The organism is Ruegeria sp. HKCCE3926 (assembly GCF_017872515.1).
Taxonomy (GTDB): Bacteria; Pseudomonadota; Alphaproteobacteria; order Rhodobacterales; family Rhodobacteraceae; genus Ruegeria.
Map to the genome: position 1 here is coordinate 280365 of NZ_JAEDOU010000001.1, position 55953 is coordinate 336317.

57 protein-coding genes (2 of these 57 running past the window's edge) are annotated in these 55953 nt (G+C 59.2%); 34 read left to right on the plus strand and 23 right to left on the minus strand.

Going from position 1 to position 55953, the window contains the following annotated elements:
• Together I9184_RS01445 and I9184_RS01450 are read right to left on the minus strand one after the other, a co-directional pair.
• Window positions 1–111, minus strand: partial view of a Bax inhibitor-1/YccA family protein gene (locus I9184_RS01445; protein ID WP_171630830.1) — the start only. 666 nt of this gene lie to the left of the window's left edge; the window shows 111 of its 777 coding nt (coding positions 1–111); its start codon is at window positions 109–111; its stop codon lies off the left edge, out of view.
• A gap of 184 nt (window positions 112–295) precedes the next feature.
• Window positions 296–505 carry a DUF1127 domain-containing protein gene (locus tag I9184_RS01450; RefSeq protein ID WP_171630833.1) on the minus strand — a complete coding sequence of 70 codons (210 nt, stop codon included), beginning with the start codon at window positions 503–505 and terminating at the stop codon, window positions 296–298.
• A gap of 124 nt (window positions 506–629) precedes the next feature.
• Here I9184_RS01450 and I9184_RS01455 point away from each other — a divergent pair, with 124 nt between their 5' ends.
• Window positions 630–1511 (plus strand): LysR family transcriptional regulator, encoded by an 882-nt coding sequence (locus I9184_RS01455; RefSeq protein WP_171630835.1) that lies wholly within the window; start codon window positions 630–632, stop codon window positions 1509–1511.
• Window positions 1512–1517: 6 nt separating this feature from the next.
• Here I9184_RS01455 and I9184_RS01460 read toward each other — a convergent pair whose 3' ends face one another.
• Entirely contained in the window at window positions 1518–2474 is a 957-nt protein-coding gene (locus I9184_RS01460; protein WP_209832445.1) for an NADPH:quinone oxidoreductase family protein, read from the minus strand.
• A 339-nt stretch (window positions 2475–2813) separates the two neighbouring features.
• Here I9184_RS01460 and I9184_RS01465 point away from each other — a divergent pair, with 339 nt between their 5' ends.
• The 3 genes from I9184_RS01465 to I9184_RS01475 all read left to right on the plus strand — a co-directional run bounded on the left by I9184_RS01465 (window position 2814) and on the right by I9184_RS01475 (window position 5466).
• Window positions 2814–3185, plus strand: coding sequence for a helix-turn-helix transcriptional regulator (locus I9184_RS01465; RefSeq protein ID WP_152458749.1), 372 nt, complete (start codon window positions 2814–2816; stop codon window positions 3183–3185).
• A 40-nt stretch (window positions 3186–3225) separates the two neighbouring features.
• The gene (gene hisN, locus I9184_RS01470; RefSeq protein WP_171205361.1) at window positions 3226–4017 is read left to right on the plus strand and encodes a histidinol-phosphatase; all 792 of its coding nucleotides are present in this window, start codon (window positions 3226–3228) and stop codon (window positions 4015–4017) included.
• Window positions 4018–4131: 114 nt separating this feature from the next.
• Window positions 4132–5466 (plus strand): 8-oxoguanine deaminase, encoded by a 1335-nt coding sequence (locus I9184_RS01475; RefSeq protein WP_209832447.1) that lies wholly within the window; start codon window positions 4132–4134, stop codon window positions 5464–5466.
• On the opposite strand, the gene guaD is transcribed toward I9184_RS01475, so the two are convergent.
• Entirely contained in the window at window positions 5463–6749 is a 1287-nt protein-coding gene (gene guaD, locus I9184_RS01480; protein ID WP_171630843.1) for a guanine deaminase, read from the minus strand. The two genes, I9184_RS01475 and guaD, sit on opposite strands and share 4 nt — an antisense overlap.
• 136 nt (window positions 6750–6885) lie before the next feature.
• Between guaD and mgtE the strand changes: the two genes are divergently transcribed.
• Both mgtE and I9184_RS01490 read left to right on the plus strand, forming a co-directional pair.
• Window positions 6886–8280, plus strand: a complete 1395-nt coding sequence (gene mgtE, locus I9184_RS01485; protein WP_171630845.1) for a magnesium transporter — start codon at window positions 6886–6888, stop codon at window positions 8278–8280.
• Entirely contained in the window at window positions 8277–8834 is a 558-nt protein-coding gene (locus tag I9184_RS01490; protein ID WP_171722867.1) for a 5-formyltetrahydrofolate cyclo-ligase, read from the plus strand. Before mgtE ends, I9184_RS01490 begins: the two co-directional genes overlap by 4 nt.
• Before the next feature lie 3 nt (window positions 8835–8837).
• Here the strand turns inward: I9184_RS01490 and I9184_RS01495 are convergent, their stop codons facing one another.
• Window positions 8838–9065 (minus strand): DUF333 domain-containing protein, encoded by a 228-nt coding sequence (locus I9184_RS01495; protein ID WP_224853568.1) that lies wholly within the window; start codon window positions 9063–9065, stop codon window positions 8838–8840.
• A 133-nt stretch (window positions 9066–9198) separates the two neighbouring features.
• Here I9184_RS01495 and I9184_RS01500 point away from each other — a divergent pair, with 133 nt between their 5' ends.
• From I9184_RS01500 to I9184_RS01510, 3 genes are all read left to right on the plus strand, one after another.
• Window positions 9199–10014, plus strand: a complete 816-nt coding sequence (locus tag I9184_RS01500; RefSeq protein ID WP_209832448.1) for a TIGR00282 family metallophosphoesterase — start codon at window positions 9199–9201, stop codon at window positions 10012–10014.
• An 87-nt stretch (window positions 10015–10101) separates the two neighbouring features.
• Window positions 10102–11880, plus strand: a complete 1779-nt coding sequence (locus I9184_RS01505; protein ID WP_209832450.1) for an SLC13 family permease — start codon at window positions 10102–10104, stop codon at window positions 11878–11880.
• Window positions 11881–11975: 95 nt separating this feature from the next.
• On the plus strand, window positions 11976–12713 hold the full coding sequence (locus tag I9184_RS01510) for a YbaY family lipoprotein (RefSeq protein ID WP_245217956.1): 738 nt from the start codon (window positions 11976–11978) through the stop codon (window positions 12711–12713).
• Between the two features lie 13 nt (window positions 12714–12726).
• Here I9184_RS01510 and I9184_RS01515 read toward each other — a convergent pair whose 3' ends face one another.
• The 4 genes from I9184_RS01515 to I9184_RS01530 all read right to left on the minus strand — a co-directional run bounded on the left by I9184_RS01515 (window position 12727) and on the right by I9184_RS01530 (window position 17853).
• Window positions 12727–14388, minus strand: coding sequence for an FAD-binding dehydrogenase (locus tag I9184_RS01515; protein ID WP_209832452.1), 1662 nt, complete (start codon window positions 14386–14388; stop codon window positions 12727–12729).
• A gap of 10 nt (window positions 14389–14398) precedes the next feature.
• Window positions 14399–15256 carry a bile acid:sodium symporter family protein gene (locus I9184_RS01520; protein ID WP_209832454.1) on the minus strand — a complete coding sequence of 286 codons (858 nt, stop codon included), beginning with the start codon at window positions 15254–15256 and terminating at the stop codon, window positions 14399–14401.
• Between the two features lie 73 nt (window positions 15257–15329).
• Window positions 15330–16064 (minus strand): glutamine amidotransferase, encoded by a 735-nt coding sequence (locus I9184_RS01525; protein ID WP_171722871.1) that lies wholly within the window; start codon window positions 16062–16064, stop codon window positions 15330–15332.
• 16 nt (window positions 16065–16080) lie between these two features.
• Window positions 16081–17853, minus strand: coding sequence for an SLC13 family permease (locus I9184_RS01530; protein WP_209832456.1), 1773 nt, complete (start codon window positions 17851–17853; stop codon window positions 16081–16083).
• A 110-nt stretch (window positions 17854–17963) separates the two neighbouring features.
• Between I9184_RS01530 and I9184_RS01535 the strand changes: the two genes are divergently transcribed.
• Together I9184_RS01535 and I9184_RS01540 are read left to right on the plus strand one after the other, a co-directional pair.
• A complete protein-coding gene (locus I9184_RS01535; protein WP_152458737.1) occupies window positions 17964–18704 on the plus strand; it encodes a YebC/PmpR family DNA-binding transcriptional regulator in 741 nt (246 codons plus the stop codon).
• Between the two features lie 149 nt (window positions 18705–18853).
• Complete coding sequence (locus I9184_RS01540) at window positions 18854–20131, plus strand: permease (protein WP_171630859.1); 1278 nt, start codon at window positions 18854–18856, stop codon at window positions 20129–20131.
• Between the two features lie 11 nt (window positions 20132–20142).
• Here I9184_RS01540 and I9184_RS01545 read toward each other — a convergent pair whose 3' ends face one another.
• Window positions 20143–20832, minus strand: coding sequence for a nitroreductase family protein (locus tag I9184_RS01545; RefSeq protein WP_171722874.1), 690 nt, complete (start codon window positions 20830–20832; stop codon window positions 20143–20145).
• A gap of 26 nt (window positions 20833–20858) precedes the next feature.
• Window positions 20859–21752 (minus strand): LysR family transcriptional regulator ArgP, encoded by an 894-nt coding sequence (locus I9184_RS01550; protein ID WP_209832458.1) that lies wholly within the window; start codon window positions 21750–21752, stop codon window positions 20859–20861.
• A gap of 87 nt (window positions 21753–21839) precedes the next feature.
• Here I9184_RS01550 and I9184_RS01555 point away from each other — a divergent pair, with 87 nt between their 5' ends.
• From I9184_RS01555 to I9184_RS01585, 7 genes are all read left to right on the plus strand, one after another.
• Complete coding sequence (locus I9184_RS01555) at window positions 21840–22439, plus strand: LysE/ArgO family amino acid transporter (protein ID WP_171114801.1); 600 nt, start codon at window positions 21840–21842, stop codon at window positions 22437–22439.
• Between the two features lie 40 nt (window positions 22440–22479).
• Window positions 22480–23388 carry a DMT family transporter gene (locus I9184_RS01560; protein WP_171633757.1) on the plus strand — a complete coding sequence of 303 codons (909 nt, stop codon included), beginning with the start codon at window positions 22480–22482 and terminating at the stop codon, window positions 23386–23388.
• An 87-nt stretch (window positions 23389–23475) separates the two neighbouring features.
• Entirely contained in the window at window positions 23476–24048 is a 573-nt protein-coding gene (gene betI / locus I9184_RS01565; RefSeq protein ID WP_171630867.1) for a transcriptional regulator BetI, read from the plus strand.
• Window positions 24045–25553, plus strand: coding sequence for a choline-sulfatase (betC, locus tag I9184_RS01570; RefSeq protein ID WP_209832461.1), 1509 nt, complete (start codon window positions 24045–24047; stop codon window positions 25551–25553). The genes betI and betC overlap by 4 nt, the downstream gene beginning before the upstream one ends.
• A gap of 70 nt (window positions 25554–25623) precedes the next feature.
• Window positions 25624–27282, plus strand: a complete 1659-nt coding sequence (gene betA, locus I9184_RS01575) for a choline dehydrogenase (RefSeq protein WP_171722877.1) — start codon at window positions 25624–25626, stop codon at window positions 27280–27282.
• A gap of 55 nt (window positions 27283–27337) precedes the next feature.
• Entirely contained in the window at window positions 27338–27985 is a 648-nt protein-coding gene (locus I9184_RS01580; RefSeq protein ID WP_209832463.1) for a thermonuclease family protein, read from the plus strand.
• A gap of 100 nt (window positions 27986–28085) precedes the next feature.
• Window positions 28086–28325 (plus strand): YdcH family protein, encoded by a 240-nt coding sequence (locus I9184_RS01585; RefSeq protein WP_152458727.1) that lies wholly within the window; start codon window positions 28086–28088, stop codon window positions 28323–28325.
• Between the two features lie 81 nt (window positions 28326–28406).
• Here I9184_RS01585 and I9184_RS01590 read toward each other — a convergent pair whose 3' ends face one another.
• Together I9184_RS01590 and I9184_RS01595 are read right to left on the minus strand one after the other, a co-directional pair.
• Window positions 28407–29807: a helix-turn-helix transcriptional regulator gene (locus I9184_RS01590; RefSeq protein WP_152458726.1), complete on the minus strand. Its 1401-nt coding sequence runs from the start codon at window positions 29805–29807 to the stop codon at window positions 28407–28409.
• Between the two features lie 63 nt (window positions 29808–29870).
• Window positions 29871–31076, minus strand: coding sequence for a multidrug effflux MFS transporter (locus I9184_RS01595; protein WP_171722879.1), 1206 nt, complete (start codon window positions 31074–31076; stop codon window positions 29871–29873).
• A 183-nt stretch (window positions 31077–31259) separates the two neighbouring features.
• Between I9184_RS01595 and I9184_RS01600 the strand changes: the two genes are divergently transcribed.
• From I9184_RS01600 to I9184_RS01610, 3 genes are all read left to right on the plus strand, one after another.
• Window positions 31260–32792 carry an acyl-CoA carboxylase subunit beta gene (locus I9184_RS01600; RefSeq protein ID WP_171630880.1) on the plus strand — a complete coding sequence of 511 codons (1533 nt, stop codon included), beginning with the start codon at window positions 31260–31262 and terminating at the stop codon, window positions 32790–32792.
• Window positions 32793–32901: 109 nt separating this feature from the next.
• The gene (locus I9184_RS01605) at window positions 32902–33387 is read left to right on the plus strand and encodes a DUF6497 family protein (protein WP_209832465.1); all 486 of its coding nucleotides are present in this window, start codon (window positions 32902–32904) and stop codon (window positions 33385–33387) included.
• 133 nt (window positions 33388–33520) lie between these two features.
• Window positions 33521–33874 (plus strand): hypothetical protein, encoded by a 354-nt coding sequence (locus tag I9184_RS01610; RefSeq protein WP_152458722.1) that lies wholly within the window; start codon window positions 33521–33523, stop codon window positions 33872–33874.
• An 86-nt stretch (window positions 33875–33960) separates the two neighbouring features.
• Here the strand turns inward: I9184_RS01610 and I9184_RS01615 are convergent, their stop codons facing one another.
• Window positions 33961–35112 carry a DcaP family trimeric outer membrane transporter gene (locus tag I9184_RS01615; RefSeq protein WP_171630886.1) on the minus strand — a complete coding sequence of 384 codons (1152 nt, stop codon included), beginning with the start codon at window positions 35110–35112 and terminating at the stop codon, window positions 33961–33963.
• Window positions 35113–35762: 650 nt separating this feature from the next.
• Between I9184_RS01615 and I9184_RS01620 the strand changes: the two genes are divergently transcribed.
• A complete protein-coding gene (locus I9184_RS01620; protein WP_152458720.1) occupies window positions 35763–35966 on the plus strand; it encodes a hypothetical protein in 204 nt (67 codons plus the stop codon).
• A gap of 116 nt (window positions 35967–36082) precedes the next feature.
• The gene (locus I9184_RS01625; RefSeq protein ID WP_171630888.1) at window positions 36083–38131 is read left to right on the plus strand and encodes an acetyl/propionyl/methylcrotonyl-CoA carboxylase subunit alpha; all 2049 of its coding nucleotides are present in this window, start codon (window positions 36083–36085) and stop codon (window positions 38129–38131) included.
• Between the two features lie 76 nt (window positions 38132–38207).
• On the opposite strand, the gene I9184_RS01630 is transcribed toward I9184_RS01625, so the two are convergent.
• Entirely contained in the window at window positions 38208–38654 is a 447-nt protein-coding gene (locus I9184_RS01630; RefSeq protein ID WP_171362466.1) for a DUF4174 domain-containing protein, read from the minus strand.
• Between the two features lie 168 nt (window positions 38655–38822).
• On the opposite strand from I9184_RS01630, the gene scpA reads away from it, so the two are divergent.
• The 6 genes from scpA (at window position 38823) to I9184_RS01660 (ending at window position 44286) form a co-directional block, all read left to right on the plus strand.
• Window positions 38823–40949 (plus strand): methylmalonyl-CoA mutase, encoded by a 2127-nt coding sequence (gene scpA, locus I9184_RS01635; protein WP_171630890.1) that lies wholly within the window; start codon window positions 38823–38825, stop codon window positions 40947–40949.
• Between the two features lie 105 nt (window positions 40950–41054).
• A complete protein-coding gene (locus I9184_RS01640) occupies window positions 41055–41657 on the plus strand; it encodes a VOC family protein (RefSeq protein ID WP_209832467.1) in 603 nt (200 codons plus the stop codon).
• Entirely contained in the window at window positions 41654–42142 is a 489-nt protein-coding gene (locus I9184_RS01645) for a GNAT family N-acetyltransferase (RefSeq protein ID WP_209832469.1), read from the plus strand. The genes I9184_RS01640 and I9184_RS01645 overlap by 4 nt, the downstream gene beginning before the upstream one ends.
• A gap of 45 nt (window positions 42143–42187) precedes the next feature.
• Window positions 42188–42868: a molecular chaperone DjiA gene (locus tag I9184_RS01650; protein ID WP_171114829.1), complete on the plus strand. Its 681-nt coding sequence runs from the start codon at window positions 42188–42190 to the stop codon at window positions 42866–42868.
• Window positions 42869–42872: 4 nt separating this feature from the next.
• Window positions 42873–43874 carry an endonuclease/exonuclease/phosphatase family protein gene (locus I9184_RS01655; RefSeq protein ID WP_209832471.1) on the plus strand — a complete coding sequence of 334 codons (1002 nt, stop codon included), beginning with the start codon at window positions 42873–42875 and terminating at the stop codon, window positions 43872–43874.
• 37 nt (window positions 43875–43911) lie between these two features.
• Complete coding sequence (locus I9184_RS01660) at window positions 43912–44286, plus strand: hypothetical protein (RefSeq protein ID WP_171630898.1); 375 nt, start codon at window positions 43912–43914, stop codon at window positions 44284–44286.
• Window positions 44287–44298: 12 nt separating this feature from the next.
• On the opposite strand, the gene I9184_RS01665 is transcribed toward I9184_RS01660, so the two are convergent.
• From I9184_RS01665 to I9184_RS01685, 5 genes are all read right to left on the minus strand, one after another.
• Entirely contained in the window at window positions 44299–45843 is a 1545-nt protein-coding gene (locus I9184_RS01665) for a Ppx/GppA family phosphatase (RefSeq protein ID WP_171630901.1), read from the minus strand.
• A 49-nt stretch (window positions 45844–45892) separates the two neighbouring features.
• Complete coding sequence (locus I9184_RS01670; protein ID WP_171722886.1) at window positions 45893–46582, minus strand: DnaA/Hda family protein; 690 nt, start codon at window positions 46580–46582, stop codon at window positions 45893–45895.
• The gene (locus I9184_RS01675) at window positions 46583–47656 is read right to left on the minus strand and encodes an AI-2E family transporter (RefSeq protein WP_171722887.1); all 1074 of its coding nucleotides are present in this window, start codon (window positions 47654–47656) and stop codon (window positions 46583–46585) included.
• 89 nt (window positions 47657–47745) lie between these two features.
• A complete protein-coding gene (locus I9184_RS01680; RefSeq protein WP_209832473.1) occupies window positions 47746–48720 on the minus strand; it encodes an isopenicillin N synthase family oxygenase in 975 nt (324 codons plus the stop codon).
• Window positions 48720–50087, minus strand: coding sequence for an FAD-dependent oxidoreductase (locus tag I9184_RS01685; protein WP_209833678.1), 1368 nt, complete (start codon window positions 50085–50087; stop codon window positions 48720–48722). The genes I9184_RS01680 and I9184_RS01685 overlap by 1 nt, the downstream gene beginning before the upstream one ends.
• A 187-nt stretch (window positions 50088–50274) precedes the next feature.
• Between I9184_RS01685 and I9184_RS01690 the strand changes: the two genes are divergently transcribed.
• Together I9184_RS01690 and proS are read left to right on the plus strand one after the other, a co-directional pair.
• Complete coding sequence (locus tag I9184_RS01690; protein WP_209832475.1) at window positions 50275–51093, plus strand: methyltransferase domain-containing protein; 819 nt, start codon at window positions 50275–50277, stop codon at window positions 51091–51093.
• 71 nt (window positions 51094–51164) lie between these two features.
• A complete protein-coding gene (gene proS, locus I9184_RS01695; RefSeq protein WP_209832478.1) occupies window positions 51165–52505 on the plus strand; it encodes a proline--tRNA ligase in 1341 nt (446 codons plus the stop codon).
• Between the two features lie 116 nt (window positions 52506–52621).
• Here the strand turns inward: proS and I9184_RS01700 are convergent, their stop codons facing one another.
• Both I9184_RS01700 and I9184_RS01705 read right to left on the minus strand, forming a co-directional pair.
• Window positions 52622–52981, minus strand: a complete 360-nt coding sequence (locus I9184_RS01700; RefSeq protein ID WP_152458705.1) for a hypothetical protein — start codon at window positions 52979–52981, stop codon at window positions 52622–52624.
• A 17-nt stretch (window positions 52982–52998) separates the two neighbouring features.
• Window positions 52999–53319, minus strand: a complete 321-nt coding sequence (locus I9184_RS01705; protein WP_209832480.1) for a hypothetical protein — start codon at window positions 53317–53319, stop codon at window positions 52999–53001.
• 18 nt (window positions 53320–53337) lie between these two features.
• Here I9184_RS01705 and I9184_RS01710 point away from each other — a divergent pair, with 18 nt between their 5' ends.
• Window positions 53338–54633: a lipoprotein-releasing ABC transporter permease subunit gene (locus I9184_RS01710; RefSeq protein ID WP_209832482.1), complete on the plus strand. Its 1296-nt coding sequence runs from the start codon at window positions 53338–53340 to the stop codon at window positions 54631–54633.
• Entirely contained in the window at window positions 54626–55312 is a 687-nt protein-coding gene (locus I9184_RS01715; RefSeq protein ID WP_171630915.1) for an ABC transporter ATP-binding protein, read from the plus strand. The genes I9184_RS01710 and I9184_RS01715 overlap by 8 nt, the downstream gene beginning before the upstream one ends.
• On the opposite strand, the gene I9184_RS01720 is transcribed toward I9184_RS01715, so the two are convergent.
• Window positions 55296–55733 carry a DMT family transporter gene (locus tag I9184_RS01720; protein ID WP_209832484.1) on the minus strand — a complete coding sequence of 146 codons (438 nt, stop codon included), beginning with the start codon at window positions 55731–55733 and terminating at the stop codon, window positions 55296–55298. The genes I9184_RS01715 and I9184_RS01720 overlap by 17 nt on opposite strands.
• Window positions 55734–55830: 97 nt before the next feature.
• Here I9184_RS01720 and I9184_RS01725 point away from each other — a divergent pair, with 97 nt between their 5' ends.
• Window positions 55831–55953, plus strand: the start of a protein-coding gene (locus I9184_RS01725) for a cytochrome c (protein WP_209832486.1). 285 nt of this gene lie beyond the right edge of the window; only the first 123 of its 408 coding nucleotides appear in the window; the start codon lies at window positions 55831–55833; its stop codon lies beyond the right edge, outside the window.

A 55953-nucleotide genomic window follows, 5' to 3' on the forward strand; every position in this document is an offset into this window, starting at 1 on the left:
CATGCCGACGGACATCGTGCCGTAGACTTTATTCATGTGGGCGCGCAGGCCCTGATCAATCTCGGCGGCGCGCGCGCCGGATGCCGTCCGGATCGTGTCGAATTGTGCCATCAAAGGGTCTCCCTAGTCGTCAAGTTACAGCGCCCCGGCAGAGCGGGGCGGTTTTCCCTCTAAATATCGGCAACAAGGGGCTGTGTTTCAAGAGATTCCGGGCGAAAACCGACTAAAACACGCAACAAAAATGCCAACAGGCGACTCACGGTCGCCCATCGCCATAAAAATATGAGAGTCACAGTTACCTTTTCCAGAATTGAGGTGCATCCCAGAAAAAGCGTTTTGCTTCTGCGGATGCTTCCTCGCGGGTGACACCGATGTCGTCCAGCACGGCGGCATCCAGCTGTGCCAGCTTTCGCCGCTGTCTGGACAGTTCGAACGCTTGTGAGATCAGGGACACCAAAGAACGTTTGGCTGGTTTGCAGGGATTATGGATTGCGAGTTGAGTCATAACGTGTCCTTTCCGAATTTTTGATGGTTTCGATGGGTGTCATCAATTTCCTTGATTGATATGGGTGAGTATGACATATTTTTAAAACGAATATTATTGATGGAACGCATAAGGAATCGTGAAGATGCGAAATCTGGACATTACAACCCTGCGATCTTTTGTGGCGGTGGCGGATCAGGGCGGTGTAACCCGCGCCGCCGGATTTCTGCACCTGACGCAGTCTGCGGTGTCCATGCAGCTGAAGCGGCTGGAGGAGCTGCTGGGCCTGGAGTTGCTGGACCGAAGCGGCAGGACAATTGCATTGACCGCATCCGGTGAGCAGCTGCTGGCCTACGCGCGCCGCATGATTGCCCTGAATGACGAGGTAATCTCAAAACTCACCGATCAGGCCTTTGAGGGCGAAGTGGTTCTGGGCGTTCCCCATGACATCGTCTACCCCGCGATTCCCCGGGTCCTGCAACGGTTCAATGCCGATTTTCCCCGCGTCAGGGTGCAGTTGGTGTCGTCCTATTCACTGCAATTGAAAGACATGTTCAAGCGGGGCGAATGTGATGTGATCCTGACGACCGAACCGTCTTCGGCCGATGGCGCAGAGACCATCGCAGAGCTGCCGTTGCGCTGGATCGGCGCGCCGGGCGGGTCCGCATGGCGCAAGCGCCCGTTGCCTCTGGCGCTGGGGCGGCGCTGCTTGTTCAGACCGCAGGTCATATCGGCACTGGATGCGGCCGGAATACCGTGGGAGCTGTCCGTGGAAACCGAAAACGACCGTACCATAGAAGCCACGGTCAGTGCCGATCTTGCGGTTCACGCAATGCTGGACGGAACCGAGGCCGCACATCTTGAACAGATCGACTCGGGTGGGGCCCTGCCGGATCTACCTGCACACATGATCAACCTCTACGGTGGCGAGCAGGGCCGGGATGCGGTTGTCGAAGCTCTGGCACAGTTGGTGCGACAGAACTTCAGATTGCTGGGCGGTACCCAGTTGCGGGCCGTGGTTGGATGATCGCGATCAGGGCGTGATCACAATCTTGCCCGTCGACTTGCGCTTTTTCAGCAACTGCATTGCATGTGCGACATCTTCAAGGGGCAGAACATGACTGATATGCGGTCTAATCCTGCCCTCAGAATGCCACTTGAACAGGGTGTCAAAACTGTTGCGCACAGCTTCGGGGCGGAACTTCAGATAGCCGCCGATATACACCCCGATCACGGTCAGGTTTTTGACCAGCAGATGATTGGCCGGAATCTGCGGGATATCGCCCCCGGCGAATCCGATGGGCAGCAAACGCCCTTCGGGATTGGTGGCCCTGAATGCGGCCTTGAACACATCCCCGCCGATGACGTCATAGACGACATCTGCGCCACCCAGCGATTTGACCCGCTCGCGCAGGTCTTCGGAAGCATCGATCAGATGATCGGCACCAGCGGCGAGGGCAACGGCAAGCTTGTTCTCGCCGCGCGCCTGCGCGATGACCGTGGCGCCCATGAGCTTGCCGATTTCGACGGCAGTCAGGCCGACGCCTCCCGCTGCGCCGGTGACCAGAAGGGTTTCACCCGGTTGCAGGCGTGCCCTGTGATCAAGGGCCATGTGACTGGTGGCATATGCGATCTGGATGGCGGCGGCGTCTTCGAATCCGGTGTCGTCCGGCAGCACGATCGCACGATCCGCGTCGAATACACCGTACTCGGCCAACCCACCCTGACCGGAATAGACTGCGATCCGGTCGCCTGGGCTGAGCGTTGAAACGCCAGGCCCGACTGTATCCACGATACCGGCGATCTCCATGCCCAGGGTGAATGGGGCAGGTGGCGTGTCCTGATACGCGCCCGTCTGCATCAGCAGATCGGCGAAATTCAGGCCGCAAGCTTTTATCGCGACCCGCACCTGACCTTCGCCCGGCTCGGGTATTTTCACGTCACAAAGCTGGGCAGGCGCCCCCTCGGATGGAATGCAATAGGCCCGCATATTGTTCCTCAAGAGTTTCCGACATAGGCGCGTGTGCCGTCAGAAAAGTCAATCCGTTTGCTGCGCGGGCTCAAAAGGCACCCGATTTTGAAGGAGGATTCAGTTGCAGGAAAACGGTTCTGTAAAGGCTTTGGGTAATACAACCACAAATCCCTGTCAGGGGCGTTCGATTCAACCAGCTTGAAAAAAATCTCAAAACCGGCATTATAGATAATCAGTGCTGTAAACGGGGGGCGGTACAGTCCGTATTAGGGAGCGGTTAAGGGGAGCTCTCTAAAACTGCGATATCGGACGTCGCAAAATCCCGTGCAGATGTTTGTGTAGTATAGGAGAATACCAATGACTCATCACGTCGATGTCCATGTGGGCAAGCGCGTTCGGCATCGCCGCTGGCTGATTGGGATGACCCAGCAGCAGTTGGCGCAGCAAGTTGGTATCAAGTTTCAGCAAATCCAGAAATATGAGACCGGTGCCAACCGAATCAGCGCATCCCGCCTGTGGGACATCGCCGAGGCGCTGGATGTTCCGGTCAGCTTTTTCTTCGAAGGTCTGGAAGAAGCCCAGAAAGGCGATGCGGACAAGAAATCCGTCCCTGCCGACTTGATGGGTGACAAAGAGGCTTTGGATCTGGTGCGCTCTTACTATGCGATTCCGGAAAATCAGCGTCGCCGCCTGTTCGAGCTGGCGCGGGTTCTCAGCGACGTTGCCTGACTGACTTGACTTTGTCGCGGATTGCTCGCACCTCAGGGTCATGCAACCGACGACACAGAGCGATATCGAAATTGCCGAAGAAATGGCCGAAGCTGCGCGTGAGGCCATACTCCCCTTTTTTCGTCAAACAAATCTGGAAACTACGAACAAGCTGGCCGATGGGTTCGACCCGGTCACAGTGGCTGATCGTGCGGCTGAACAGGCGATGCGGGACGTTCTGGCGCGGCGGCGCCCGGATGACGGTGTGCTGGGCGAGGAGTTCGGCGCGCATACGGGCACCAGTGGCCGCACCTGGGTACTGGACCCCATCGATGGGACCCGCGGGTTTATCAGCGGCACGCCAACCTGGGGTGTTCTGATTGCGCTGAGTGATCAGGACGGGCCTTTTATGGGTGTAATCGATCAGCCGTATATCGGAGAGCGCTTTGTCGGATCGTCTTCCGGTGCTCACATGACCGGTCCGCAGGGCACCAGAAGAATGCAAACGCGCGATACCAGGGCGCTGGATCAGGCGACTTTGTTTACCACGTTCCCTGAGGTTGGAACCCCGAAGGACCGCGCAGGGTTTCAGGCGGTGTCCGAGCAGGTACAGCTGACGCGCTATGGAATGGATTGCTATGCTTATGCGCTTCTGGCTGCCGGGCAGGCGGATTTGGTGATCGAGGCGGGCTTGAATTCCTATGATATCCAAGCGCCGATTGCCGTTATTCAGGCGGCCGGCGGTATTGTGACCGATTGGCAGGGCGGCCCCGCACATCAAGGCGGCCGGGCCCTGGCCGCAGCAAACGCTGACCTTCACGCCGCAGCGCTTGAGATACTCCGCCAATTCTGAATTCTGTTGCCCGGCGCATCAAAGGCAACTACACCGGTCATGGCCGGTTCTTGCGCCTGTTTTCCACCGGCCGACGCACTTCTTGCATGAGACGGGCAGATGCAGGAGCGCGAAATGACGGAAACCCTACTCAAGAATGCTGATCTGATCCTGACAATGGACGAGTCCCGGCAGGAATTGTCCAAGGCCGATATTCTGGTCCGCGATGGGCAGATTGCCCGGATCGGGCTGCGACTGGAAACACAGGGTGAGGTGCATGATGTTTCAGGTTGTCTGGTGACGCCTGGCCTGGTGAATACCCACCACCATCTTTACCAAACCCTGACACGGGCGGTGCCGGGCGGGCAGGATGCGCTGCTGTTTGGGTGGCTGCAAACGCTCTATCCGATCTGGTCGCGTTTCGGGCCGGAGGAAATGTTCACCTCGGCTCAGATCGGTTTGGCCGAACTGGCGCTGTCGGGGTGCACGCTCAGTTCCGATCACCTTTACCTCTATCCCAACGGCGCGCGGCTTGAGGATACGATCGCGGCCGCGTCCGAGTTGGGGATGCGGTTTCATCCGACACGCGGCGCGATGAGCATCGGCGAGACCGACGGGGGCTTGCCGCCGGATCACCTGGTGGAAAACGAAGCCGCTATTCTGGACGACATGGTACGTGTCGTGGACGCGTTTCACGACCCGTCGGACGGGTCCATGTGCCGCGTTGGCCTTGCCCCGTGTTCACCATTTTCCGTCAGCCGCGACCTGATGCGCGATGCGGCGTTGCTGGCGCGGGACAAGGGCGTGATGTTGCATACCCATCTGGCCGAGAATGATGAGGATATCGCCTATTCGCAGGCGCAATTCGGCTGCCGCCCGGGGCAATATGCCGAGGAACTGGGCTGGACCGGCCCGGATGTCTGGCACGCCCATTGCGTCAAGCTGGACGGGGCCGAGATTGATCTGTTCTCGCGCTCGGAAACAGGCGTGGCCCATTGCCCCTGTTCAAATTGCCGCCTCGGATCGGGTATCGCACCGGTGCGGGCGATGCGCGATGCGGGTGTCAAGGTCGGCCTCGGCGCCGATGGATCGGCCAGCAATGACAATGGCAACCTGATGCTTGAGGCGCGCCAGGCGATGTTGCTGCAACGGGTCGCCAATGGTGCAGATGCCATGTCGGCCCGCGAAGCGCTCGAGATCGCGACGCGCGGCGGCGCGGATGTGTTGGGACGTCCCGATTGTGGACGGCTGATGCCCGGAAAACGTGCCGATATTGCGGTGTGGGATACCCGCGGTATCGAAAGCGCGGGCAGTTGGGATCCGGCGGCGCTGCTTCTGGCGGGGCCGATGTCTGTGAAACATCTGTTCGTCGAAGGCCGCCAGATCGTGCGTGACGGGCACATAACGACCATCGATCTGCCCCGCGTGATCGAACGCCAGAACACGCTTGCCCGGGCGTTGCAGGCCTAAGCCGCCTGTTGTCCGCCGATCCAGACCTCAGCCACGGCGCGGTCATCGCCCATCATGATGGTTGGGAAGATCGCTTCCCAAACATCTTCTGCATGGGCCTCGCGCTGGGCGATGGCGGGGGTCGAGGCGAGGTCGATTACCACCAGATCCGCCTCCATCCCCTGAGCGATGTTGCCGATGCAGTCGTCCATACGCAGGCTTCGGGCGGATCCGACCGTGCCCAACCACAGCAATTGCGCCGGATGCAGGGGACGGCCGCGCAATTGGCCGATCTCATAAGCGGCGGCCATGGTGCGCAGCATCGAAAAGCTGGACCCGCCGCCGGTATCCGTGGCCAGACCGATCCGGTGGCCATCATGGATCAGCCCGTTCATGTCAAACAATCCCGATCCGATGAAGGTGTTCGACGTGGGGCAATGGATCAAAGAGGCATCGACCTCGCGCAGCCGATCCCGTTCCCGGTCTTCCAGATGGATGACGTGGCCATACAGGCCGTTCTGGCCCAACAGGCCGAATTTCTCGTAGGTATCCAGATAATCCCTTGCTTCAGGGAACAGGGATCGAACCCATTCGATTTCATCTGTTTGCTCGCTCAGGTGGGTTTGCATGAGACAATGGGGATGCTCGGCCCAAAGCGCGCCCATGGCCTCGAGCTGTTCCGGGGTCGAGGTCGGTGAAAAGCGCGGCGTGATCGCATAGGACAAGCGGTCGACGCGATGCCATTTTTCCAGCAGGGCGGCGGATTGGTCGTAAGCCGTCTGCGCGGTGTCGCGCAGCCCTTCGGGCGCGTTCCGGTCCATGCAGGTCTTGCCGGCGACGACACGCTGCCCACGCTGTTGCGCCGCGGTGAAGAAGGCATCGACGCTTTCAGGGTGAATCGTGCAAAAACTGCACATAGTCGTGGTGCCGTGGGCGGTCGTCAGGTCCAGATACCGGTTGGCGATCTCGGTCGCATAGTCGAAATCGCCGAACTTCATCTCTTCCGGGAAGGTGTAGGTGTTCAGCCAGTCGATCAGCCGTTTGCCCCAGCTGGCGATCATCGCTGTCTGTGGATAATGCACATGTGGATCGACGAACCCAGCCATGATCAGGCGCGTTCCGTGATCCTTCGTGACTGCGTCAGGATGGGCTTTATTCAGCGCATCGGCGGTGCCGACCTCTGCAATTCGCCCGTGTTCGATCACGACCGCTTCGTCCAGCCGGGTCGCCTCGGTCGGCTCTCCGTCGAAGGGTGATCCTGTGAAACTCAGAACACGCCCTTTCAAAAGCGTCTTTTGCGCCATTTTCCCTGTTCTCCACCTGTTTGGAACCGCACACCAGCATAGGCGGACGAAAGAAGTGGGTAAATCGGCGCATTGTCATTGTTTTCCGGTAGCTGCTTCTTCTATTTAAGGGCAAATCGTAAAAAAGGGGCAGAGCATGACGACAGGCAGAGACGAAGCCGGACACGATCAGCCCCGGGATGAAGACGCCTATGCGTTGGACCCCAAGGCGGTAGCGGCAATTCTGTACGCGGTGGACATAGACGACCGCGACAAGCTGGTTGAGTTGATGGAGCCGCTGCACTCGGCCGACATTGCCGACCTTCTTGAACAGATCAATCCGTTTGACCGGGCGCGCCTGATCCGCCTGTATGACAAAGAGTTCGACGGCGACATCCTGTCTGAACTGGATGAATCGGTTCGTGAAGAGGTGATCTCTGTTCTGAACCCGGATGTTCTGGCCGAAGCCGTGCGCGAGATGGAAAGCGACGATGTCGTTGACCTGCTGGAAGACCTTGAGGAACCGCAGCAGGAAGCCATTCTGGACGCATTGGAGGTTTCCGAAAGGATCGCAGCCGAGCAGGCACTGTCCTACCCCGAGAACTCGGCCGGTCGTCTCATGCAGCGGGAAGTCGTCATGGCGCCGGAACATTGGAGCGTCGGGCAAGCTATCGACTTCATGCGCGCCAATGACGATTTGCCCGAGCAGTTCTATCATGTCGTTCTGGTCGATCCGCGCCTGAAACCGGTTGCTCAGGTGACGTTGGGCAAGCTTATGGCGGCGCGTCGTGAAGTGCCGCTGATTGATCTGGCAGAAGAAGAGTTTCACATCATCCCCGTCGATCAGGATGAGGAAGACGTGGCTTATGCCTTCAACCAGTATCACCTGATCTCGGCCCCGGTGGTGGATGCGGATGGTCGTTTGGTCGGTGTCATCACCATTGACGACGCGATGGTCGTTCTGGATGAAGAGCACGAAGAGGACATTCTGCGTCTTGCCGGCGTTGGCGACGAAAGCTCGTTGTCTGACAGTGTGGCGGCAACCAGCCGGCGAAGGTTGCCCTGGTTGGCGGTGAATCTGTGCACGGCGATTTGTGCCTCTTTGGTGATTTCGCAATTCGAGGCGGCAATTGATCAATTGGTCGCGCTGGCCATCCTGATGCCGATCGTTGCGTCAATGGGCGGCAATGCAGGAACACAATCGCTCACCGTGGCGGTGCGTGCGCTGGCGACGCGCGACCTGACAAATTCGAACGTGATGCGCGTTATCAGGCGGGAACTGCTGGTGGGGATGCTGAATGGGCTCTGCTTTGCCATCGTGTTGGGGACCGTGGGGATGCTGTGGTTCGATTCCCCGCTGCTGGGTGTCGTGATCGGGTCGGCCTTGGTCGTGAATATGATCATCGCCGGGTTCGCAGGTACGGTAGTACCGGTGGTGCTGGATCGTCTGGGAATTGACCCGGCTCTGGCTTCAGGAACCTTTGTGACAACCACGACGGATGTCATGGGTTTCTTCATATTTCTTGGGCTTGCCAGCGTGGTGCTACTGTGACCGATCTGACCGATATCAAAGCCGCAGCGCGCAAAGCGGCATTTGCCCGCCGCAAGGCCGCGTTTGATGCCCGCTTGCCGGGCGCAGCCGGGCGCTTGTCCGAGGTTCTGGCAGGCTATCGCGGCGTGCCCCTGTCAGGTTACATGCCGATCCGGACCGAGATCGACCCGGTGCCTGCGATGGCCGAAGCATCGGCTTATGGCCCGGTGGGGGTACCTGTCATTCAGACAGCCGGTCAGCCGCTGAAATTCTCTCGCTGGACGCCGGACGGTGTGCTTAAGGACGGCCCGTTCGGTGCAAAAGTGCCCCAGGTGGATGACTATTTCGACCCCGAAATTCTGATCGTTCCACTGGTCGCCTTCGACGCAAATGGTGGCCGCCTGGGGTATGGCGGCGGGTTTTATGACCGAACGCTGGAAGGTCTGCGCGCCAAACGCCCGACGCTTGCCATCGGCTTTGCTTTTGATGCGCAAGAGGCTGCGGACCTGCCGCTCGAGCCAACCGACCAACCGCTGGACATGGTTGTCACGGAAAGCCGCGTGCTGACCTTCTAGCTGCTACTGTTCGAAATGGCTGCGCAAGTAATCCCAGGCATCCACCTCGGTGCCGTCCTTCAGGATGCAGACGCCATAGACACTGCCGTCTTCGTTTTTACGAAGCTGGTAGGTCCCGTCGTTTTCAATGCAAAAGGTCGCGGCGGGGTTGGGCATGGATGTCTTGGTGCCTTCAGCAGCGGCAGCAGTTGCCGCCAAAAGGCAGCCGGTCAGAACAATTGACGACTTCACGAAGAATTCCTTCTGTATTCAAGAGACGTATCGAAACATTGCCACGGCAGAATTTGATTTCAACCCCCAAGTCTGCCGTTAATTTCACGCTTCCGCCTTGTTATTGCCCAGTACAGCCCCTACGACCCGGATCATGAGGATTCTGTTTCTTGGTGATGTCATGGGGCGCGCGGGACGCGCTGCCGTTCAGCAGCATTTGCCGCGCCTGCGCGACGAATGGCGGCTGGATTTTGTCGTGGTCAATGGCGAAAACGCGTCGAACGGCATGGGGCTGACCGGAGATCACGCCAGGCTGTTGCTCGACGCCGGAGCGGATTGCCTGACGCTGGGCGATCATGCGTTCGACCAGAAAGACATGCTGCAATTCATCGAGAAGGAACAGCGCATCGTACGACCCGTGAACTTCGCCAAAGGCGCGCCGGGGCGGGGTCATCGGCTGTTCACGGCGCCGGGGGGGCGCAAGGTTCTGGTGGTTCAGGTGCTGGGTCAGGTCTTTATGAAACGCCCGTTCGACGATCCGTTCTCGGCTATCGAACCGATCCTGAAATCTCATCCCAGAGGCGGGCAGGCGCAGGCGATCATCGTGGACATGCATTGCGAGGCGACGTCCGAGAAGATGGCGATGGGGCACTACTGTGACAAACGTGCAAGCCTTGTGGTGGGAACGCATACCCATGTCCCGACGGCGGATTCCCAGATTCTGCCGGGGGGCACTGCGTATTTGACCGATGCGGGCATGTGCGGAGATTACGATTCGGTCATCGGCATGGACAAGCAGGAGCCCATGCGCCGGTTCATCACCGGCATGCCCAAGGCGCGCTTTACCCCTGCAAACGGCGAAGCCACACTAAGCGGCGTGTTCGTGGAAACCGATGATCGTGACGGACAAGCCAAAACCGTGCGCATGGTGCGCGTCGGAGGGCGCCTGGAACAAGCCGGGCCCGAATAGTCATCGTCAGGCTTGCTCTGTCGGGCGCAATGCGTGAAACTGCATGTCATCAGGCGCTTGGGCCCGGGTTCGGACAGAATACCACGAATGAATTTCCTTTCACTGACAGACACAGGAAGCGCAGTTCTGGCGCTGGTCATCGTTGCGGGCATGTTTATCATGTTCCTGCGCGAGGTTTATCCGACCGAAGTCGTGGCCATTGGCGGTGTCTCACTGATGCTTGTAACCGGCATTCTGCCCTATCAGAGTGCGCTTGCAGTTCTGTCCAACCCGGCACCCTGGACGATTGCCGCGATGTTCATCATCATGGGGGCTTTGGTGCGGACCGGAGCCCTGGATTCGTTCACCTCGACCGCGCAAAAGCAAGCTCAGGTGAACCCGCGTGTCGCAATCGCTTTGCTCATGGGGTTTGTCGTGCTGGCCTCGGCGGTGGTTTCGAATACGCCAGTGGTCGTGGTGATGATACCGGTCTTTGTGCAAATCGCCCGCACCCTGAATGTTCCCGCGTCCAAATTGCTGATTCCGCTGAGTTATGCGGCCATTCTGGGCGGCACGCTGACATTGATTGGCACGTCCACTAACCTGCTGGTCGATGGTGTGGCCCGCGCGCAGGGGATGAAACCCTTTACGATTTTCGAAGTCACGCCGCTGGGGATCGCGCTGGTGATCTACGGCATGATCTATTTGCGGTTCATCGCGCCGAAACTGTTGCCCGAGCGGGACAGCATGGCGTCGCTGCTCAGCGACCGGTCCAAGATGAAGTTCTTTACCGAGGCCGTCATTCCGCCGGACAGCAACCTGATCGGGCGCGAAGTGACCGGCGTGCAGTTGTTCAAACGCCCCGGCGTGCGCCTGATCGATGTCATCCGGGGGGATGAGTCGTTGCGACGCAACCTGAAAGGCGTCGAACTTAAGGTCGGCGACCGGGTGGTTCTACGCACCGAGATGACCGAGCTTCTGAGCCTTCAGCGCAACAGGGAACTCAAACGCGTGGATCAGGTATCGGCCGTTGAAACCAAGACGGTTGAGGTGTTGATCACGCCCGGATGCCGTCTGGTGGGTCGGACCCTTGGGATGATGCGGCTTCGGCGTCGTTATGGCGTTTACGTGCTGGCGGTGCACCGCCGCAACCAGAATATCGGTCGTCAACTGGATGACTTGGTGGTCAGGGTTGGGGATACGCTGCTTTTGGAAGGTGCCCCGGCGGATATCCAGCGGCTGGCGGCGGAAATGGACATGGTGGACGTCACCCAGCCATCGGCTCGTGCCTTCCGTCGCAGCCACGCACCGATTGCGATTGGGGCTCTTGTAGGGATTGTTGCCCTTGCCGCGCTGGGCATTGCGCCCATCCTGTTGTTGTCGATTGCGGCCTGCGCCGTGGTTCTGTTGACCCGTTGTATCGATGCGGATGAGGCGTTTTCTTTTGTGGAAGGTCGCCTGTTGGCGTTGATCTTTGCGATGCTGGGCATTGGGGCTGCACTGGACAGTTCGGGCGCGGTTTCTCTGATCGTCGAGGCCGTTGCGCCGGGGCTCAGTGTCTTGCCGCCATTCCTGATTATCTGGGCGATTTACCTGCTGACCTCGGTGCTGACGGAACTGGTTTCCAATAACGCCGTGGCGGTTGTGGTCACCCCGATCGCCATCGGTCTGGCTCAGGCGGTCGGAATAGATCCGCGCCCACTGGTCGTCGCGGTCATGGTGGCGGCCTCGGCGTCTTTTGCAACTCCGATCGGATACCAGACGAACATGATGGTCTATGGCCCCGGGGGCTACAGGTTCACCGACTTCATGAAGGTCGGTGTGCCGCTGAACCTGACGGTCGGATTGTTGGCGTCTCTGCTGATCCCGTTGATCTGGCCGTTATGACATCGGCACAGATTTGCCGCTTTATCCGCGGCGTACTTGTAAATGTCGGATGAACAGCAATCTTTTGTAGAAATATAACTTTAAGGGGTACTGCCATGCTGACATTCGGCCGCACCATGTTTCCTGCGGTTGCTTTCGCCACCGTTTTGAGCGGCGCATCGCTTGCCGGAACCGTCGAAGGAACTGCAACCTACCGAGAGCGTATTGCGCTTCCGCCTGACACGACCTTGTTCGTCGAGCTTCAGGATATCTCATTGGCGGATGCGCCGGCCGAAACGCTTGCCGCGCAGAGATATGCTCTGAACGGAGTTCCGGCGCAGTTCGAACTGACCTATGATGACGCATTGATTCAGGACGGGCGCAGATACGCCGTGCGTGCTTCGGTCATGCAAGGGCAAAAGCTGTTGTTCACCACGGATACCGTTTATCCGGTTCTGACACATGGGGCCGAGAATTCAGCTGACCTGCTGATGATACAGGTGCAACACCAAGGTGCCGTGATGCTGGAAAACACCGAATGGGTCGCTTCGGGCCTCAATGGTGCGGCTGTCGAGACAGAGAAACGTCCTGAACTTGCTTTTGGGCAGGGCGGGGCATTTTCAGGCAGCGGAGGTTGCAACCGGTTCAGTGGCCAGGCCGAGATTTCTGACAATCGGATTGCGTTCCCGGACAATATGGCTGCAACGCTCATGGCTTGCCCACCCCCGATGGATGAGGTCGAGCGGCAGTTTCTCAAGGCGATGCAAAGTGTCACGACCTTCGCGATGCAAGGCAACGCGCTGGCCTTGCTGGATGCTCAGGGTGAGCCGGTGATCAAAATGATGCGCAAGTAATAGGGCAGGGCTGTCACGCGATGGCCCTCGATCGCCCGGCGTTGCGACCCGAAAAGATGCAGCCGCCCAGGAAGGTTCCCTCAAGCGCGTTGTAACCGTGATAACCACCGCCACCGAATCCGGCGACTTCGCCGGCCGCGAACAGGCCCGGCACAACCTGACCATCGGTGCCAATCATCTGACTGTCCAGATTGGTCTGCAAACCGCCCAGTGTCTTGCGGGTCAGCACGTGCAGCTTGACCGCGATCAGCGGGCCATTCCTGGGGTCCAGGAACTTGTGCGGTTTGGCGGTGCGGATCAGCTTGTCGCCGCGATAGTTGCGCGCCGCCAGGATCGCCATCATCTGCGCGTCTTTTGAGAACGGATTGTCCACCTGTGAATCCCGTGCTTCGATCTGGGCGCGCAGATGCGCCTCGTCGATCAGACCCCCGCCCAGATGGTTCATGCCGCTCACCAGTTCGGTCAACGTGTTGGCGACGACGAAATCCTCGCCCTTTTCCTTGAACGCCTCGACCGGGCCGGTGGCTTTCGACCCCGACAGGATGCGCTGCCGGATCACTTCCTTCCAACTGCCTGATGTGAAATCGGGGTTCTGTTCAGACCCGGACAGGGCGAATTCTTTCTTGATGACCTTCTGCGTCAGGACGAACCAACTGTATTCATAGCCGGTGTTCAGGATTTCGCGCAGGGTGCCCAGCGTGTCGAACCCGGGCAGGCAGGGGGGCTGCAACCGGTTTCCGCGCGCGTCGAACCACATCGAGCTGGGACCGGGCAGAATGCGAATGCCATGGTCGGGCCAGATCGGATCCCAGTTGCGCACGCCTTCGGTGTAATGCCACATGCGGTCTCCGTTGATGACATGGCCACCGGCCTTTTCGCTGATGGCGATCATCCGACCATCCACATGGAAGGGCACACCCGCCACCATGTCCTTGGGCGGTTCGCCCAGGCGGTCGCGGGGCCAGTTCTGGCGCACCATCTCGAAATTGCCACCGATCCCGCCCGAGGTGACGATGACGGATGGTGCATAGACCTCGAACTCGCCCACCTCGTCACGGTTGGTCTTGCCGCCGCGTGGGGCCGCATCATCGGCCAGAACCTCGCCCGAGACGCCCTTGGCCTCGCCGTTCTGCATGATGATATGGCTGACCTGATGGCGGAACTTCAGCTGGATCAGGCCGGCGCTGACATGGTCGCGGACCCGGCGGATGAAGTGTTCCAGTACGCCGGGTCCGGTGCCCCAGGTGATGTGAAAGCGCGGGACGGAATTGCCATGCCCGTTTGCATAAGACCCGCCACGTTCAGCCCAACCCACGACCGGAAACCAGCGCAGGCCCATGTCATGCAGCCAGGGGCGCATTTCACCGGCGGCGAACTCGATATACGCCTCGGCCCATTTGCGGGGCCAGGTGTCTTCTTCGCGGTCAAACTGCGCGCTTCCGATCCAGTCGCGCAATGCCAGATCGTGGCTGTCGCGGATACCCATGCGGCGTTGTTCCGGCGTGTCGACCATGAACAAGCCGCCCAGGCTCCAGAAGGCCTGGCCGCCCAGAAAACCTTCTGGTTCCTGATCGAGTATGATTACCTTCTTACCTCGGTCGCCCAGTTCGGCGGCGGCGGCCAATCCGGCCAGACCAGCACCGATTACGATCGCATCAGCAGTGTTGTTTGTCATAACGGTCCTTTCAGCGCCTGCGGAACCAGACAAGAAACGGCAGAACCACGGCGTACATCGTAATGCCATAAACTGCCGAGGGCAGGGCCAGCGGGCTGAACCCGCTTTCGGTATTCGTGATCAGCGCCGCCAGTGTAATGCCCAGCGTGGAGTTTTGAATTCCGGTTTCGATCGAGATCGTCTTGCACTCATTCCAGGACAGGTTTGATATCCGCGCCAGCCCGAGCCCGATGAACAGCAGGGCGATATTCAAAGAAATCAAACCTGCGCCCATGATGCCAAGATTGTCGACGAACAATTGCCAGTTCCCGGCCAGTGCTGCGGCAACGATCAGCACGAACAAAACGGTCGCGAGCGTCGACAATCCCGGCTCTACGTGGTTTGCAAACCCTGTTGCAAAGTTGCGAATTCCGACCCCGATGGCCACGGGCAGCGTTGTTATCAGAAACAATGCAACAGCCAGACCGGTGATCGAAACCTCGGGGGCTTCGTCGCCCATGAAGTGCCTGATCGACCACGCGGCCAGTATTGGCACGGTCACCATCGACAAAAGGCTGATCACGGCGGTCAGGCTGACCGAAAGCGCGACATCGGCTTTGGCGAGCTTGGAGAGGATGTTGCTGGTTACGCCGCCCGGGCAAAAACTGAGCAGCATGAAACCAACCGCGATCTCGGGGGGCAATGCAAAGATTTTGACCGTCACAAAGGCCGCGACTGGCAAGAGAACAATCTGGCTTGCCGCCCCGATGGCAAAGGCGCGTCGTCGGCTCAGGACACGACGGAAGTCTGCCACCTCCAGCCCGATGCCCAGAGACAACATGATAATGGCAAGCGACACCGGCAAGCCGACATTCAAAAGCAAATCCAAGGACAACTCCTCCCAAAGTTGCGTCAGATCAGCCTATGCGAGGGGGCAAGGCGCAGGCAACCGCGCCGTTGGGTCATTCGTATCGCCGAACGAACCGGCGCAGGATCTCGCCCGGCTGCGTGACATCGGCCGAATGGCAGTGGTCGATTAGTTTTTGCGCGTCTTCAGGCGGGAAATAGCCGTGGTTCTTGTAGATATTGATGCGCTGTTCAAAATCCCTGGCGTCGGCTTCTGGGTGGAACTGCGTGGCGTATACGTTCTGCCCCCAACGGATCATCTGGAACGGGCAGGGGTCTGACGCGACAAGGTGCACGCATCCCTCTGGCAGAGCCTGAACCGCTTCCTTGTGGCCAACGAAAGCGTCGAAGGTGGGTTCCAACCCGGCGGTCAACGGATCCTGCCGCCCCTCCGGGGTCAGGTGGCACGTGGATGGTCCGACGGGTTCGCCATACCGGGCCTTGCTGACGTCGCCGTCCAGGTAAGCCGCCAGAATGCCAAGGCCATAGCAGCAGCCCATGAATGGGTGATCCTGTGCGATGATCTGCGGCATCAATCCCATGATCGCAGCCTCGATCCGGGCATCCAGCGGGGATTTGGTCGCCGGGTCGTCACTGACGCATCCCGGTCCGCCGCCTACGATGACACCGGCATACTCCGTGACATCCAACCCTTCTGGCAGGTCGTCGCAATCCAAACGGATGCGATGCGTCTGTTCAGGAGACAACCCGCTCCGGTTCAGGATCGAGGCATATTCGGCGTCGGACGCATCTGTTTCGGGGCGCAGTTGCAGGATCAAAAAGGGTTTCATGCGCAGCCTTTACCGGTCACAGCGGCCAGAATACAAGAATGGCGGGAACAGAAACGGCTATGATCAGCACTTCCAGCGGCAATCCCATGCGCCAGTAATCTCCGAACCGATAGCCGCCGGGCCCCAGAACCAGTGTGTTGTTCTTGTGCCCGATGGGGGTCAGGAATGCAGCCGAGGCCGCAACGGCCACGGTCATCAGGAACGGGTCGGGTGACACCTCGAGCGTGCGTGCCATCTGTATCCCGACCGGCGCGGCGACAATGGCGGTGGCGGTGTTGTTCAACACGTCCGACAGAGTCATCGTGACAACCATCAATACGGTCAGAATGGCCCAGGCGGGCAGACCATCGGTCAGCTGGATCAGGGCGTTTGCGATCAGCTCGGTGCCGCCCGAGGTCTCCAAAGCACTGCCCAGAGGGATCATAGACCCCAGCAGTACGACCACCGGCCATTCGATGTGATTGTAAATGTCGGTGATCGGCATGATCTTGGTCAATACATAGGCAATCACGACCAGCCCCAAAGCAATGGGCAGATAGATCAACCCTACACTTGCGGCCAAAACAGCGGCGGCAAACAGACCGATGGCCAACCCTGCCTTGTCGTTTGCAGTAACGTTCAGCCCGCGTCCGGCAAGGGGCAGGCAACCCAGCCATTCCGTAACATCCGCAGCGCGGTCGCGGGGGCAGAGCAGCAGTAGGATATCGCCCGGTTCCACCTCGGTCTTGCGGACCTGTTGGGTGATCCTGCGCCCCTGGCGTGAGATGCCCATCAGAACGGTGCTTTGCCGCCAGGCCAGCCCAAGCCCTTGTGCCGTGCGACCTGTGATGCGCGCGCTTTCCGGCACGACGACTTCGATCACTTCCAGCCCGTCACCCTCAGCCGTCAGCAATTCCTGCCGGCGCGTGTCCGAAAAGTCGAGATTGAGCGCCGCGCGAAACTCGTCCAGCGCTTCGGGTCGGGCTTCCAGAACCAGCGCGTCACCTTCTTGTAAAACAGCGTGCGCCGACCGGCCATAACGACGCTTGCCATCCCGGATTAATCCGATGATGGCCACGTCCGATTTCTCGGCCACCTCATAAAGCTCGCTGACCCGTTTGCCGATATGGGCGGATTCCGGGGGAACGGTCAGCTCGGCGATGTACTCGGCCAAGGTTTCCGATGTCTCGGCCTGCGGTCCGCGATTGGGGATCAGGCGCCAGCCTACCAGTGCGACAAAGGCAAGACCGGCGATCGCGGCCAGCCCACCGACCGGGGCAAAATCGAACATGTGAAACGGCTCGCCCAGTGTTTCGGCCCGGATCGACGCGATGATGATGTTCGGAGGTGTGCCGATCAGCGTCGCCATCCCCCCCAGAATAGTGGCAAAGCTCAGCGGCATCAGCGACAGGCCCACTGATCGTCCGGCCTTGCGTGCGGTCTGAATGTCCACGGGCATCAGCAGCGCCAGCGCCGCTACGTTGTTCATGAAGGCCGACAGAACCGCACCGATCCCACCCATCAGGGCGATATGCGCGCCCAGACCCCGCGAGGCATCCACCAGCGTGCGGGTGATCAGGAACACTGCTCCGGACCGGACCAAACCGGCAGAAACCACCAAAACCAGCGCCACGATGATGGTGGCCGGGTGTCCGAACCCGGCAAAGGCTTCATCCACCGGCACGACGCCCAGCACGACGCCGATCATCAGCGCGGCAAAGGCCACAAGGTCGTATCGAAACCGGCCCCACAGCAGCATTCCGAAGACGGTGATGAAAAGCGCAAAAAGAATGATCTGGTCTGTCGTCATGCCGTCACCATACTAGTCGGTGAAGCCGTCGCAAGCCGCTCTCTTGATCCTGCCCCCTGCAAACGTCTATATGAGCGCCGAACACGCAATCACGATGACGAGGACGCATTATGGCAGGCCACTCAAAATGGGCCAACATCCAGCACCGCAAGGGGCGTCAGGACGCCGCGCGGTCCAAACTGTTTTCCAAACTGTCGAAAGAGATCACCGTTGCCGCCAAGATGGGCGACCCCGATCCCGACAAGAACCCGCGCTTGCGTCTGGCCGTGAAAGAGGCCAAGTCGAACTCGGTTCCCAAGGATGTGATTGACCGCGCGATCAAAAAGTCCACCGCCGGTGAAGGCGACGATTACGAAGAAATCCGCTACGAGGGCTATGGCCCCAACGGCGTGGCCGTGATTGTTGAAACCATGACGGACAACCGCAACCGCACTGCGTCGACCGTGCGTTCGACCTTTTCCAAGAACGGCGGCAATCTGGGCGAGACGGGCTCGGTCGGGTTTATGTTTGAACGCAAGGGCGAAGTGATTTACCCGGCAACGGCGGGTGACGCAGACACCATTTTCGAAGCCGCCATCGAGGCCGGCGCGGAAGATGTCGAAAGTTCAGAGGATGGCCACATCATCTGGTGTGCGGATACGGATCTGAACGACGTTTCGAACGCGTTGGAAGCCGCGCTGGGTGAATCGGAATCCACCAAATTGGTCTGGAAGCCGACCACCACGACCGAGCTGGGTCTGGAAGACATGCAAAAGCTGATGAAGCTGGTGGACGCGCTGGAAGACGATGACGACGTGCAGCGTGTCACGACCAATTTCGAAGCCTCGGATGAGGTGATGGCACAGCTCTGAGTTGTTGCGGATCTTGACGGCGAAACCCGGCTCAACGGCCGGGTTTTTTCGTTTTCGGACAGTTTTGAAGAGTTGTTGGCTGAACCCTTCGAAACGCATAGGCTGGAAAAACCCGGAATTTCCGGGACAACACCACCGAAAGATCCGCGATGGATGCGACTGCTGAAAAGGCCAAGCGAAACGTGCCGGTTCTTGCTGGGCAGAGCATCGTGTCTCAGGTTGCGTGGACTCTGGGCAGCCCATCGGTGGTTTTGCCGTTTCTGGCCGTGTCATTCGAATTGCCGATGTTCGTGGCGGGCGCGCTGGTTTCGGTGCGAATGATTGGCAGCATGATTTCCGATTTCTTTCTGGCGCAATCCGTCGCGGCGAAATCGCAAAAGAAACGCGCCATTGCCCTGACCGAAGCGATCATCGGATCCTGTCTGGTTTTGGCGATGGTGGCCGCCGCGACCGGGATCGTTCCGTTGATCGCAGTGGTGTTCGTGGCGGTATTTTTCGTGATCGGTCTTGTGGACGAGGTTCAGAACCTGATGTTCACCGATCTGCTGGGCGATCATGTCCACTCGCGTTCGCGAATGGTCCTGCATTACCTGCAACTTGGGGGCGGAGGCTTGTGTGCCATCGGTCTTGCCATGCTGGTGCATCAGATCACCAAGGAAAACCCACCTTTTTCCCGCCACTCAACCATGATCGGTGTATCGGTTGCGTTCTTCATGCTGTCAGGGCTTTTGATGCTGGCCATGACAGAGAATGCCCGCTCGGCGGAGTCGGCAAACAAGACCGGACCCACAGCAAAGCTGTCGTTCAAGGCCAATGCCCGGGGTATTCTGGGCATGTTCGAATACTCGTGGTTTCGGCGTTACATGGTCATGCGAATGCTCTTGGTGGCTGTTTCGCTCTCTGTCCCGTTCTTCGCGCTGATCGCGGCCGAGGCGCATCACAGCTCGGCCAAGGGACTGACCGCGATGATTGTTTCATCTGCTTCGGGCTATCTTGTGTCCGGGCCTTTGTGGCAGGTCGTGAACATGAAGTCTCATCGTGCCGTCATGGTGGTCGGGACACTGATGGTGGCCGCAACCGGTGGCGTTCTTCTGGCATTTCACGACTTGGGTATCGATCACGATGTGCATCTGCACGCGATCGCGCTGTTTGTCGTCACCGTTGCGGTGACCGGGATCAGCAGCGCGCGCAAGCTCTATTTCCTGGACGTCGCGCCCAAGGAACAGCGCGTTCAGGGATCAGCCGCGATCAAGTCTTTTACCCGTTTGTTGGCGGTGCTGCTTTCGGCGGCTCTGGCCGCGGTCGCCCATATGCACGAGGTTGCATTGGCCGTCGGGTTCATAGTCGCGGCCAGCCTGGTGGCCTGCGTGACATGCTATCTGACGATGTCGCCGGGCCGAAAGGACGCCTCTGGCACACAGGGCTGATGCGGCTCCGCCTAGAAAAAGGAAGAAATCTCGTCCAGGGGCTTTTTCAGCTTTGCAACGGACGGCACGGTCGCGGTTTCCGAGGGATGTCCAACTGCGATGATCATTGTCGGTTTCTCTGAAGCGGGCCGACCCAGCGCATCGGTCAGAAATCGCATCGGGTTCGGGGTATGTGTCAATGTGCTGAGACCGGCGTGATGCAACGCCGCCAGCAGAAAGCCGGTGGCAATGTTCACACTTTCTGGCACATAGTAATTCTTGTACCGCGTCCCGTCTTCGAATTGCCCCCAGCGTTGGGCAAAGACCACGATCAGCCACGGGGCGATGGTCAGATGTTCCTTGACTGCGTTTGTCCCGATGGGTTCCAGAGCCTTGATCCATTCATCGCCCGCCGCTCCCGCGTAAAAGCGACGCTCTTCTTCCTCGGCTTCCTCGCGGATGCGCAGTTTCAGCTTGGGGTCCGAGATGGCAGCAAAATGCCAGGGCTGGTGGTTTGCACCTGACGGGGCCGTTCCCGCGGTGCGCAGGCAGGTTTCGATCACGTCACGAGCCACCGGGCGCGTGGAGAAGTCCCGAACGGTATGACGTCGCCGCATCTTTTCAAAAAAAGCCACTGCCGCGTCCTGCATGTCCGCATCACTGATCTCGCATCGGTCGGGCAGGGGAATGGGGTCATAACTGAGGGCGTCGCGCGAGAACATTGGTTCCTCCAATCGAATGAGTCTGACTATTTGCCTTGTGACGGTAGTAAAACCCGTTGCGCAGCATGCTGGACTGCCTGTGTAAGGGGTTTGAGCGCCGGGGCAAGAACCCGCCCGACCTGCCAGCTGAGCGCGATGTCCAGTGGCGCATCTGGAACGATCGGGCTCAGAAGTCCGCGCGCCATGGCGTCTTGCACAAGGGCTGCGGGGTTCATGCCCCAGCCAATTCCGGCGACTGCGGCATCAACGAACCCTTGCGAAGATGGCAGGAAGTGGAAAGGCGGTGACAGATGTTTGCCGGTGTGATGTGCGATCCACGCTTTTTGCAGACCGTCCTTCCTGTTGAAGACAAGGCAAGGCGCTTTGCTGAGGGTTTCCTCGGTCACGCCGTTCTTGAACCAGGTGTTGACAAATTCCGGGCTGGCGGTGGGCAGATACCTCAACACGCCCAGCTCAATCGCGTCGCAACCGCTCACGGTTTGTCCGCCGACAGTGACGGCGGCGCTGACCTCGCCGCGCCTCAGCCAGTCTGCAGAATGATCCTGATCGTCGATCACAAGGTCGAACAGCAGGTCGGGCACCCGCGCCATCGCGTCAATGAACCAGGTGGCCAGAATGTCGGCGGGTACCGCAACGCGAACCCTTGCGGACCCGGGTTCTTGTACCAGAGCCAACTCCCGTGCCAGCTGCGCCTCGAGCAGACCGACATCTTCAGCGTAACGTGCGATGCGCTGCCCGGCTGGCGTTCCGGTGCAAGGGGTTCCCCGATGGATGAGCGAGGCGCCCACGCGATCCTCCAGCGCTTTTATCCGCTGGGATATCGCCGAAGGGGTTACAGCCAGTTCCGCCGCCGCCGCATCAAAGCTGCCATGGCGCAGAATGGCTGACAAAGCGGCCAATTGGTGAGGGTCCAGCAGCATTAGCAAAACTTAACTGAGGGCAACATCTTTAATTTGATAGATCGTATCGCGGCCATTAGTCAACGCAATGGCAACGCAGGAGATACCATGCCTACATCCGTGATCGCCGGTTTCGCGCTGGGTTTCAGCCTGATCCTCGCCATCGGGGCGCAGAACGCCTTTATTCTGAGGCAGGGCCTGCGGCGCGAGCATGTGTTTTTTCTGTGCCTGACCTGCGCGGTGTCTGATGCCATCCTGATCGGAGCAGGCGTAGCAGGTTTTGGCACACTGGCACAGGCCGCACCCTGGTTCGAAACCGTGATGCGATACGGTGGGGCGGCATTCCTGACCTGGTATGGCTTGCGCAGTCTTCGGTCGTCCTGGCTGGGTGGTTCGGTGATGGAAATCGGCAATGGCAAGCGAACCAGCCTCAAGGCTGCGCTGCTGACGGTTTTCGCGTTCACCTGGCTGAATCCGCATGTATATCTGGATACGGTCGTGCTGATCGGCTCGATCTCGGCCCAATATGACGACCGGCTTGGTTTCGCCCTCGGCGCGATGACATCCAGCTTTGTATTCTTCTTTTCGCTTGGCTATGGGGCAAGCATCCTGTCGCCTGTTTTTGCGCGCCCCAGGGCGTGGCAGGTGCTGGACGCAGGGATTGGCGTGGTCATGTTGGGTATCGCGCTGAAACTTGTTACCATGTGAAGGGTTGTTCCCGGCCGGGTTTCGGTGTTCAACCTTGAACATGACTTCATCCACCGTATCGTCCCGTCCGCTTGCCGGCATGTTCTGGATGTTCGCCGCCGGCTTGTCCTTTGTTGTGATGACCGCGCTGGTGAAGTCGCTGGGCACATCGATGAATTCCATCCAGGCCGCCTTTCTGCGATATGTGCTGGGGTTGGTGTTTCTGTTGCCGGCCATGCGGTCGATCATGGCGACGCATCTGACCCCCCGCCTGCTGACGCTGTTCGGTCTGCGAGGCGTCGTGCATGCGGTTGCGGTCATGCTCTGGTTCTTTGCGATGACACAGATCCCACTGGCCGAAGTTACAGCCATGAATTACATGACTCCGGTTTACGTCACACTGGGGGCGGCCCTGTTTTTGGGCGAAAAGCTGGCCTTTCGCCGGATTGCTGCGATTTTGGTCGCTCTGGTTGGCGTCCTGATCATCCTGCGGCCCGGGTTTCGCGAAGTGTCATCAGGCCATCTGGCCATGCTGGGAACGGCCCTGACCCTTGGGGGGTCGTATTTATTGGCCAAGATTCTGGTGCGAGACGTACCGCCTGCCGTCGTTGTGGCACATCTATCGATCTGGGTGACCATTGCCTTGATACCCTTTGCGATCGCCGTTTGGACGCAGCCAAGCCTGCGGGATATCGGGGTTCTTTTTCTGGTGGCCAGCTTTGCGACCGCCGGGCACTATTTCATGACCCTGGCGCTTCAGGCGGCGCCAGTGGCCGTCACGCAGCCGGTGACGTTTCTTCAGCTGATATGGGCCACGATCCTGGGCGCCGCGGTTTTCCATGAAAGCGTTGACGTGTGGGTTGTCGCGGGCGGCACGCTGATCCTTGCCGCCGTGAGCTTTATATCGTGGCGCGAATTCATGTTGAACCGCAAGGACTTGACGCCTCCGAGTATTGCGCCGAAGCTGTAACGACATCGCTTTCTGATTTTTCATTAATTGACGAGTCAATAAAAACCCCCTAGCGTGGTCCCGTGACGCCTGCTCAAGGGGAGAACGATGCCAAAAGTCGGAATGGAGCCAATCCGCCGGGATGCGATTGTTCGCGCGACAATCGCTGAGCTGGGCGTGAAGAAATCCCTTGATGTAACCGTCAGTCAGATTGCCAAACGTGCGGGCATGTCCAGCGCGCTTGCGCATCACTATTTCGGCGGCAAGGATCAGATCTTTCTGGCCGCCATGCGCCGGATCCTGTCGGACTTCGGCGAAGAAGCAAGGGGCGAGCTGAAAGCGGCTACGCCGGACCAAAGGGCGCAGGCGATCGTCAGGGCGTGTTTTGCGCCTTCTTGTTTCACACCCGATGTGATCGCGGCATGGATGACCTTCTATGTGCTGGCTCAGACAAATGATGATGCCCTGCGCCTGTGGCAGATCTATCAGGCCCGCATCAAATCCAATCTGACCCACGCCCTGCGGCACAAGTTGGCTGACCCGCAGGAGGCGGCCGAGAACATGGTTGCCCTGATTGACGGTCTGTACATCCGCGCCGCACTCAGCGCCCCTGAAGAACCGCAACTGGCCGTGAACCACGCGATGCGTGTGCTCAACACTCTGCTCGAGGCTGAAAAATGACAAAACCGAACATTCTGATCCTGATGGTGGATCAGCTCAACGGGACTCTCTTTCCAGACGGTCCCGCTGATTGGCTTCACGCTCCGAACCTGAAGAAACTGGCGGAACGGTCAACCCGATTTGCCAACGCTTACACGGCGTCGCCCTTGTGCGCGCCCGGGCGGGCCAGCTTCATGTCCGGTCAATTGCCGTCGCGAACCGGCGTCTATGACAACGCGGCCGAGTTTCGCAGCGATATCCCCACATACGCGCATCACCTGCGCCGCGCGGGCTATTACACCTGCCTGTCGGGCAAGATGCATTTCGTCGGTCCTGATCAGCTGCACGGGTTCGAAGACCGCCTGACCACCGACATCTACCCAGCCGATTTCGGCTGGACCCCGGATTACCGCAAGCCGGGTGAACGCATCGACTGGTGGTATCACAACATGGGGTCCGTTACCGGCGCGGGCGTTGCCGAGATTTCCAACCAGATGGAATATGACGACGAGGTCGCCTATAACGCCAAGGCCAAGCTTTATGATCTGGCACGCGGCAAGGATGACCGCCCGTGGTGCGTGACCGTCAGCTTCACGCACCCTCATGACCCGTATGTTGCCCGCCGCAAATACTGGGACCTTTACGAAGATTGCGCACATCTGCTGCCCGAGGTCGCCGATCTGGGTTATGACAATCAGGACCCCCACGCCAAGCGCATCTTCGATGCCAATGACTGGCGCAGTTTCGACATTACCCAAGAAGATATCCGCAAGTCGCGCCGCGCCTATTTCGCCAATATTTCCTATTTGGACGACAAGATAGGCGAAATCCTCGAAGTGCTGGAAACCACCCGGCAAGAGGCGATCATCCTTTTCGTTTCGGATCACGGGGACATGTTGGGTGAACGCGGGCTGTGGTTCAAGATGAACTTCTACGAAGGTTCGGCGCGAGTGCCGCTTATGATCGCGTCGCCTGATCTGCCCGCCGGCCGGATTGATGCTCCGGTGTCAACAATTGACGTAACGCCGACCCTAGGGGCGCTGGCCGGCGTAGACATGGCCGAGATTGCCCCCTGGACCGATGGCGAAAACCTCGTGCCGTTGGCACTGGGCGAAGAACGAACCACACCGGTAGCCATGGAATACGCGGCCGAGGCATCCTACGCGCCGCTGGTCTCGTTGCGATATGGCAAGTGGAAATACAACCGCTGTGCGCTGGACCCTGATCAGTTGTTTGATCTTGAGGCCGACCCGCACGAACTGAACAATCTGGCAGACAGCCCCGAACACGCAGGTACGCTGCAAACACTGCGTGCCAAATCCGAGGCCCGTTGGGATCTGGATCGCTTCGACGCCGAAGTCCGTGCCAGCCAGGCGCGGCGTTGGGTTGTGTACGAAGCGCTGCGGCAGGGCGGATACTACCCGTGGGACTATCAGCCGCTGCAAAAAGCGTCGGAACGCTACATGCGCAATCACATGGATCTGAACATCGTCGAGGAAAACGCCCGGTTCCCACGCGGCGAATAACCTCTTCATCTTTTCGAAAATACTCCCGCCGGAGGCATCCAACCTTCTCGGCGGGGCAGGAGTTGTGGAAATGGAAGCAGATTTTGTCATCGTCGGCGCAGGGTCCGCAGGCTGCGCAATGGCATATCGTCTGAGCGAGGCCGGGGCCTCGGTTCTGGTGATCGAACACGGCGGCACCGATATGGGGCCGTTCATTCAGATGCCGGCGGCGCTGAGCTATCCGATGAACATGTCGCGCTATGACTGGGGCTATCAGTCCGAGCCCGAGCCGCACCTGAACAACCGCCGCCTGGCCTGTCCGCGCGGCAAGGTGATCGGCGGGTCGTCCTCGATCAATGGCATGGTCTATGTTCGCGGCCACGCGCGCGATTTCGATACCTGGGCCGAAATGGGGGCTGACGGTTGGTCTTACGCGGATGTTTTGCCTTATTACAAACGGATGGAAACCTGGCACGACGGCGGCCACGGGGGCGATCCGGCATGGCGCGGCACTGACGGTCCGCTGCACGTGTCGCGCGGCCCGCGCGAGAACCCGTTGTTTCAGGCCTTTGTGGATGCCGGTCAGCAGGCCGGTTACGAAGTCACGGGCGACTACAACGGTGAAAAGCAGGAAGGCTTTGGCCCGATGGAGCAGACCGTCTGGAAAGGGCGGCGCTGGTCTGCGGCGAATGCCTATCTGAAACCCGCGCTCAAGCGCGACAATTGCGATATCGTGCGCGGTCTTGCGTCTCGGGTTGTCATGGAAAACGGCCGCGCCACAGGGGTCGAACTGATCCGTGGCGGCAGGAAAGAGGTCATCAAGGCCCGGCGCGAAGTTGTTCTGGCGGCATCGTCGATCAATTCGCCCAAGCTGCTGATGTTGTCCGGTATCGGCCCAGCGGCGCATCTGGCCGAGCATGGGATCGACGTCGTGGCGGATCGCCCGGGGGTTGGTGCTAACCTACAGGACCATCTTGAGCTGTATATCCAACAGGCGTCGCTGCAACCGATCACGCTCTACAAGCACTGGAACCTGTTCAGCAAGGGCCTGATCGGGGCGCAATGGCTGTTTACCAAAACGGGACTGGGCGCATCGAACCAGTTCGAAAGCGCTGCGTTCATCCGGTCGAAGCCGGGCGTGGAATACCCCGACATTCAATACCACTTCCTGCCGATAGCGGTGCGCTATGATGGGCAGGCCGCTGCCGAGGGGCACGGGTTCCAGGCGCATGTCGGCCCGATGCGGTCCCCGTCACGCGGGGCGGTCACATTGCGCTCTGCCCAAGCCGCAGATGCGCCGGTGATCAAGTTCAACTACATGAGCCATGAAAAGGATTGGGAGGATTTCCGCACCTGTATCCGGCTGACCCGCGAAATCTTTGGGCAAGCCGCCTTCAAGCCCTTTGCGGGCAAGGAAATTCAGCCCGGTTCCGCTGTCAAAACGGATGAAGAGCTGAACGCCTTTATCGCGGAGCATGCGGAAAGCGCCTATCACCCCTGCGGTACGTGTCGGATGGGGCGCGCGGATGACAAGAATGCGGTAGTCGACCCCCAAGGCCGTGTCATCGGCGTGGACGGGTTGCGCGTTGCGGACAGTTCAATCTTTCCGCAGATCACCAACGGCAACCTCAATGCGCCGTCTATCATGGTGGGTGAAAAAGTGTCGGATTCGCTATTGGGCAAAGATCCGTTGCCGAAGGCCAATGATCGTCCGTGGATTCACCCCAACTGGGCAACCGCTCAACGTTAACCTTTCCAAACGGCCCCCGGTTGAATGCGCGTGAAATACCGCGCATATCGGGGGCATGTTAAAGATTTGTTTAACCTTTGTTCTTCTGCTGCCAGGTCTGACCCATGCCGCAGAGCACCTTGCGGGTCGGGTTCACGTAATCGATGCGGACACCTGGAATGTCGGTGGTGTTCGGGTGCGGCTGCACGGTATCGATGCGCCCGAACTGGATCAGACCTGTCAGGATTCCGACGGATCAAGCTGGCCGTGCGGGGCGTGGGCCACTCATATGGTTCAGAAGCAGTTTCAGGGACGGATGACCACATGTGTCCCGGTGGATCGGGATCGCTACGGTCGCATCGTTGCTCGGTGCAGCGTGGAGCGCGAAGACGTCGCCACCCAGATTGTAGAGCAGGGCTTGGCCTTTGCGTACCGCAAGTATTCGGACACGTATGCAGGCGCCGAGCGGGTTGCGAAGACTGGAAGCAGGGGATTGCACAAAACTCAGATTCAGGTGCCTTGGGTGCACAGGGCGCGCAAGAAACCGAAATCCTCTGATGTATGCATTATTAAAGGAAATGTTTCGTCAAAGGGCGAAAGGATCTTTCACGAACCGGGCCAGAGGTACTATTCCAAGACCCGGATCAGCGCAGCCAAGGGCGAGCGATGGTTTTGCTCTGCTGCCGAAGCACGTGCAGCGGGTTGGCGTGCTGCGCGACGCTGAATTCTGAATTTTTACTGTATGAAATTGATCCGCGTCAAAGTGGGCGGCGCGTCACGCTTCTACCACTGATATGCAACGACATATTAAGGAGCGAACAGACATGTCCCACACCCCGCATGAACTGGCCGAAGAGTTTCCGGACAAGGTTGAACTGATGAGCCAGCTCAAGCAAACGGACGCGCATTTTGCCCGTCTGGCTGATGAGTATCACGAGGTCAATCGCGTTGTGCATCGGGCTGAAACCAACGTCGAACCCATGGAAGACCTGGCCGAAGTTGATTTGCGCAAGAAGCGGGCAGCGCTGAAAGACGAAATCTGGGCGATTTTGTCCAAGGCCTGAACATTATGGCCGGGGGATACTGTCCCTGTCCTTTCCCGGCCCCGGTCGGGGCTCCCCCGGTTAATTTCTGGCCATACGAACTCAGGTGACTTCGTATGGCAGGGTGCCGCGCGTATGGGTGTCGATGCTGAGCCGACGTTCCAGCGGCGGGACCGAGCGCTGATGGCAGTTTTGCCGCTCGCAGATGCGGCAGGAAATGCCGATGGGCTCGTAAGCGCTGGCGTTGTTTATGTCGAGGTTGTCGGCATACACGAGCGCCGGGGCGTGGCGTACCTCGCACCCCAGCGCAATTGCGTACCGCCTGACCGGTGCGCCGAATGAACCACCTGATTTCGACACATCCCGAGCCAGCGAGATATAACGCACACCATCCGGCGTTTCTGCCAGTTGCCGAAGGAAATGGCCCGGCGTTTCAAAGGCCCGATGCACGTTCCAAAGGGGGCATGCGCCACCAAACCGTGCAAATTGCAGACGCGTGGCCGAGTGCCGTTTCGTGATTGTTCCGGCCTGATCCACGCGGACAAAAAAGAACGGGATACCTTTTGCACCGGGGCGTTGCAGCGTCGACAGTCTATGCGCAACCTGCTCAATCGATGCGCCGAACCGGTTGCTGAGCAGCTCCAGATCGTGGCGCTCTTCCTGAGCGGCGGTCAGGAATGCGGAGTAGGGCATCAAGGAAGCGCCGGCGAAATAATTGGCGAGGCCGATCTTGGCGATGGACCGCGCCTCTTCGCTTTGGAACTTGGCAAAATCCAGTGTCGCTTCCAGCAGCTTGTCCTGACTGATCAATGCGACCTGCAACAGCAGTTGAAAAACTTGCGTTTGCGGAGTCGAGCGGGAGGAAAGGCGCAGGATTTTGCTTTCAGCGTCATAGGTGCGCAAAGGGGCGATGTCAGAGAACATCACTTGAATGCCGCGCTCAGTCAGGCTGTTCAAAGCCGCCTGCCGGATACTGCCCGGGTTTTCCGCGCGATTGGCGAACAGCTCTGCCGCCCGGTCCACGGCGTCGATATAGTTGTCGCAATAGTGGAAGAAGTCCCGCACCTCTTCCCAAGGGCTGGCCTGCATTCGGGCGTCTTCCCGCCCCAAAGCTTCGTCCAGTGACGCGAGGCGTTCATGCGTTTGCCGGTAGGTTTTGTGCAGCTCGATAAATGCGCGGGCCAATGCCGGGGCGTTTGATGCCGTCAGGCGTAAATCGGCAAGTGGCGGCAGAATATCCGCAAAAACCGGGTCGGCCAAAGCTTCGCGCATGTCCGACACCAGTCGCTCGCTGTCGCCGGTGCTGAGCTCGGTGACATCCATGCCGAATTCTTGTGCCAGAGCCAACACAACCGTGGTCGAGATCGGCCGGTTGTTGTTCTCCATCTGGTTCAGATATGGGAGTGAAACACCCAGTTTCGCCGCGAATTCGCGTTGTGTCAGGGCCAGTCGCGTGCGCATTTCACGCAGTTTCGCGCCGGCATAGAGCTTTTGGGTGGCCATGAGGTACCTTTGCAAATTTTCTATTTTGGAAGACTAACTTTGCAAAGTTTTCGGGGCAAGTGGTCACAGCCCCAATTGCCGTTCTCGCCGAATGACGGATCCAATTGCGAAAATCGCCAGAACTGCGGAGGTGAGCATCAGCCAGAGCAACGGCATGGCTCCGGTTTCCCGGGTCAGCAGGGTGCCTGCCAGCGCGCTCAGGCCCGCGCCGCCCCCCAGCATGATTGCGCCGCTCAGCCCCGAGGCGGTTGCGGCCAGATGCGGACGAACAGACAATGCGCCGGAAGTGGCATTGGGAATGGCCATGCCGTTTCCGACGCCCACAAAGGTCATCAAGCTGAAAAAGCTGAGTGCGGTGCCCAGACCTGTGAGGAACAAGGATGCTGAAAGCGCGACACCCAAAGCGTTCAGCAGGCTGCCCCACAGCACCATCCGGTTGATGCCAATCTGCATGGAAAAACGACCGCTCAGAAAGTTGCCAACAAAATAACCGACTGCCGGTGCACCAAAATAAATGCCGACCTGTGCCGCGCTTAGTCCGAACAGCTCGGTTCCAATAAAGGGCGCGCCACCGAGATAGGCAAAGAAGGTGCCCGAAGACAACGCGCAGGACAGTGAATAGCCCCAGAACCGTGGCGAGGTCAGAAGTTCAGGGTATTCCTTGAACTGCTGAACAAGGGTCTTGCCGCTTTTGGCTGACGTTTCGCCAAAATCCGCGAAGGTCAAGGCAAGCGTCAATCCACCCAGGGCGAAAGGCAGCCAGAAATTCGCTTTCCAGCCAAAGCTTTCCTCCAGCAGCCCGCCGATCGCCGGGCCGATCATCGGGACCACGGCCATACCCATTGTCACATATCCGATCATCGATGCCGCCTGATCCTGATCGTACATATCCCTTACCGCGGCTCGGCTGAGAACCATGCCGACAACCACGACCGCCTGGCACATTCTGAACGCCAGAAAGATTTCAACGTTGGGGGCATAGATGCATCCAAGCGTGGCCAGCAGGAACAAGCCGATCCCCCACAGCAGAACTGGCCTGCGACCTGCCTTGTCGGCGAGCGGCCCAATCAGGATTTGCAGAACGGCATTGACCAGAAGATACAGCGCGATCGACAGCTGCATGACCTTGTAATCGGCGCCAAAATACGCGGCCATGTTCGGCAGGCTCGGCAGAAACAGGTTCATGCTCAGCGCAGACAAGCCCGCGAGCAATACCAGTGTCGCCAATGTGGGTGGTGTGCGGCGAACCGCGCGAGAGCTGAACTGCATGGTTCACATGTATAGTCATGGAATTTGGGATTGCCAGCAATCCAGCGATCTCAATAAGAGACTTTGCAAGTTTACAGTTATCCAGATTGTTGTTGCTGAATATTTGCAAATTTGCCGAAAAGGGCTTTGGATGAGAGGCGCAAAGGGGTAGGGTCCCGGCAAATTTTACAGGGGATAATCGTCATGAAAGACATCCTTTCCGAGTTGGAAAACCGCCGCAACGACGCACGACTGGGCGGCGGGCAGAGGCGGATTGATGCCCAGCATGCGCGCGGAAAACTGACGGCGCGAGAGCGGATCGAGTTGTTGCTGGATGAGGGCAGCTTTGAAGAATTCGACATGTTCGTCAGTCATCGATGCACCGAATTCGGAATGGAAAAACAAAAACCTGCAGGTGATGGCGTTGTCACCGGCTGGGGTACCATCAACGGCCGCATGGTCTATGTGTTCAGCCAGGACTTTACGGTCTTTGGTGGGTCGCTGTCCGAGACGCATGCCCAGAAGATCTGCAAGATCATGGATATGGCGGTGCAAAACGGAGCACCAATTGTCGGAATCAACGATTCGGGCGGTGCGCGAATCCAAGAAGGCGTGGCTTCGCTGGCCGGGTATGCCGAAGTGTTTCAGCGCAACATCACGGCCTCGGGGGTGGTTCCGCAGATCAGCGTGATCATGGGCCCATGCGCCGGCGGTGCGGTTTACAGCCCCGCGATGACTGACTTCATTTTTATGGTCAAAGACTCGTCTTACATGTTCGTGACGGGCCCCGACGTGGTCAAAACGGTTACCAACGAGGTTGTAACGGCTGAAGAACTGGGTGGCGCCTCGACCCACACCAAGAAGTCCTCGGTCGCCGACGCCGCGTTCGAAAACGATGTGGAAGCATTGGCAGAAGTGCGCCGTCTGGTGGATTTCCTGCCGCTCAACAACCGCGAAAAACCTCCGGTGCGCCCGTTCTTTGATGACCCTCACCGGATCGAGGATTCGCTGGACACTCTGGTTCCGGACAATCCGAACACGCCCTACGACATGAAGGAACTCATCACCAAAATAGCCGATGAAGGCGATTTCTACGAAATTCAGGAAGATTTCGCCAAGAACATCATCACCGGCTTTATCCGGCTGGAAGGTCAGACCGTAGGTGTGGTGGCGAACCAGCCGATGGTTTTGGCGGGATGTCTGGATATCGACAGTTCGCGCAAGGCGGCGCGGTTCGTGCGGTTCTGCGACTGTTTCGAAATTCCGATCCTGACGCTTGTCGATGTGCCGGGCTTTCTGCCGGGCACACAGCAGGAATATAGCGGCGTGATCAAGCACGGCGCAAAGCTGCTTTATGCATATGGCGAGGCGACCGTGCCCAAGGTCACGGTGATCACGCGCAAGGCGTATGGCGGTGCCTATGTGGTTATGGCGTCCAAACACCTGCGCGGCGATTTCAACTATGCCTGGCCGACAGCCGAAATCGCGGTGATGGGTGCCAAGGGTGCAACCGAGATCATTCACCGGGCAGATCTGCATGATGCGGAAAAGACCGCACAGCATGTCGCCGATTATGAAGATCGGTTTGCAAACCCCTTTGTCGCCGCCGAACGCGGGTTCGTCGACGAGGTCATCATGCCGCATTCGACCCGCCGGCGCGTGTCCAGAGCCTTTGCCAGTTTGCGCGGCAAACAGCTTAAGAACCCATGGAAAAAGCACGACAATATTCCGCTTTGACCCATTCGGGGCGGCGTTGTCCGCCCCGGTTGTTGGCACCGGTAGTCCGATTCTGAGCAGGAAATGCTCAAAATTGCGGCGGAATTGACAAAAAGCGACAAATAGTTGAATGATCCGACCCGTCAGACATAGAACCGCGCAGGCCAAAAGCACTGCGCGCGCGATCCCGGAAGGAGGAGCCTGCCTTCGGTGGGTCCGGGATCGTGCCATATGTCTGGTATTGTGCGCGCTCGGCGCTCCTGTTTTTGCCCAGACAGACAGTTCGTTGCCGGTACCGTCCGGTCAGCCCGTGCATCTGAGCGATGTCCTGCTGGACAACAACCCCGGTGAGCTTTGGGTGCGCTTTCGATTTGTCGCCCCGAAGATCGGAGCATCAGTGGGACGGATCGGCTATGATGTGGCGTCCAGGGATATGGAGCATCTGTGCCAGGTTCTTGCCGTTCCTTATGTGGCTCTGCACGAATTGCAGCCATCCAGAGTTGTCATTTCCCTGTCTGATCGCCCGGTGGAATTCGGCGACACCGCTCCGGACGCGACACAGTATTTTGAAGCCTACCGGCTGGAGCAGTCCCGTTGTATCTGGGAAGGGCTTTGACCATGAACTCACGCTGTCATGACGTCAAAGCTTCTCAGACCAACGGTGCGGCTTTGGAGGTGCGCAACATGATCCCATCCAAGTTCGGGTTCGAACTATTTTTGACTGCAAAACAAAGCTGTGGAGTGTCGCCATGCTGAAACATCGCGGGTTTCCAGGGCGTCTTTCAGGCACCGATTTTCAGTTCACTATTCGCCGCGCCAATCCCAAGGGTGTGACGCCGCTGACGCGGCGGGAACGGTTCCGGGATCGCAAACCGGCGGACAAACGTGCCGATGCCGCCTTCATGGAGGCCCTTTGGGCGCATTTCGGCGATCAGCCGTTCGAGAGGGGCAACCTGGATGCCGGACGTCTCAGCTGGCTTTTTGGGCGCGAAGTCATCCCGGCGGAAGATCCTTTTGATCCGGCCAGCTATGACGCGATGCTGGTGATCGATGTGGACGCCGCCCGTGCGTCCTTTCCCGACGTAATCGACGGGACAGGCTGATCGTGATCCAGGCCGCCGCATATCAGCCCTTCAAAACCGGTTTCGGGATGACCCTGCCCGAAACCGGGCAGGATCCGTGTGCGGCGTCAGAAGTTCAACTGAGCGGCCAGCTGAACGCGGCTTCCGTCAAAGGTTCTGCCGGTCGGCGCGTCGTTCCGTTCGCCATAGATGTACTCGGCGCTGAGTGTCAGATCCTCGGTTGCCTTGTAAAATGCGTTGACGTGGATCGTTTCCAGCTCGGTAAACGACAGGGTTCCGGTCGAGGTCGGCAGGTCATAGTCTTCTTTGCCGTATGCAATGCCAACATTCCATTTCGGGCTCAGATCCTGCCGGAATTCGATGGTGTATCCATCCACGTCATTGGCCTGGCCGTTCACGATGGGATCACCAAGGCCGATCAGGTACGGGCCGAGTGCCTCGCCGTTCACATAGTTGACCTGGAACAGACCGCCCTGCCATGGGCGAACCGAGCCGGAAATCGTGAACCCGGTCTGATCAACTTCGACATTGCCGGATTCCGCCTTGCCATAAAGGCCGGACACACGTGCGACATAAGTCCCGTCATTGTATTCGGCGGATGCGGTCAAAACCGGATCGTCCGAGTTCGAACCGCCGACATTCTCTTCGATCGAAACGGCGAAGGACGTGTTCGTTCCGAAAGAGTTGGTATAGCGAACCTGCGGAACCCGTGCGAAAGGGATACCAACGGGGCCGTTGAATTCCACCGAGGTCGGGTAGGTGTCCAGCGGCATGAAGTTGGTCCAGGTCTGTCCGATCAGCCAGTTGTCACCGATGGTGATATTGGCGTGGCGTATACGCAATTCGGCCGTTCCGCCGGAACCGAACAGATCCAGTTCCAATTGTCCGCCGATATCGCCGATACCGCTTGGGGTGGTGGTGCGCAGACCGATCCGCGATTGGCGGACGGTGGCACCAAATGTACCATCGGTCGCGGCCGACGGTTCCCCGATGACATTCACGAACGCCGTGTCGCCCTGATCGAACTCGAAATCGTAGAAGAAGTCGGCCTTTACATAGCCATAAACGTCCAGAACGGTGTTACCGATGCGGAAGTCACCGTTGGCAGGGCTGGCACTGGCGGATTCCAGCGCCTCGACCCGGGCGCGCAAGGCGTCAAGTTCGGCTTGGGTTTGGGCATCCTGAGCAAAGGCAAGCGTGCTGGTCACACAAAGCGCAGAGGCAGCAAGCAGGAGTGCCTTTTTTCTAGTCTTCGTCATGTGGGTGTTCCTTTGAGTGCGAGTGTGCACAAGGACCGTTTCACGAGGTGCAAACCTTGGGAAATCACGAGAATGGGAAGTGAAGGCTTTGATTTTTCAAGTAAATGTGTGTTTTTTACTGCGCTGAAACACGACGTCTTGAGCCGCTTGGATAACGCATTGGCGCAAGGCGGTTCTGTATGTCCAACGCTGACCGAGAGTCGTGATGCTGCAACCGCGAAACGCGCGGGAAGCGGCTTGATCTGTCACGAAACTGTGACGGTAAAGCGGCCTCAAACGCCCGAGCAGTATCGAACCGGAATAGGCGCGAAGTTGCGCGGCATTTCCGGGTGTGGGCAGATTCCAGCCGAAATCCCGATTGGAAACAATACTGTGTTTGCCGGCAATATTGTGCTGTGCAAACTGGATGAGCCGTGCGGCTCTACTTTGCCTGCGCCGCACATGCACCTACTATTCCGTACCCCTTCCTTGCGCGGGCAGGCTTGTGTTCCCCACATAGTCCTGTCCGCGTTTTTCTTTTTGCCTGTCACGGACAAAAAGAGGCAAAATCCCGCACAAAAATCGCCGGCGCGTCCGTTGATATTGAATAACAGGGTGTGTTTCGCGCATCTGACCCGAAAAGGACCAAGAAACCAAAAAGGGCAGATACTATGCGATTCTCACGCTTCATCCTTGTTGCGACGACCTGCGCGGGTCTGGCCGCCTGCGGAGACACCACGGGCGAACAGGCAATCCTCGGCGGCGGTGCCGGGGCAGTGGGGGCGGCCGTCCTCAACGCGGACCCGTTGTTTGGCGCAGCAGTCGGCGCGGCGGGCAACGTGCTGTACTGCAAGACACAGAACACCTGTAACTAACGCATATTTTGCGGGGCGCATGTCGTCCCGCCCGTCATCGCGCATCACGCCGTCGTGGGGATTGTTCCCTGCGGCGGCGTTTTGCGTTTCCAGAACACCAAGCCAAAGGACGTTCCATGTTCAATAAGATCCTGATCGCCAACCGGGGCGAGATCGCCTGCCGGGTTATCAAGACCGCCCGCAAGATGGGTATCGGCACCGTCGCCATTTTCTCGGACGCGGACAAGAACGCGCTGCATGTGTCGATGGCGGACGAAGCCATCCATATCGGCCCGCCACCTGCAAACCAGTCCTATATCGTTATCGACAAGGTGATGGACGCCATCCGCCAGAGCGGCGCGCAGGCGGTCCATCCCGGTTATGGTTTCCTGTCCGAAAACGCCAAGTTTGCCGAGGCGCTGGAAGCCGAAGGTGTGGTTTTCGTCGGTCCTCCGAAAGGCGCGATCGAGGCGATGGGCGACAAGATCACCTCGAAGAAAATCGCGCAGGACGCGAATGTGTCGACGGTTCCCGGATATATGGGGCTGATCGAAGACGCGGAAGAGGCGGTCAAAATCTCGAACGAGATCGGCTATCCTGTCATGATCAAGGCCAGCGCCGGCGGCGGCGGCAAGGGCATGCGGATCGCGTGGAATGACGACGAGGCGCGCGAGGGCTTTCAGTCGTCAAAGAACGAAGCCGCAAGCTCGTTCGGGGATGATCGGATCTTCATCGAGAAATTCGTGACCCAACCGCGTCACATCGAAATTCAGGTTCTGTGCGACAGTCATGGAAACGGCATCTACCTTGGCGAGCGCGAATGCTCGATCCAGCGCCGGAACCAGAAAGTCGTGGAAGAGGCGCCGTCGCCGTTTCTGGACGAAGCGACGCGCAAAGCCATGGGGGAACAGGCGGTGGCCCTGGCCAAGGCCGTGGGCTATTCCAGCGCGGGAACGGTAGAGTTCATCGTTGACGGTGAAAAGAACTTCTATTTCCTGGAAATGAACACGCGTTTGCAGGTTGAACACCCTGTCACCGAACTGATCACCGGCGTTGATCTGGTCGAACAGATGATCCGCGTAGCAGCGGGTGAAAAGCTGTCGATCACGCAGGACGACGTGACACTGACCGGATGGGCGATCGAAAACCGCCTGTACGCCGAGGATCCGTATCGCGGTTTCCTGCCCTCGATTGGCCGTCTGACCCGGTATCGTCCGCCGCAGGAGACGGCAGCCGGGCCGATGCTGGCCAACGGCAAATGGCAGGGGGATGCGCCCGAAGGCGATGTTGCTGTTCGAAATGACACCGGCGTCTATGAGGGCGGTGAGATCAGCATGTATTACGACCCGATGATTGCCAAACTGTGTACCTGGGCTCCGACCCGTGATCAGGCGATCGAGGCGATGCGCGTGGCGCTGGACAGTTTCGAGGTTGAAGGCATTGGCCACAACCTGCCGTTCCTGTCCGCCGTGATGGATCATCCGAAATTCATCAGCGGCGATATGACCACGGCCTTTATCGCCGAGGAATACCCCGACGGGTTCGAAGGCGTCGAACTTGCCGAGGCAGACCTGCGCCGGATTGCGGCGTCCTGCGCGGCCATGCATCGCGTCGCAGAAATTCGCCGGACCCGCGTGTCGGGCCGAATGGACAATCACGAACGCAAGGTCGGCACCGATTGGGTTGTCTCCTTCGGGCGCGAGATCCAGTGGCCCGTCAAGGTTAACGCGGATCAGGACGGGGCCACGATCAGGTTTGACGACGGTCAGGAAATGCGGGTGACGGGTGATTGGACACCGGGTGATCAACTTGCCGTCATGACGGTCGATGAAGCGCCGCTGGTCATGAAGGTGGGCAAGATCTCGGGCGGGTTCCGCATCCGTAACCGCGGCGCGGATCTCAAGGTGCAGATACGCACCCCGCGTCAGGCCGAACTGGCGCGGCTGATGCCTGAAAAACTGCCGCCGGACACTTCGAAAATGCTGCTGTGCCCGATGCCCGGCCTGGTCGTGAAGATCGACGTCGAAGTGGGGCAGGAGGTGCAGGAAGGTCAAGCGCTGTGCACCATCGAGGCGATGAAGATGGAAAACATCCTGCGCGCCGAGAAGAAGGGCATCGTTGCCAAGATCAATGCAGGCCCCGGCGACAGTCTCGCCGTGGACGAAGTGATCATCGAGTTCGAGTGATCATGACCGCGCTTTTGCCATACCCGTCAAAGCCTCCGGCATTCTGTGCCGGGGTCTTTCGGGGTGGCGAAAGCGGTCAGCCGCCTTCGCGCCGATCGCGGATTTCGCGTTCGCGCAAGGGGGTCTTGTCGATGGATCGGCCAATCTCGCGCACGCTCCACGGAGAAGGTTTGCGCAGTTTGACCACGCCGTCCTTGTCGACGAATACCATCTGGAACCCGCGCGGGCGCAGCTGTGACCGGATCGGAGACCGCGCCGATGGGTCGGTGTCGGTCAGAACCACCACGTCACGCTCACGCATTGCGGCTTCGCCCTCGACCAGCATGTCGATCTGTTGCTGGAACCGCGGGTCCGCCGGCGTGTCGGCAAAGACTACGATAGGTCGGTTGACCCAAAGAAACTCGCTGAGTTCGCTGTCACCCACCGGGCGGACAAAACTGTCATCCGTCGTCGCCGTGCCATCCGCCGCCCAGACAGACATCGGGATTAGTGCCAAGAAAACAAAGGCAAGCGTGCGTGTCATGTGGCCTCCTGTTCCTTCGAATATAGCCTCTGTGACACCGATTGCGACCGACGATTTGTACCAAACACTCAAAATGTCGCGCTTGCGGCTGAATGAAACGGCCAAGCGCAAGACCTCAATGCGGAAGCTTTCGACTGCCGCCATCCGAATTGACAAGAGGAAACCGAAATGACCGACACCAAGGATTGGAAAGCGCTGGCCGAGAAAGAGCTGCGCGGGCGTCCGCTGGACGACCTGACCAAAGAGACGCTGGAAGGCATTGCGGTCAAACCGCTCTATACGCAGGAAGACACCGCTGGTTTGCCGCATATGGGTTCGCTGCCGGGCTTTGGTCCGTTTACACGCGGTGTGAAAGCCACGATGTATGCCGGCCGTCCGTGGACGATCCGTCAATATGCGGGCTTTTCGACCGCCGAAGAATCCAACGCCTTCTATCGCCGCAACCTGGCGGCGGGCCAGCAGGGTGTTTCGGTTGCCTTCGATCTGGCCACCCACCGCGGCTATGACAGCGACCACCCGCGTGTCGTCGGTGACGTGGGCAAGGCCGGTGTGGCCATCGACAGTGTCGAGGACATGAAAATCCTGTTCGACGGCATTCCTTTGGATCAGGTCTCGGTCTCGATGACCATGAACGGCGCGGTGATCCCGATTCTGGCGAACTTCATCGTGGCAGGAGAGGAACAGGGGCACGACAAATCGGTTCTGTCCGGCACCATTCAGAACGACATTCTGAAGGAATTCATGGTGCGAAATACCTATATCTATCCGCCCGAGCCCTCGATGCGGATCATCTCGGACATCATCGAGTATACCTCGAACGAGATGCCCAAGTTCAACTCGATCTCGATCTCGGGCTATCACATGCAAGAGGCCGGCGCGAATCTGGTGCAGGAGCTGGCCTATACCCTGGCCGACGGGCGCGAATATGTCCGTGCAGCGACACAGGCCGGGATGGACGTGGACAAGTTCGCAGGCCGTTTGTCGTTCTTCTTTGCCATCGGCATGAACTTTTTCATGGAGATCGCCAAACTACGCGCCGCGCGCACGCTGTGGCACCGGGTGATGACCGAGTTCGGCGCGAAATCCGAACGGTCAAAAATGCTGCGCACCCACTGCCAGACGTCAGGTGTTTCGTTGCAGGAACAGGATCCTTACAACAACGTGATCCGCACCGCCTATGAGGCGATGAGCGCGGTTCTGGGCGGGACCCAATCGTTGCACACCAACGCATTGGACGAGGCGATTGCGCTGCCCACCGACTTTTCGGCGCGTATCGCCCGGAACACGCAGCTGGTGTTGCAGGAAGAGACCGGCGTGACCGATGTGGTCGACCCGCTGGCGGGGTCTTATTACGTCGAAAGCCTGACCAATGAGCTGATCGAGAAAGCCTGGGCCCTGATGGAAGAGGTCGAGGAAATGGGCGGCATGACCAAGGCCGTGGCCAGTGGTATGCCCAAGCTGCGCATCGAGGAAAGCGCCGCGCGCCGCCAGGCGATGATCGACCGTGGCGAAGAGGTGATCGTCGGGGTCAACAAATATCGCAAGGAACAGGAAGATCCGATCGACATTCTGGACGTCGACAACGTGGCGGTTCGCGAAGCGCAGGTCGCGCGTTTGGAACGTATCCGTGCGACCCGTGACGAAGCCGCTTGCCAACAGGCGCTGGACGCTTTGACCAAGGCTGCCCAAGAGGGCGGAAACCTGCTGGCCGCCGCCGTCGAGGCCGCCCGTGCCCGCGCATCCGTAGGAGAGATCAGCATGGCAATGGAAAAGGAATTCGGCCGCCACCGCGCCGAAGTGAAAACCCTGGCCGGCGTTTATGGCGCGGCCTATGAGGGCGACGAAGGCTTTGCCGCGATCCAGAAATCCATCGAGGAATTCGCCGAGGCCGAAGGCCGCCGCCCGCGTCTGCTGGTGGTCAAGATGGGGCAGGACGGTCATGACCGTGGGGCCAAGGTGATTGCCACCGCGTTCGCCGATATCGGGTTTGACGTGGACGTTGGCCCCTTGTTCCAGACCCCGGCCGAGGCCGCGCAGGACGCGGTGGACAATGACGTGCATGTGGTCGGCATTTCCTCGCAGGCGGCAGGGCACAAGACACTGGCTCCGCAACTGGTGGAAGAGCTGAAAAAGGCCGGGGCCGAGGACATCATCGTGATCTGCGGAGGGGTGATCCCACAACAGGATTACCAGTTCCTTTATGATCATGGGGTCAAGGCCATCTTTGGCCCGGGCACCAACATTCCCGAGGCCGCTCAGGACATCCTGCGCCTGATCAGCGAAGCGCGCGGCTGAAGAAGGTCGGGTTTTTCGTCAGATCATCTTGTGATCGTGCCTCTTTGGCGAAAACATACGGCCAGATCCGCAAGGGTCTGGCCATTAACTTGCAGGAGGTGGCACATGTTACTGGATCATCTGGCCGTCGCGGGCGAAACGCTTGAAGAAGCGTCTGCGCATATCGAACAGGCGCTTGGCGTTGCGCTGCAACCCGGTGGGAAACACGAAAAATTCGGGACACATAACAGGCTGCTGGGTCTCAGGGATGGGCTCTATCTGGAAGCGATTTCCATCGATCCGCAGGCGCACCCTCCGGGCAGGCCGCGATGGTTCGATCTGGACAGTTTTCAGGGCGGCCCGCGTTTGACGAACTGGATATGCCGGGTCCAGGATATCGAGGCCACACTGTCGATCTTCCCCGATGGCACCGGAGAGCCGATCGACCTGACCCGGGGCGCGCTGCGGTGGCGCATGGCGGTTCCACCAACCGGGCGCTTGCCGTTCGACAACCTGTTTCCCGCCCTTATCGAATGGCAGGGCGATCTTCACCCGGCCGACATGCTGCAAAACAGCGGCTGTCGGCTGCGGCGTTTGGTTGTGTACCACCCGGATGCGTTGACGCTGGCCAGACATCTTGGTGCATTGGATCAGGTGGTGTTCGACACCGGCCCGGCCGCGCTCAGGGCGGAGTTCGAGACGCCTCATGGGGTCCGGGTGCTGGAATGATCATTCGCCCGGCCATGGCGGCGGATGCGCCCGAAATCGCCAGGATCACCAATGCGATCATTCGTGAGTCGTTGATCACCTTCACGACCGATGAGCGCAGCACAACGCAAATCACCGAGGATATTACGGAGCGGGGCACTGGATTCCTGGTCGCCGAACATGATGGGCAAGTTGTTGGTTTTGCCACCTATGCCCCGTTTCGCGCGGGCCCCGGATACGCGCAAACGCGCGAACATTCGATCCAGTTGTCACCGGACGCGCGCGGAAAAGGCACTGGGCGGGCTTTGATGCAAGCGCTCGAGGCGGCGGCACGAACCGACGGGGTGCATGTGTTGGTTGCAGGCATTTCCTCGGCCAATCCGGGCGCCGTGGCGTTTCACGCGGCGCTGGGCTTTTCGCAGGTTGGTCGCATGCCCGAAGTTGGGTTCAAATGGGGTCAATGGCTGGATCTTGTGCTGATGCAGAAAATTCTTTCGCCTGAATGATCTGTCGCACCTGACAGTCCCGAATTGTGACGCTAGTGTACGCCCATGTCGATCTGGACCCGCATATCCGATGCGCTCAGCGCGCTGGCCCAAGGCGAAAGCCTGGCCGCAGTTTTTGAAAAGCTGCGAACACCTCCGGAACGATCGGTGGCGTTCACGATTGCAGTGATTGCCCTGGGCGCAAAAATGGCCAAGGCAGACGGTCAGGTGACACGAGATGAAGTCACTGCCTTCCGCGATGTGTTCCAGATCGCGCGCGAAGACGAAGAAGATGCTGCGCGGGTCTTCAACATGGCGCGCACGGATGTGGCGGGGTATCAGGACTATGCCCGCAAGATCGCCCGGATGTTCGCCGAAGACAGCACCACGCTTTGCGATCTGATGGAGGGGCTGTTTCACATCGCCATGGCCGATGGGTTCTACCACCCCAATGAGAACGCGTTCTTGGAGGAAGTGAGCAAGATATTCGGGCAGTCCGACGCTCAATTCAAAGCATTGCGGGCACGGTTCGTGCCGGATGCGCCAAAGGATCCTTACACGGTTCTGGGTGTGCCGCAGGACATGCCTTTGCCCGATATCCGCAAAGTCTGGCGAAGGCTGGTCCGCGAAACGCACCCGGACGCCATGATGGCGCGCGGTGTCCCGGAAGAGGCGATCAGACTAGCCGAGAAAAAGATGATCGACATCAACCGCGCCTGGGATGAGATCAACGGCGCGCGGGCCTGACAGGATGCGGCTGGCGACCTACAATATCGAATGGTTTGCCAATCTTTTTGATCAAAACGACCATCTGATTGTCGATGACACCTGGTCCGGTCGGCATAATGTCACCAAGGCGCAACAGGTCGAGGCGATCGCAAAAGTGCTGACCGCGATTGACGCGGATGCGGTATTGATTGTCGAGGCTCCGAACACCGGCAAGCGCCAGAATACGGTGCGGGCCCTGCAAACCTTTGCCGAGGCGTTCGATCTGCGCATCTCTGACGCTGTGATGGGGTTTGCCAACGACACCCATCAAGAGCTGGCGCTGCTCTACGACAGGACCATTCTTACCGTGCGTCATGATCCCAAGGGTGACATCGACGACCCCTTGGCCCCCCGGTTCGATGGTGCGTTCAGAATCGATCTGGATATTGATGCGACCGAGGATGTGGTGCGGTTTTCCAAACCACCGATGGAACTGGCGGTGACGACGCAATCGGGCCACGACGTCCGGCTGATCGGAGCTCATTTGAAATCCAAGGCTCCGCATGGGGCCGGGTCGCGGGACGAGGCGATCCGGATCTCGATTGCCAACCGCCGCAAGCAACTGGCGCAGGCGGTCTGGCTTGCCAGGCGGGTCGAGATGCACGTTGCCAGCCAGGAACCCGTCATTCTGCTGGGAGACCTGAACGACGGTCCCGGGCTGGATGAGTTCGAGCATCTGTTCGGCCGCTCTTCGGTCGAGATTTTGCTGGAAACTGGGTTGTTCGACCCGCACGCGGTGACGGCTCATGGTTTTCGGCCGGGATCGATACCCTCCACGGCTCGCTTTGCCCGCCCGGAAGAAGGCAGGTTTCTCGAGGCTCTTCTGGATTACATAATGATTACACAGGATCTGCGTGCATACCGCCCGGCCTGGCGCATTTGGCATCCGTTTCGCGACGCGGCCTGTTGGTCCGCACCGGACCTGCGACAGGCACTGCTGACGGCGTCGGATCATTTCCCGGTCACACTGGACATCGACCTGTGACCTTTCACGCCTGCGGCTGGGGCGCTATATACTAGGTATGAAACACGTTTTGCTGATCAGCATAATCACTGCCGGCATCGCCGCGCCCGCCCTTTCGCAGGAAGACAACAGCAAATCCCTGATGGAGCAGGGGGCCGAGCTGTTTTTCGAAGGTCTGCGCAAGGAGATGGAACCGGCGCTGGATGATCTGCTGGGCCTTGCGGATGAGTTTGGCCCGGCAATGCAGTCGTTCTTGCGGGAAATGGGCCCCGCACTGGCCGAGCTGGGGGCCGAGATCAAGGATTGGAGCGCTTATGAAGCGCCCGAGATCTTGCCCAATGGCGATATCATCATCCGAAGGAAACAGGCCGAGGATCCGCCAGAGCCTGAAAATGAAAGTGAAGAATTGCCCGAAGGGGCAACTGATATCTGATCGGATCGATGGTCAGCCCTTGATGATCACGCGCGTATCGGATTTCAGGGCGTTCGCCAGTGAATTCAGGCGCGCTTCGGCAACTTCGCTGAACAGGGGGGCTGCTGCTTCGGGCAGGTATAGCTCCAACTCCCGCTTTTTGGGATAGAATTTCAGGCGCCCCATATTGGCGTCCTTGTGCATCCACAGCATCGCGCCAAAGCGCATGGCCTTGCCCAGAATTTCGGCCTGTTTCTGGCTTTTTTCATCCAGCAATTCGTAAAGCCGAGAGAACCGGTTGCCTTCCCGTTTGTTGCGATAGCGGTGTTGCAGTGCCAATCCGATGAAAACACGCTCGGAGTGCTTCAGGCCCCCCAGATTGGCGCGCGTGACGTTGTCGAAACACACCTCGGCCCGATAATCGGGATGTGCGCGCCAGCTTACATCGTGCAGCAGGCAGGCCGCCTTGATCAGGCGCACCCTGCTGGGCGGTGCGGATCTGAACAGCGGGATGACAAAATCATAGAGATTGCTGCCAAATCCGGGCAGGCGCGCGTCCTTGGCTTCCGAGAACCGGCTGGCTTCGATCAGCGGGTCGCGGTCGCGCACTTCCTGCGGCATCTGCTCATACAGCAACCCCTCGCGGATACCATAGCTCGAGATGGCGATATCTTTGGGTTTGAACGTGCGGATCAGCCGCGCCAGAACATCCATCGCATAAGGGATAAGCGCCATGCGCGAACTGGACACGCCGGCCTGAGTACGCAGCTTTTCATGATCGTGTTTCTCGATGTATTTGATTGTCTCGCGCACCTGCTTGGTGGTCATGCGGTATTCATGCAGAACGTTCAGCGGATAGCCTCGCCGCAGCATGTCCAGCCGCGCAAAGGCACGCCAGCTGCCGCCGACCAAAAACAAACGATCCCGCTGCTGGCCCATCTGATTGCGCAGATCCTCCATCGTTTCCTTGATATGCGCTTTTCGCGCGCGCCGCCCGCCTTTGATGTCACGCAGTTTCAGCGGCCCAAGCGGCGAGGTCACGCGGCGGCCGACCTGACCACCGCCGATTTCGGCCAATTCCATCGACGATCCGCCAATATCGCAGATCAGCCCATAAGCTCCGGGCCATCCCAACAGGACACCCTGTGCCGACAGGCGGGCTTCTTCGTCACCGTCAATGATGGCCACTTGCAAACCTGTTTCAGCCTGCACCTGATCGCAGAACTCGGGCCCATCCGAGGCTTCGCGCACAGCAGCGGTGGCGACAACATGCAAACCGGGCAAATCCAAATCCATTGCCAGGTGCTGGAAGCGCCGCAATGCCGCCAGGGCACGTTTGCGGCCTCGCGGGTTCAGCCGTCCGGTTTCGGACAGGCCCGCCCCCAGTTCGCACATGACCTTTTCATTGTAGAAATAAGCCGGTGATCGGGCCGCCCCGTCGAAAATGACCATCCGGACCGAGTTCGACCCGACATCGACAACCCCGACGCGCGACAGCGCCCGTGCGTCCGGTTTGTCAAACAGAGGCTTTCCGATTGTTCCCCAATCCGGGATATCGGTTTCGACGGTCTGATCCATGTGCCTTCCAGATTGTTCTGTTTGAGGATGCGAAATTGACGTCAGCGGGTCAATCATTGGTCTCGATCTCGTCCGGGCTCATGTTCAGAACCCGCACGGCCAGGGAACGGGTGATGTCGCGCTTTTCCATAAGGGCCAATTGATCCAGCTGCGCCACTACGTCGGCCGCAGTTTCAAATCGACGATCCATGTGTTTGACCAGATAGGCGATTACTTCGGGGCCGGGGTTCAGCTGCCGATCTACGAACAGTTTGGCCAGAACCGCACCCAGCAACGCGTCGTCGGGCGGATCCAGCGCCACGTGATGGGCGCCTTCGACCCGGCTTTGCAGGTCGGCCAGTGGCAATTCCCAGAACTTCGGGGCCAGCCGACCCGTCATCAGCAGGGCGTTCCCCTCGGCCAGAACCAGATTGTGCAGGTGAAACAGCGTTTTCTGCTGGTCGGCATCGTCGGCGATCATGGGCACGTCTTCGACGGCAATCGGCCTGCGTGCCAGATCCGGCACGTCGTCATACCGCAAATCGGCGGCCTGAATGATGCGCCCGCCGGTTTCCGCGGCCCAGACATGTGCCAGATGGGTTTTACCCGCGCCAGCCGGACCGGTCAGAACAAGCTTGTTTCCCGGCCAGGATGTGGCCGAGATCATCGCCACGGCCAAGGCATTGGCAGGCGACACAAAAAAGTCCTCTCGCCCGAGCGCAGTTTTGGCGGGCAGATCAAAGCTGAGTTGTCGGGCCATTTACTCGGTTTCCTGATCCTGACGTTCAAGACCGGTATAAAGTCGGCTGTCCAGGTACAGCGATGTGGCAAATCGGGCCAGCACGCCCAATGCTGCGGCCACGGGCACGGCGATCAGCATGCCGACAAAGCCAAACAAGGCCCCAAAGACCGACAGCGCCAGCAGCAGCCAGACCGGGTGCAGCCCGACAGAGCTGCCTACCAGTTTGGGTGTCAGGAAATTCCCCTCGGTGACCTGTCCGATGGCAAAGATCCCCGCGATCAGTCCTACATGTGCCCAATCACCCCAAAACTGAAACAGCGCCAGCCCGATGGCCAATGAGCCTCCGATCAGAGCGCCCAGATAGGGGATGAACGTGACCAGCCCCGCGATGAACCCCACGATCAGGCCGAATTGCAGACCGGCAAGCATCAGCGCGACGGCATAGTAGGTACCTAGGATCAGGCAGACCGTTCCCATCCCGCGCACGAAAGAGGCCAGCACGGCGTCAATCTCACCGGCCAGCCGCCTGATGGTGGGGGCATGATCACGCGGCAGGAGCTCTCCGATGCGAGCGACCATGCGATCCCAGTCCAGCAGCAGGTAAACGGCCACAACGGGCACGATCACCAGAAGGACAACAATGTTTATCGCAGACCCAAGTGAGGCAAGAACCGTTTGCAGAACATCACCGGTCTTGGATTTCAGCATGTCGCCGAAGGACACCAGCATCTGATGAGTGTTTGATTCCCGATCCAGCAGCGACGGGAATTGTTTTTCAATGAACCCGCGCAATTGCTTGAACAGGTCTGGCAGAACGTCGATCAGATCCAGCAACTGGGTAATCAGGGCGGGCACGACCATCAGGATCGCCAATATAAACCCCAAAATCCCGATGACGGTGATGACGGCTGTGGCTGCGATGCGCGACAGGCCCAACCGCTCCAGCCGATCCGCAACGGGATCAAGGAAATACGCAATTGCTCCGCCTATGACGAAGGGCAGCAGGACATCCCCCAAAGCCCAGAGGATCAAAACAAAAACCGCCGCGGCGACGCCCCAGTATCTCAGCTGATCCTTTACCGGCAAAGCCATCGTGATCCCCTTGTTCAGGCACTTGCAGGCGTTCTTGGCGCATCAAAGCCCATGATGCAAGCGCTTCATGGGCAGGAGCTTTGCCCGCTTCAATAGTGCAACGTCCCCAGTTCAGGGGTGTCTTCTTCTGCGGCTTCATCGGGCCAGTTGGTGCGCCAGATTTCTGCCGACCAGTGGCCGCAATGAACCGCCGGACGGTCGAAACCGGGCAGGGCGGGCAACAATGGTTCAACAATGACGTCATGGCGGGGTACGGCGAAATAAGGGAAAGAATACCGTTCCTTGCCCGACCGGTTGACCACCCGATGTGGCGTGGATTTCAATCGCCCGCCTGACCAAAGTTCCAGCATGTCGCCGATATTCACCACGAAACCACCGGGTGGGCAGTCTGGTGAAATCCACTTGCCGCTGCGGGTCTGCACCTCGAGCCCGCCCACCGGATCGGGCGCGATGATGGTCAGTGCGTCCGTATCCTTGTGCGGATGGATGCCATAGCCCGCTTCTTCCGCGGCCTGCGGGGGATAGTGCAGCAATGTCATATTGGTCATCGGGTTGCGGAACGCGTCGCGCAAAATGCCAGAGGTCAAGTTCAGGCCGGATTCCAACGCGCCCAACAACACATCAGTGACCTGATCCAATTGACGCCAATAATCCAGGATGACCTCTTTGGCGCTGGGAACTTCGGCGGGCCACAGGTTTGGGCCGTACAGGGCACATTCAGAGCGCACAGGGTCGGTGGCGGCAACCTCGTGGTGCAGCTTGTAACCCTCGTATTTGTCGGCCTTGCCGGATCCGTCATTCGGTGTGAATAAACCCATCGGGATATAACCGCGATAATTCTTGCGCGTGATGGCCTGATCCCATTTGCGGGATTCATTGATGGCAAAGATCTCTCTTGTGGTTTGACGGACGTGATTCACTGTCCGCTGGGACACACCTGTCCCGGTGATGGACAGAAACCCGATTCCTGTGCTGGCCTCAATTATGCCTTGTACCGTTGCGGCAAAGGCTGCGCTGCCGGGATCGGACAGCGGCGAGATGTCTATGGTCGGAATTCTGTCCATCAGTGAATCCTGACCCCCTGACGTTGCAGTTCCGCGTGAACAGGTGCCAGATTCAGCTGGTCCAGCTCCTGATTGCTTTTCAATGATACCGCTGCGGCGATTCCCGCGCCCTGGCCCATGACGGCGCAGCAGGCCATGTTGCGCGTGGCGGCATGGGCCACCCGGTCCGCGCCATGCGACCGCCCGGCGACCAGCAGGCCCTTGACGCCCCTGGGCAGCATCGAGCGGTAGGGGACCTGCATGTACCGCCCCGTGGTCGGCAGGATCAGAATGCCATAGCCGTCGATGAATTCGGGATAGATGCCGATCGTGTCCTCGAACCGGCCCTGATGGCGGGCGTCGTTTTCGGTCATGTTGTAGACCGCATCGATCTTGCGGGTGTCGCGGATACCGATGGTCATCCCGAAATTCCGAAGCCGCGCGTTTTCGCATCCCGGCATGAACCGGCGCAGCGCCTCGATGGCCAGCATGGTCTGACGGCGGCCTTCGATCTCGCCACGTGTCAGGCTGTCGGGGTCGGTCCCATCAATCTCGGCCAGATGGATGAGGTTCATGTAGGTCAGCTCGCCCGTGTCATGCATCGCGCCCCAGGTGCCGGCAATGGTATTCAGATGCGGCGGGATCAGCCCCTGATCGATGGCCTGCTGGAAGGGCTTGTGCACGAAGGGCGAGAACATGTCGTCCTCTTTGCCGCTGGTTTCGATGTTCCACTCACCACCGCCGCCCCAGTCCTTGTAGGTCTGCGGGTCGGCCTTGACGCCCTCGATAAAGGCGCGCTTGTCCACCCCGGCCAGATGGAACATGACAGACGCCGCCATCATGTCCTCCCGAGCGGTTTTGTGCGTCGGGGCCCCCGCCCGATGGGCCACATCGGCGTCACCGGTGGCATCGATTACCACCTTGGCCAGTATCGCCTCGCGCCCGGCCTTGGACTCGGTAATGATACCAGTGATCCGGTCCCCTTCCATGATGGGGGCGACGAATTGCCGGTGCAGCATCGGGTGAACACCCGCCTCTTCGACCAACTTGTCCGCCACCAGCTTGAACCCTTCGCTGTCCAGTTCATAACTGAGCGACTGGCTTTCGGGCACCGCCGCGCCCATTTCTTTGGCGCGGGTTTCGAACTCCATCCCGATGCCGCCGGCCTCGACGGTTTGCTCGTGCCGGTACCAGGCGAATCCTTCGACGCCGACGGTAGTGATGTTGCCGCCCATACAGCCGAACCGGTCAACCAGCGACACGTCTGCGCCTGCACGGGCCGCTGCCAGCGCTGCTGCCAACCCGGCCGGGCCAGAGCCCACGACCAGAATATCGGTCTGGTGGATGACAGGTATCTGCCGGGCGGGTTCCTGAATTGTCTGCAACAGTGCCTCCTGGGGTTGGTGTTCCCGTCACAATTGAAATTCCCAATTGGCGGGTCAATCAAAAACCCGACTGACCTTGGGTCGCAAACGCGCCATTGCCGGGCGTCGCATTCACAGCCCGCCAGCGCAGAGAGCCGACGTACCGGGCCGAAACGTGCTATACTGACGCCCTGCCTTGGGGGACGAAGCAATGCCCGACATCTATCAGAGCCTGGATCAACAGGGGGAAGACACGGTTCGCGTCGTTGCGGACCGTCTGGAATTTCGCGGCGAAATGCCGGATTTCATAAAAATGCGCGAGCGCTATTTCGACCGGCTCGACTGGGCCTCGTGCCGCCGCATCGTCGATCTGGGCTGTGGCACGGGCGTCGTGACGCGGGCGCTGGCCGACCGGGTCGGCCCGGAGTGCGAGATTGTCGGGTCGGATCTGGCGGCGGAACTGATCAAGGTCGCAATGGAAAAGACGGACGCTGCGGGGTTGGCGGGGCGCATACGGTACGAGGTTGCGGATTCCCGGAACACCGGTGACGGCGAAGGTAGCTTTGATATCGTCATCGCGCATACGGTGATCAGCCATGTGGTGGACCCGGCGGCGATGCTGGAGGAAGCCGCGCGACTGACGCGGCCCGGCGGCACGATCGCCATTTTCGATGGCGACTATGCGTCGTTGACGATCGGCGCTGGCGACCCTGACGCCAACGCGATGGCGGTGAACGCGATCTTGCAGACGGTGGTCGGCAATCCGTTCGTTCTGCGGCATCTTCCGTTCCTGGCCCGGCAGACGGGGCTGGAAGTTTCCGGTTTCATCCCGGAATTGCTGGCCGAGGCTGGCCAGACCTCGTTTTTCGGAAACATGATCGACGCCTATGTCGGCCCCTGCATTCAGGCAGGCGCAATCGACGCCGAGACCGCCTTGAAATGGGCCGAAGGTCAGAAAACAGCCGCGCGGGAAGGCACGTTCTTTGGTTCGTGCAACTATTACACTTATTTGCTGCGCAAGCCTGAATGATGCGCCGCCTTGCCTAGCCTTTGTGGATCGCGTAGAGCATTCGGGCTTTCGCTAGACAAATAGGATCGTTCATGCGCCTCAGCCGTTACTTTCTGCCCGTTCTCAAGGAAAACCCGTCCGAGGCCCAGATCGTTAGCCACCGGCTGATGCTACGTGCCGGGATGATCAAGCAGGCTTCTGCGGGGATTTATTCCTGGCTGCCGCTGGGCTTCAAAGTGCTGCGCAAGCTGGAAAACATCGTCCACGAGGAACAGGCCCGGGCTGGTCACATCGCGATCCAGATGCCCATCATCCAATCGGCGGATCTGTGGCGCGAATCCGGCCGCTATGACGATTACGGGCAGGAAATGCTGCGCATGAAGGACCGGCATGACCGAGACATGCTGTTCACGCCCACGGCCGAAGAACTGGTGACCGATATTTTCCGCGGTCACGTGAACAGCTACAAAGACCTTCCGCTGACCCTCTATCAGATCCAGTGGAAGTTCCGCGACGAAATCCGCCCGCGTTTCGGTGTGATGCGAGGGCGCGAGTTCTATATGAAGGACGGCTACAACTTCGACCTCACCAAGGAAGATGCGCTGCACGCCTATAACCGCCATCTTGTCAGCTATCTGCGCACCTACGAGCGTATGGGCCTTCAGGCGATCCCGATGCGCGCGGATTCGGGGCCCATCGGCGGCGATGACACCCATGAGTTCCTGGTGCTGGCTGACACTGGTGAATCCGAGGTCTTCTATGACAGCGCCGTCACCGATCTGACCTTTGGTGATCGTGAGATTGACTATGACAGTCGCCAACAGTGTCAGGCGATCCTGGAAGAGTTCACCTCGAAATACGCGCGCACGGATGAAACGCATGACGAGGCGCTGTTCAATCAGATCCCCGAAGAACGCCGCCGCGTGGCGCGTGGTATCGAAGTTGGGCAGATCTTCTATTTCGGCACGAAGTATTCCGAGCCGCTGGGCGCCACCGTGCAGGGCCCGGATGGAAAACCGGTTCCGGTGCATATGGGCAGCCACGGGATCGGCGTCAGCCGTCTGGTCGGCGCAATCATCGAGGCCAGCCATGACGACAAAGGCATCATCTGGCCCGAGGGCGTGACCCCGTTCCATTGCGGCATCGTGAACCTGAAACAGGGCGATGAAGAAGCGGATGCGGCCTGTGACAAAATCTACAATGCTCTGACTGCCTTGGGGCTGGAGCCGCTTTATGATGACCGCAATGAACGGGCAGGGGGCAAGTTTGCGACCATGGATCTGATTGGTCTGCCCTGGCGGATCACGGTCGGGCCGCGTGGCCTGAAGAATGGTGTCGTTGAACTGACTTGCCGCCGGACCGGTGAAAGCGAGGAACTGAGCCCCGAGGCGGCCGTTACCAAAGTTGCTGAAATCTACCAGCAGATTGCCTGAGCACCGTCACCGGTGACGGGTCTTGCTGTCACGCAACACAGATCCATTTCGCGAAGGTGGCCATGCGATTGGCTTGGCCACCAAATGTGAACTGACCAATTTGATTGGTTCAGACGTCAGTCTTGGTCTGCCGTCGGGCGCGTTGCAAGGATGTCGCCGTTGGCGCCATCGCCGCGTGCGACCACGATCGGACGGCCCAGCCGGTTGACCAGGTCGCGAAACTCAAGACCCAGAAATCGCAACCCGCAAACCCGCGCGTCCGTAGTGCGATCCGTGATACACAGACGTCCTTGCCGGAAAACCAGACGGTACCCTTTGTCTTTCAGGATATCAGTCAAGTTGCCCCAGCTTGCCGCGCTGGCAAAGATCGGCCGAATGGCCGCACGCAGCAGCGCCGCTGTTTCACAATCCAGTTCTTTTGATGCTTGGCGAGACGGAATAACCCCCGCACCGTTGGTTGAAATTTGAAAATTCATTGAGCGACCCCCGCTCCTTAAATGTGTTCCCCCACATACAGGGTGACAAAGTTTCTGAAAATAATCAAAAAGAGTAATAAAATTTCGCGCCCATTGTTGCCTTTTCGATTCAGGAGCTCACAAAGCGCGACGATTAACTTCATACATGAAACAATACCAGTTTGTCTGTGATGCGCTTCACAACTCATGGTGTAGCGCCAGAATTCCAAGTCATCCGTTTGGCCCAGCCACAGTGCTGGGCAACCGGATTGATTCGGCTCGTTCAGGCTGAGGAACGGGTTCGGAATGACAACCGGCTTGACCATCGGGTGAAATGTCGAAACTGTCCCCGCGAACATGAACACCCCGGAGCAGGCATGGCCAAGACACCCCCGCCCTTTGCCCCTTTTGAATGGAAAGTCGCATGGCGTTATCTGCGGGCCCGCAGGGCCGAGGGCGGCGTCAGTGTGATGACCTGGATTTCTCTGATCGGGATCACATTGGCAGTGTTTGCCCTGATCGCGACATTGGCGGTCCGGTCCGGCTTCCGTTCGGAATTTGTTGGCACCATTCTGGGCGCCAACGCGCATGTGACGGTCTATTCGTCAGGCGAGATTGATGCGCAGGGGCGGGTGGATCGCACAATCGCTGACTTTGAGGAACGCGCGGCCCGGGTCGCGCAAGTGCCCGGTGTTCAACGCGCGGCTCCCTTGGTAAAGGGGCAGGTACTGATCACCAACCGCGACCGCAGCAGCGGGGTCGAGGTGTTTGGAATCCGACCCGACGATCTGCGTGATCTGCCCGGAATTGCCCAGGCAGAGCAGGCTGTGGGGGACTTGTCTGAATTCCAGGCGGGTGAGGATGTCATCGCAATTGGTTCAGGCGTGGCGCGCAGCATCGGGGCAACGGTCGGGGATGTCGTCAAGTTGACGTCGCCCAACGGCGTCAAAACCGCCTTTGGTACGTCGCCCCGCGTGAATGCCTATCGCGTTGTCTATGTGTTCTCGGCCGGGCGCTATGACATCGACCGCACCCGCGTCTATATGCCGTTTTCGCAGGCGCAGGGCTTTTTCAATCGCGAAGGTGTGGCCGATGAAATCGAAGTGATGGTGGACAACCCCGAAGACCTGGGCCCGATCCTGATTTCGATTCTCGAAGCATCGGGCGAGCGCAGCCAGATCTGGACCTGGCAGGATGCATCCGGAGGCTTTCTGCGGGCGCTGGAAGTTGAAGACAACGTGATGTTCATCATCCTTTCAATCCTCGTTCTGATCGCCGCGATGAATATCGTTTCGGGCCTGATCATGCTGGTCAAGAACAAGGGGCGCGACATCGGCATCCTGCGCACCATTGGCCTGAGCGAAGGGTCGGTTCTGCGTGTTTTTTTCATCTGCGGCGCTTTTACCGGCCTGATCGGAACGGCAATGGGGGTCATCCTGGGATGCCTTTTTGCGATCTATATCGATCCGATCTTTTCCTTCGTGAATTACGTGATGGGCGGCGGCGTCTGGGATCCGTCGATCCGGGGCATCTATGCCTTGCCCGCCGAGCTGCATCTGAGCGACGTGCTCAAGGCGATCGGCCTGTCGCTTGGCCTGTCCTTTGTCGTCACCTATTTCCCTGCCCGTCGAGCGGCGCGGCTGAACCCGGTCGAGGCGTTGCGCTATGAATGATGTCACATTGCGTCTGAAAGGTCTGACCAAGACCTATCTGAAAGGCAAACCGGGCGAGGTGCAGGTTCTGCGCGGAGTTGATCTGGATCTGCGCGCGGGTGAGGCCGTAGCGATGGTTGCGCCCTCTGGGGCAGGTAAATCAACGCTTCTGCATATTGCTGGTCTGCTGGACATGCCCGACGAAGGAACCGTTGAAATCGGCGGGCAGAACGTATCGGGCAAGGGCGACCGGACCAGAACCGCACTGCGTCGGCAGGATATCGGGTTCGTGTATCAATTCCACCACTTGCTGCCGGAATTCACGGCCTTAGAAAACATCACCTTGCCGCAACTGGCCAATGGTGTACCGGACAAGGCCGCACAGGCCCGAGCGCTGGATCTGCTGGACCGTGTAGGCGTGGCCGCACGCGCCAGCCATCGCCCCGCCGCACTCTCTGGTGGTGAACAGCAGCGGGTGGCGTTTTGCCGGGCCTTGGCGAATGCGCCGCGTGTTTTGTTGGCGGATGAACCGACGGGTAATCTGGACCCCGAAACCTCGGATCAGGTCTTTGATACACTGATGAAGCTGGTGCGGGACGAAGGGTTGTCGGCGTTGATAGCAACGCACAATCTTGACCTGGCAGCGCGCATGGACCGGATGGTCCGGCTTGAGGGCGGGGTGCTCAGGCCAGTTGAGTGATCGCAACGCCAATGGCCATGACGGCGATCCCGCTCATCCGCATAAGCGTAAGCGGTTCGACCTGTGCGCCGAACAGGCCGAAATGGTCGATGGCCGCAGCGCTGATCAATTGCCCGAGCAGCACAAAGAACACTGCATTGCCCACCCCGAAATGTGGTGCGACATGGGTGATCGACAGGACATAGAAAGCAATCAGGACACCTGCAAGCAACAGGTGTTTCGGCGCATTGGCAATCTTGGACAAGGCCGCAAATCCGGGAAACAGCGCCATGACCAAGGCGGAGGCGGCGAAGGCAATGGCAAACAGCACAACAGCTGCCGCAGTTGGCGACCCGATGACTTTTCCCAGCGCCGCGTTGAGCGCGGCCAGGATCGGAATTCCAAATCCGGCGGCCAGCATGATGGCGGCGTATTGTGTCATTGCCCGTAACCTCTGTACCTTATTCGTTGATCTGGATCATTGCGCCAAGACGGTCATCGGGCAACCCTGCAAATGCCAATCCAGGCAGGAGGATACGATGTTCAAGGCAACAATCAGTGTAATGGTTCTTGGGGTTTCGGCTGCTGCCTCGCAGGCCGCCTGGGCTCAGGACGCGAAGACCGGAGAGGAACTCTATGTGCACCATTGCGCGACCTGCCAC

Bases quoted from the DNA above. Each gene is read 5' to 3' on its own strand.
- I9184_RS01610 (WP_152458722.1), top strand. From the start codon at position 33,521: ATGCTGAAACATCGCGGGTTTCCAGGGCGTCTTTCAGGCACCGATTTT.
- I9184_RS01545 (WP_171722874.1), bottom strand. From the start codon at position 20,832: ATGTTCTCGCGCGACGCCCTCAGTTATGACCCCATTCCCCTGCCCGAC.
- I9184_RS01665 (WP_171630901.1), bottom strand. From the start codon at position 45,843: ATGGATCAGACCGTCGAAACCGATATCCCGGATTGGGGAACAATCGGA.
- I9184_RS01600 (WP_171630880.1), top strand. From the start codon at position 31,260: ATGAAAGACATCCTTTCCGAGTTGGAAAACCGCCGCAACGACGCACGA.
- I9184_RS01625 (WP_171630888.1), top strand. From the start codon at position 36,083: ATGTTCAATAAGATCCTGATCGCCAACCGGGGCGAGATCGCCTGCCGG.
- I9184_RS01540 (WP_171630859.1), top strand. From the start codon at position 18,854: ATGGATGCGACTGCTGAAAAGGCCAAGCGAAACGTGCCGGTTCTTGCT.
- proS (WP_209832478.1), top strand. From the start codon at position 51,165: ATGCGCCTCAGCCGTTACTTTCTGCCCGTTCTCAAGGAAAACCCGTCC.
- I9184_RS01650 (WP_171114829.1), top strand. From the start codon at position 42,188: ATGTCGATCTGGACCCGCATATCCGATGCGCTCAGCGCGCTGGCCCAA.
- I9184_RS01720 (WP_209832484.1), bottom strand. From the start codon at position 55,733: ATGACACAATACGCCGCCATCATGCTGGCCGCCGGATTTGGAATTCCG.
- I9184_RS01655 (WP_209832471.1), top strand. From the start codon at position 42,873: ATGCGGCTGGCGACCTACAATATCGAATGGTTTGCCAATCTTTTTGAT.
- I9184_RS01465 (WP_152458749.1), top strand. From the start codon at position 2,814: ATGACTCATCACGTCGATGTCCATGTGGGCAAGCGCGTTCGGCATCGC.
- I9184_RS01450 (WP_171630833.1), bottom strand. From the start codon at position 505: ATGACTCAACTCGCAATCCATAATCCCTGCAAACCAGCCAAACGTTCT.
- I9184_RS01675 (WP_171722887.1), bottom strand. From the start codon at position 47,656: ATGGCTTTGCCGGTAAAGGATCAGCTGAGATACTGGGGCGTCGCCGCG.
- I9184_RS01535 (WP_152458737.1), top strand. From the start codon at position 17,964: ATGGCAGGCCACTCAAAATGGGCCAACATCCAGCACCGCAAGGGGCGT.
- I9184_RS01500 (WP_209832448.1), top strand. From the start codon at position 9,199: ATGAGGATTCTGTTTCTTGGTGATGTCATGGGGCGCGCGGGACGCGCT.
- I9184_RS01605 (WP_209832465.1), top strand. From the start codon at position 32,902: ATGATCCGACCCGTCAGACATAGAACCGCGCAGGCCAAAAGCACTGCG.
- guaD (WP_171630843.1), bottom strand. From the start codon at position 6,749: ATGGCGCAAAAGACGCTTTTGAAAGGGCGTGTTCTGAGTTTCACAGGA.
- I9184_RS01630 (WP_171362466.1), bottom strand. From the start codon at position 38,654: ATGACACGCACGCTTGCCTTTGTTTTCTTGGCACTAATCCCGATGTCT.
- scpA (WP_171630890.1), top strand. From the start codon at position 38,823: ATGACCGACACCAAGGATTGGAAAGCGCTGGCCGAGAAAGAGCTGCGC.
- I9184_RS01550 (WP_209832458.1), bottom strand. From the start codon at position 21,752: ATGCTGCTGGACCCTCACCAATTGGCCGCTTTGTCAGCCATTCTGCGC.
- I9184_RS01560 (WP_171633757.1), top strand. From the start codon at position 22,480: ATGACTTCATCCACCGTATCGTCCCGTCCGCTTGCCGGCATGTTCTGG.
- betC (WP_209832461.1), top strand. From the start codon at position 24,045: ATGACAAAACCGAACATTCTGATCCTGATGGTGGATCAGCTCAACGGG.
- I9184_RS01680 (WP_209832473.1), bottom strand. From the start codon at position 48,720: ATGGACAGAATTCCGACCATAGACATCTCGCCGCTGTCCGATCCCGGC.
- mgtE (WP_171630845.1), top strand. From the start codon at position 6,886: ATGACGACAGGCAGAGACGAAGCCGGACACGATCAGCCCCGGGATGAA.
- I9184_RS01710 (WP_209832482.1), top strand. From the start codon at position 53,338: ATGGCCAAGACACCCCCGCCCTTTGCCCCTTTTGAATGGAAAGTCGCA.
- betA (WP_171722877.1), top strand. From the start codon at position 25,624: ATGGAAGCAGATTTTGTCATCGTCGGCGCAGGGTCCGCAGGCTGCGCA.
- I9184_RS01595 (WP_171722879.1), bottom strand. From the start codon at position 31,076: ATGCAGTTCAGCTCTCGCGCGGTTCGCCGCACACCACCCACATTGGCG.
- I9184_RS01705 (WP_209832480.1), bottom strand. From the start codon at position 53,319: ATGTTCGCGGGGACAGTTTCGACATTTCACCCGATGGTCAAGCCGGTT.
- I9184_RS01475 (WP_209832447.1), top strand. From the start codon at position 4,132: ATGACGGAAACCCTACTCAAGAATGCTGATCTGATCCTGACAATGGAC.
- I9184_RS01580 (WP_209832463.1), top strand. From the start codon at position 27,338: ATGTTAAAGATTTGTTTAACCTTTGTTCTTCTGCTGCCAGGTCTGACC.
- I9184_RS01660 (WP_171630898.1), top strand. From the start codon at position 43,912: ATGAAACACGTTTTGCTGATCAGCATAATCACTGCCGGCATCGCCGCG.
- I9184_RS01640 (WP_209832467.1), top strand. From the start codon at position 41,055: ATGTTACTGGATCATCTGGCCGTCGCGGGCGAAACGCTTGAAGAAGCG.
- I9184_RS01645 (WP_209832469.1), top strand. From the start codon at position 41,654: ATGATCATTCGCCCGGCCATGGCGGCGGATGCGCCCGAAATCGCCAGG.
- I9184_RS01590 (WP_152458726.1), bottom strand. From the start codon at position 29,807: ATGGCCACCCAAAAGCTCTATGCCGGCGCGAAACTGCGTGAAATGCGC.
- I9184_RS01460 (WP_209832445.1), bottom strand. From the start codon at position 2,474: ATGCGGGCCTATTGCATTCCATCCGAGGGGGCGCCTGCCCAGCTTTGT.
- I9184_RS01555 (WP_171114801.1), top strand. From the start codon at position 21,840: ATGCCTACATCCGTGATCGCCGGTTTCGCGCTGGGTTTCAGCCTGATC.
- I9184_RS01530 (WP_209832456.1), bottom strand. From the start codon at position 17,853: ATGACGACAGACCAGATCATTCTTTTTGCGCTTTTCATCACCGTCTTC.
- I9184_RS01505 (WP_209832450.1), top strand. From the start codon at position 10,102: ATGAATTTCCTTTCACTGACAGACACAGGAAGCGCAGTTCTGGCGCTG.
- I9184_RS01510 (WP_245217956.1), top strand. From the start codon at position 11,976: ATGCTGACATTCGGCCGCACCATGTTTCCTGCGGTTGCTTTCGCCACC.
- I9184_RS01515 (WP_209832452.1), bottom strand. From the start codon at position 14,388: ATGACAAACAACACTGCTGATGCGATCGTAATCGGTGCTGGTCTGGCC.
- I9184_RS01585 (WP_152458727.1), top strand. From the start codon at position 28,086: ATGTCCCACACCCCGCATGAACTGGCCGAAGAGTTTCCGGACAAGGTT.
- I9184_RS01715 (WP_171630915.1), top strand. From the start codon at position 54,626: ATGAATGATGTCACATTGCGTCTGAAAGGTCTGACCAAGACCTATCTG.
- I9184_RS01670 (WP_171722886.1), bottom strand. From the start codon at position 46,582: ATGGCCCGACAACTCAGCTTTGATCTGCCCGCCAAAACTGCGCTCGGG.
- I9184_RS01620 (WP_152458720.1), top strand. From the start codon at position 35,763: ATGCGATTCTCACGCTTCATCCTTGTTGCGACGACCTGCGCGGGTCTG.
- I9184_RS01615 (WP_171630886.1), bottom strand. From the start codon at position 35,112: ATGACGAAGACTAGAAAAAAGGCACTCCTGCTTGCTGCCTCTGCGCTT.
- betI (WP_171630867.1), top strand. From the start codon at position 23,476: ATGCCAAAAGTCGGAATGGAGCCAATCCGCCGGGATGCGATTGTTCGC.
- I9184_RS01525 (WP_171722871.1), bottom strand. From the start codon at position 16,064: ATGAAACCCTTTTTGATCCTGCAACTGCGCCCCGAAACAGATGCGTCC.
- hisN (WP_171205361.1), top strand. From the start codon at position 3,226: ATGCAACCGACGACACAGAGCGATATCGAAATTGCCGAAGAAATGGCC.
- I9184_RS01700 (WP_152458705.1), bottom strand. From the start codon at position 52,981: ATGAATTTTCAAATTTCAACCAACGGTGCGGGGGTTATTCCGTCTCGC.
- I9184_RS01690 (WP_209832475.1), top strand. From the start codon at position 50,275: ATGCCCGACATCTATCAGAGCCTGGATCAACAGGGGGAAGACACGGTT.
- I9184_RS01455 (WP_171630835.1), top strand. From the start codon at position 630: ATGCGAAATCTGGACATTACAACCCTGCGATCTTTTGTGGCGGTGGCG.